This is a genomic window from Rhodospirillaceae bacterium (assembly GCA_002728255.1).
Taxonomy (GTDB): domain Bacteria; phylum Pseudomonadota; class Alphaproteobacteria; order UBA7887; family UBA7887.
Genome location: PBWV01000009.1, coordinates 1 through 57,671 on the forward strand (window position 1 = coordinate 1; position 57,671 = coordinate 57,671).

General features: G+C 46.9%; 54 protein-coding genes and 2 tRNA genes (1 of these 56 running past the window's edge). 17 read left to right on the forward strand and 39 right to left on the reverse strand.

All coding sequences use genetic code 11. The annotated features are described in order from the left end of the window. Both CMM32_02270 and CMM32_02275 read right to left on the reverse strand, forming a co-directional pair. The coding region (locus CMM32_02270; protein MBT05731.1) for an arginine--tRNA ligase at positions 1–304 on the reverse strand (304 nt) is incomplete at its 3' end. After that, entirely contained in the window at positions 301–1,461 is a 1,161-nt protein-coding gene (locus CMM32_02275; protein MBT05732.1) for a deoxyguanosinetriphosphate triphosphohydrolase, read from the reverse strand. The genes CMM32_02270 and CMM32_02275, both read right to left, overlap by 4 nt. 128 nt (positions 1,462–1,589) lie before the next feature. On the opposite strand from CMM32_02275, the gene CMM32_02280 reads away from it, so the two are divergent. Together CMM32_02280 and xth are read left to right on the forward strand one after the other, a co-directional pair. Beyond that, positions 1,590–1,949 (forward strand): iron-sulfur cluster insertion protein ErpA, encoded by a 360-nt coding sequence (locus tag CMM32_02280; GenBank protein ID MBT05733.1) that lies wholly within the window; start codon positions 1,590–1,592, stop codon positions 1,947–1,949. Between the two features lie 78 nt (positions 1,950–2,027). After that, a complete protein-coding gene (xth, locus tag CMM32_02285) occupies positions 2,028–2,807 on the forward strand; it encodes an exodeoxyribonuclease III (protein MBT05734.1) in 780 nt (259 codons plus the stop codon). Positions 2,808–2,811: 4 nt separating this feature from the next. Here the strand turns inward: xth and CMM32_02290 are convergent, their stop codons facing one another. The 7 genes from CMM32_02290 to CMM32_02320 form a co-directional block, all read right to left on the reverse strand. Further along, the gene (locus CMM32_02290) at positions 2,812–3,984 is read right to left on the reverse strand and encodes a phytanoyl-CoA dioxygenase (GenBank protein ID MBT05735.1); all 1,173 of its coding nucleotides are present in this window, start codon (positions 3,982–3,984) and stop codon (positions 2,812–2,814) included. 128 nt (positions 3,985–4,112) lie between these two features. Further along, positions 4,113–5,615 (reverse strand): microcystin degradation protein MlrC, encoded by a 1,503-nt coding sequence (locus CMM32_02295; protein ID MBT05736.1) that lies wholly within the window; start codon positions 5,613–5,615, stop codon positions 4,113–4,115. A gap of 73 nt (positions 5,616–5,688) precedes the next feature. Beyond that, positions 5,689–7,158: a peptidase M48 gene (locus tag CMM32_02300; protein MBT05737.1), complete on the reverse strand. Its 1,470-nt coding sequence runs from the start codon at positions 7,156–7,158 to the stop codon at positions 5,689–5,691. A 37-nt stretch (positions 7,159–7,195) separates the two neighbouring features. Beyond that, positions 7,196–9,841, reverse strand: coding sequence for a valine--tRNA ligase (locus tag CMM32_02305; GenBank protein MBT05738.1), 2,646 nt, complete (start codon positions 9,839–9,841; stop codon positions 7,196–7,198). 144 nt (positions 9,842–9,985) lie between these two features. Next, positions 9,986–10,531, reverse strand: a complete 546-nt coding sequence (locus tag CMM32_02310) for a hypothetical protein (protein ID MBT05739.1) — start codon at positions 10,529–10,531, stop codon at positions 9,986–9,988. 98 nt (positions 10,532–10,629) lie between these two features. Then, the gene (locus tag CMM32_02315; protein ID MBT05740.1) at positions 10,630–12,081 is read right to left on the reverse strand and encodes a type I secretion protein TolC; all 1,452 of its coding nucleotides are present in this window, start codon (positions 12,079–12,081) and stop codon (positions 10,630–10,632) included. 33 nt (positions 12,082–12,114) lie between these two features. After that, positions 12,115–12,771, reverse strand: coding sequence for a protein-L-isoaspartate O-methyltransferase (locus CMM32_02320; protein ID MBT05741.1), 657 nt, complete (start codon positions 12,769–12,771; stop codon positions 12,115–12,117). 248 nt (positions 12,772–13,019) lie between these two features. On the opposite strand from CMM32_02320, the gene CMM32_02325 reads away from it, so the two are divergent. Further along, positions 13,020–13,093: transfer RNA gene (locus tag CMM32_02325), tRNA-Cys, on the forward strand. Positions 13,094–13,171: 78 nt separating this feature from the next. Here CMM32_02325 and CMM32_02330 read toward each other — a convergent pair. Then, positions 13,172–13,513: a hypothetical protein gene (locus CMM32_02330; GenBank protein MBT05742.1), complete on the reverse strand. Its 342-nt coding sequence runs from the start codon at positions 13,511–13,513 to the stop codon at positions 13,172–13,174. Positions 13,514–13,516: 3 nt separating this feature from the next. Then, positions 13,517–14,029: a hypothetical protein gene (locus CMM32_02335; protein ID MBT05743.1), complete on the reverse strand. Its 513-nt coding sequence runs from the start codon at positions 14,027–14,029 to the stop codon at positions 13,517–13,519. Positions 14,030–14,270: 241 nt separating this feature from the next. Between CMM32_02335 and CMM32_02340 the strand changes: the two genes are divergently transcribed. Next, positions 14,271–15,287: a hypothetical protein gene (locus CMM32_02340; GenBank protein MBT05744.1), complete on the forward strand. Its 1,017-nt coding sequence runs from the start codon at positions 14,271–14,273 to the stop codon at positions 15,285–15,287. Positions 15,288–15,378: 91 nt separating this feature from the next. Here CMM32_02340 and CMM32_02345 read toward each other — a convergent pair whose 3' ends face one another. Further along, positions 15,379–16,251, reverse strand: coding sequence for a hypothetical protein (locus tag CMM32_02345; GenBank protein MBT05745.1), 873 nt, complete (start codon positions 16,249–16,251; stop codon positions 15,379–15,381). Between the two features lie 210 nt (positions 16,252–16,461). On the opposite strand from CMM32_02345, the gene CMM32_02350 reads away from it, so the two are divergent. Both CMM32_02350 and CMM32_02355 read left to right on the forward strand, forming a co-directional pair. After that, positions 16,462–17,565 (forward strand): ABC transporter substrate-binding protein, encoded by a 1,104-nt coding sequence (locus tag CMM32_02350; GenBank protein MBT05746.1) that lies wholly within the window; start codon positions 16,462–16,464, stop codon positions 17,563–17,565. 90 nt (positions 17,566–17,655) lie between these two features. Next, positions 17,656–18,444, forward strand: coding sequence for a 3-oxoadipate enol-lactonase (locus CMM32_02355; protein ID MBT05747.1), 789 nt, complete (start codon positions 17,656–17,658; stop codon positions 18,442–18,444). A 28-nt stretch (positions 18,445–18,472) separates the two neighbouring features. On the opposite strand, the gene CMM32_02360 is transcribed toward CMM32_02355, so the two are convergent. After that, a complete protein-coding gene (locus CMM32_02360) occupies positions 18,473–19,264 on the reverse strand; it encodes a 3-oxoacyl-ACP reductase (protein MBT05748.1) in 792 nt (263 codons plus the stop codon). A 52-nt stretch (positions 19,265–19,316) separates the two neighbouring features. Between CMM32_02360 and CMM32_02365 the strand changes: the two genes are divergently transcribed. Beyond that, positions 19,317–19,970: a hypothetical protein gene (locus tag CMM32_02365; GenBank protein MBT05749.1), complete on the forward strand. Its 654-nt coding sequence runs from the start codon at positions 19,317–19,319 to the stop codon at positions 19,968–19,970. A 587-nt stretch (positions 19,971–20,557) separates the two neighbouring features. On the opposite strand, the gene CMM32_02370 is transcribed toward CMM32_02365, so the two are convergent. The 3 genes from CMM32_02370 to CMM32_02380 all read right to left on the reverse strand — a co-directional run bounded on the left by CMM32_02370 (position 20,558) and on the right by CMM32_02380 (position 22,353). After that, positions 20,558–20,633: transfer RNA gene (locus CMM32_02370), tRNA-Glu, on the reverse strand. A 101-nt stretch (positions 20,634–20,734) separates the two neighbouring features. Further along, a complete protein-coding gene (locus tag CMM32_02375) occupies positions 20,735–21,481 on the reverse strand; it encodes a hypothetical protein (GenBank protein MBT05750.1) in 747 nt (248 codons plus the stop codon). A gap of 17 nt (positions 21,482–21,498) precedes the next feature. Further along, positions 21,499–22,353, reverse strand: a complete 855-nt coding sequence (locus CMM32_02380; GenBank protein MBT05751.1) for a hypothetical protein — start codon at positions 22,351–22,353, stop codon at positions 21,499–21,501. A gap of 104 nt (positions 22,354–22,457) precedes the next feature. Between CMM32_02380 and CMM32_02385 the strand changes: the two genes are divergently transcribed. Further along, positions 22,458–23,591, forward strand: a complete 1,134-nt coding sequence (locus CMM32_02385) for an FAD-dependent oxidoreductase (GenBank protein ID MBT05752.1) — start codon at positions 22,458–22,460, stop codon at positions 23,589–23,591. Between the two features lie 68 nt (positions 23,592–23,659). Here the strand turns inward: CMM32_02385 and CMM32_02390 are convergent, their stop codons facing one another. Then, a complete protein-coding gene (locus CMM32_02390) occupies positions 23,660–24,718 on the reverse strand; it encodes a tartrate dehydrogenase (protein MBT05753.1) in 1,059 nt (352 codons plus the stop codon). A 70-nt stretch (positions 24,719–24,788) separates the two neighbouring features. Here CMM32_02390 and pdxA point away from each other — a divergent pair, with 70 nt between their 5' ends. Continuing rightward, the gene (gene pdxA / locus CMM32_02395; protein ID MBT05754.1) at positions 24,789–25,748 is read left to right on the forward strand and encodes a 4-hydroxythreonine-4-phosphate dehydrogenase PdxA; all 960 of its coding nucleotides are present in this window, start codon (positions 24,789–24,791) and stop codon (positions 25,746–25,748) included. Positions 25,749–25,855: 107 nt separating this feature from the next. Then, positions 25,856–26,608, forward strand: a complete 753-nt coding sequence (locus CMM32_02400) for a 3-oxoacyl-ACP reductase (protein ID MBT05755.1) — start codon at positions 25,856–25,858, stop codon at positions 26,606–26,608. On the opposite strand, the gene CMM32_02405 is transcribed toward CMM32_02400, so the two are convergent. The 8 genes from CMM32_02405 to CMM32_02440 form a co-directional block, all read right to left on the reverse strand. Next, positions 26,605–28,011 (reverse strand): hypothetical protein, encoded by a 1,407-nt coding sequence (locus CMM32_02405; GenBank protein ID MBT05756.1) that lies wholly within the window; start codon positions 28,009–28,011, stop codon positions 26,605–26,607. The two genes, CMM32_02400 and CMM32_02405, sit on opposite strands and share 4 nt — an antisense overlap. 49 nt (positions 28,012–28,060) lie before the next feature. Beyond that, positions 28,061–28,723, reverse strand: coding sequence for a circadian phase modifier CpmA (locus CMM32_02410; protein MBT05757.1), 663 nt, complete (start codon positions 28,721–28,723; stop codon positions 28,061–28,063). Further along, the gene (locus CMM32_02415; GenBank protein MBT05758.1) at positions 28,720–29,547 is read right to left on the reverse strand and encodes an adenine nucleotide alpha hydrolase; all 828 of its coding nucleotides are present in this window, start codon (positions 29,545–29,547) and stop codon (positions 28,720–28,722) included. The genes CMM32_02410 and CMM32_02415 overlap by 4 nt, the downstream gene beginning before the upstream one ends. A 1-nt stretch (position 29,548) precedes the next feature. Beyond that, positions 29,549–30,730 (reverse strand): TIGR00299 family protein, encoded by a 1,182-nt coding sequence (locus tag CMM32_02420; protein MBT05759.1) that lies wholly within the window; start codon positions 30,728–30,730, stop codon positions 29,549–29,551. 20 nt (positions 30,731–30,750) lie between these two features. After that, the gene (locus CMM32_02425; protein MBT05760.1) at positions 30,751–31,716 is read right to left on the reverse strand and encodes a tRNA dihydrouridine(20/20a) synthase DusA; all 966 of its coding nucleotides are present in this window, start codon (positions 31,714–31,716) and stop codon (positions 30,751–30,753) included. Positions 31,717–31,953: 237 nt separating this feature from the next. Next, positions 31,954–32,184 (reverse strand): hypothetical protein, encoded by a 231-nt coding sequence (locus CMM32_02430; protein MBT05761.1) that lies wholly within the window; start codon positions 32,182–32,184, stop codon positions 31,954–31,956. Between the two features lie 342 nt (positions 32,185–32,526). Beyond that, on the reverse strand, positions 32,527–34,845 hold the full coding sequence (gene clpA / locus CMM32_02435) for an ATP-dependent Clp protease ATP-binding subunit ClpA (protein MBT05762.1): 2,319 nt from the start codon (positions 34,843–34,845) through the stop codon (positions 32,527–32,529). A 32-nt stretch (positions 34,846–34,877) separates the two neighbouring features. After that, complete coding sequence (locus CMM32_02440) at positions 34,878–35,207, reverse strand: ATP-dependent Clp protease adapter ClpS (GenBank protein ID MBT05763.1); 330 nt, start codon at positions 35,205–35,207, stop codon at positions 34,878–34,880. A 206-nt stretch (positions 35,208–35,413) separates the two neighbouring features. Here CMM32_02440 and CMM32_02445 point away from each other — a divergent pair, with 206 nt between their 5' ends. Beyond that, positions 35,414–36,559 (forward strand): D-alanyl-D-alanine carboxypeptidase, encoded by a 1,146-nt coding sequence (locus CMM32_02445; GenBank protein MBT05764.1) that lies wholly within the window; start codon positions 35,414–35,416, stop codon positions 36,557–36,559. 283 nt (positions 36,560–36,842) lie between these two features. On the opposite strand, the gene CMM32_02450 is transcribed toward CMM32_02445, so the two are convergent. The 8 genes from CMM32_02450 to CMM32_02485 form a co-directional block, all read right to left on the reverse strand. Next, the gene (locus CMM32_02450; protein MBT05765.1) at positions 36,843–38,228 is read right to left on the reverse strand and encodes a phosphomannomutase; all 1,386 of its coding nucleotides are present in this window, start codon (positions 38,226–38,228) and stop codon (positions 36,843–36,845) included. 14 nt (positions 38,229–38,242) lie between these two features. Further along, a complete protein-coding gene (locus tag CMM32_02455) occupies positions 38,243–39,565 on the reverse strand; it encodes a UDP-glucose 6-dehydrogenase (protein ID MBT05766.1) in 1,323 nt (440 codons plus the stop codon). Beyond that, on the reverse strand, positions 39,566–40,462 hold the full coding sequence (locus CMM32_02460; protein MBT05767.1) for a UTP--glucose-1-phosphate uridylyltransferase: 897 nt from the start codon (positions 40,460–40,462) through the stop codon (positions 39,566–39,568). Between the two features lie 20 nt (positions 40,463–40,482). After that, entirely contained in the window at positions 40,483–41,544 is a 1,062-nt protein-coding gene (gene gmd / locus CMM32_02465; GenBank protein MBT05768.1) for a GDP-mannose 4,6-dehydratase, read from the reverse strand. An 86-nt stretch (positions 41,545–41,630) separates the two neighbouring features. Then, positions 41,631–43,406, reverse strand: a complete 1,776-nt coding sequence (recJ, locus tag CMM32_02470) for a single-stranded-DNA-specific exonuclease RecJ (protein ID MBT05769.1) — start codon at positions 43,404–43,406, stop codon at positions 41,631–41,633. 1 nt (position 43,407) lies between these two features. After that, positions 43,408–44,388 carry a fructose-bisphosphatase class II gene (glpX, locus tag CMM32_02475; protein ID MBT05770.1) on the reverse strand — a complete coding sequence of 327 codons (981 nt, stop codon included), beginning with the start codon at positions 44,386–44,388 and terminating at the stop codon, positions 43,408–43,410. Between the two features lie 211 nt (positions 44,389–44,599). After that, on the reverse strand, positions 44,600–45,778 hold the full coding sequence (locus CMM32_02480; GenBank protein MBT05771.1) for an aminotransferase: 1,179 nt from the start codon (positions 45,776–45,778) through the stop codon (positions 44,600–44,602). A gap of 80 nt (positions 45,779–45,858) precedes the next feature. Further along, the gene (locus tag CMM32_02485; protein MBT05772.1) at positions 45,859–46,944 is read right to left on the reverse strand and encodes a hypothetical protein; all 1,086 of its coding nucleotides are present in this window, start codon (positions 46,942–46,944) and stop codon (positions 45,859–45,861) included. 253 nt (positions 46,945–47,197) lie between these two features. Between CMM32_02485 and CMM32_02490 the strand changes: the two genes are divergently transcribed. Then, on the forward strand, positions 47,198–47,941 hold the full coding sequence (locus CMM32_02490; protein MBT05773.1) for an oxidoreductase: 744 nt from the start codon (positions 47,198–47,200) through the stop codon (positions 47,939–47,941). Between the two features lie 22 nt (positions 47,942–47,963). On the opposite strand, the gene CMM32_02495 is transcribed toward CMM32_02490, so the two are convergent. The 4 genes from CMM32_02495 to CMM32_02510 all read right to left on the reverse strand — a co-directional run bounded on the left by CMM32_02495 (position 47,964) and on the right by CMM32_02510 (position 51,469). Further along, a complete protein-coding gene (locus tag CMM32_02495; GenBank protein ID MBT05774.1) occupies positions 47,964–49,319 on the reverse strand; it encodes a flagellar biosynthesis protein FlgA in 1,356 nt (451 codons plus the stop codon). Between the two features lie 42 nt (positions 49,320–49,361). Further along, on the reverse strand, positions 49,362–50,411 hold the full coding sequence (locus CMM32_02500; protein MBT05775.1) for an N-acetyl-gamma-glutamyl-phosphate reductase: 1,050 nt from the start codon (positions 50,409–50,411) through the stop codon (positions 49,362–49,364). Positions 50,412–50,519: 108 nt separating this feature from the next. Continuing rightward, entirely contained in the window at positions 50,520–51,002 is a 483-nt protein-coding gene (locus CMM32_02505; GenBank protein ID MBT05776.1) for a 30S ribosomal protein S9, read from the reverse strand. Next, positions 51,002–51,469, reverse strand: coding sequence for a 50S ribosomal protein L13 (locus tag CMM32_02510; GenBank protein ID MBT05777.1), 468 nt, complete (start codon positions 51,467–51,469; stop codon positions 51,002–51,004). Before CMM32_02510 ends, CMM32_02505 begins: the two co-directional genes overlap by 1 nt. A 212-nt stretch (positions 51,470–51,681) precedes the next feature. Here CMM32_02510 and CMM32_02515 point away from each other — a divergent pair, with 212 nt between their 5' ends. The 3 genes from CMM32_02515 (at position 51,682) to CMM32_02525 (ending at position 54,456) form a co-directional block, all read left to right on the forward strand. Continuing rightward, a complete protein-coding gene (locus CMM32_02515; protein ID MBT05778.1) occupies positions 51,682–52,488 on the forward strand; it encodes an enoyl-CoA hydratase in 807 nt (268 codons plus the stop codon). A 199-nt stretch (positions 52,489–52,687) separates the two neighbouring features. Further along, positions 52,688–53,122, forward strand: a complete 435-nt coding sequence (locus CMM32_02520; protein ID MBT05779.1) for a CoA-binding protein — start codon at positions 52,688–52,690, stop codon at positions 53,120–53,122. Further along, on the forward strand, positions 53,119–54,456 hold the full coding sequence (locus CMM32_02525) for an O-acetylhomoserine aminocarboxypropyltransferase (GenBank protein ID MBT05780.1): 1,338 nt from the start codon (positions 53,119–53,121) through the stop codon (positions 54,454–54,456). The genes CMM32_02520 and CMM32_02525 overlap by 4 nt, the downstream gene beginning before the upstream one ends. 54 nt (positions 54,457–54,510) lie before the next feature. Here CMM32_02525 and CMM32_02530 read toward each other — a convergent pair whose 3' ends face one another. After that, positions 54,511–54,987, reverse strand: coding sequence for a hypothetical protein (locus CMM32_02530; protein MBT05781.1), 477 nt, complete (start codon positions 54,985–54,987; stop codon positions 54,511–54,513). A gap of 77 nt (positions 54,988–55,064) precedes the next feature. On the opposite strand from CMM32_02530, the gene CMM32_02535 reads away from it, so the two are divergent. Further along, positions 55,065–55,352 carry a hypothetical protein gene (locus tag CMM32_02535; GenBank protein MBT05782.1) on the forward strand — a complete coding sequence of 96 codons (288 nt, stop codon included), beginning with the start codon at positions 55,065–55,067 and terminating at the stop codon, positions 55,350–55,352. A gap of 4 nt (positions 55,353–55,356) precedes the next feature. Here the strand turns inward: CMM32_02535 and CMM32_02540 are convergent, their stop codons facing one another. Then, positions 55,357–57,375 (reverse strand): 4Fe-4S ferredoxin, encoded by a 2,019-nt coding sequence (locus CMM32_02540; GenBank protein ID MBT05783.1) that lies wholly within the window; start codon positions 57,373–57,375, stop codon positions 55,357–55,359. 120 nt (positions 57,376–57,495) lie between these two features. Here CMM32_02540 and CMM32_02545 point away from each other — a divergent pair, with 120 nt between their 5' ends. Next, positions 57,496–57,671: the 5' portion of a sulfurtransferase FdhD gene (locus CMM32_02545; protein MBT05784.1), read on the forward strand. Its footprint extends 688 nt past the window's final position; only the first 176 of its 864 coding nucleotides appear in the window; the start codon lies at positions 57,496–57,498; the stop codon falls past the right edge of the window.

The following is a 57,671-nucleotide window of genomic DNA, read 5'->3' on the forward strand; positions in this document are numbered from 1 at the left end:
CATCACGCCAAAATTCCTGAGAATACCGGACATTTAAAAACCCTGGGCCGGCGACTTCGATGGACTGGAGTTCTGGTGGCCCAGAAAGACCTGTGGCAAGCAGTTGTGCCACCTCCCGGGGCTTCCGTTTTAGATCTGGAGCCAGCACCAAGGCGGCGTTTGTCGAAACATCACCATGATCCCGATTTCGTGGGGGTTCCACTGAAATATTCGTTAAATCCAACTTATTTGGAATCTCACCATTATCTTGTAAATTATTGATACATTGAGATAAGAGATCTCTAAAATTATTGAAGATATTCACTGGCTTTCCATGGAAACATTAAATAATTTAGCATACTCGTTCATTGCATAGCGGTCAGTCATACCGGCCACATAATCTCCTACTACTTTAGCAGTTTTCGCCGTCTCAGGCCCTTCGGCCGCCTCCCTCCACTCGTACGGCAGACAATCCGGTTCTTCATTAAAAAACTGGAAGAGTCTCGCAACTATCCGGCGCGCTTTGCTTGACATCCTGTTCACCCGAGGATGTCGGTAAACGTTATTAAATAGAAACTTTTTTAAAACGAGATGACTGGCCTGCATACTTTCTGAAAAAGCTACCAAGGGCACGTTCAGATCTCTTACCTCCTGCGCACTCTTCGGCTTTAAGGCATGTGCTCTTTTTTTAGTCTCATTTATCAAATCCGTCACCATGCCGTCGATAACCCGGCGAACGACTTCGTTTGCAGCCCGTCCTGCCTCTATACCAGGATACCTTGCGGTTATTTTCCCTATTATTGGACCAACCAGCGGAATCTCTGATAAATCATTTAGGCGGATTAAGCCGCCTCTTATGGCGTCATCCATATCGTGGTTGTTGTATGCTATATCATCTGCCAAGGATGCCACTTGAGCCTCAGGGCCTGCATAGGTCTTCAATTCAAGATCATAAATTTTGTTAAAGGCCTCAATTTCCCAAAACGGCTCCTCGAGAGGACCGTTGTGCTTAACTATGCCCTCCAGGGTCTCCCAGGATAGATTGAGGCCGTCAAAATCTCCATATCGTGTTTCCAACTTGGTAACTATACGGAGTGTATGAGCATTGTGATCAAAGCCCCCGTACTGGCCCATTGCTCCATTCAGAGCCTCTTCACCGGCGTGCCCAAATGGTGTGTGGCCGAGATCATGAGCCAAACATAGCGCCTCCGCTAAATCCTCGTTTAAACCCAGCTGACGGCTTATAGAGCGAGCAATTTGTGCAACCTCAATGCTATGCGTCAGCCTAGATCTATAATGATCCCCTTCATGATGCACAAAAACCTGTGTTTTATGCTCCAACCGCCGAAACGCAGTGCTGTGAATCACGCGGTCCCGGTCGCGTTGAAAAACTGTCCTGGTTTGACTAGCCTGCTCAGGACGCAGCCTTCCGCGGGAATTTTCTGCCTGAGACCCATATCGGGCCAAATTAGCATCGCTCATATTAACTCAAAATGGTCGAGAATTAGATCACCTTTAATATACTAGGGCAAGGGTTACTGATTGACTTTATCCCTACAATCACTAGATATAGACATGAATGCCAACCTTTTACCATGAGCGTACACAATATGGCCAACGCTAAATCAGTTAATCCTGAAGATTGGGGCCTCTCCCTCACAGACAGTGCAGCGGGGAGGATACTTCACCTAATGGAACGCGAGGAAGGTGCCACAGCCCTCAGACTCTCAGTCTCCGGGGGAGGCTGCTCAGGGTTCCAATATGCCTTTTCGCTAGACAAAGAACAAAAAGCAAGTGACTGCCGAATTGAAAGGAATGGAGCCTCCCTGGTTATAGACCTAATGTCTGTTGCCCTGCTGAAGGATTCGGAAATTGACTGGCACGAGGATATTGCCGGGTCAAATTTTGTGGTTAAAAATCCAAACGCCACTGCTATGTGTGGGTGTGGCACCTCATTCTCTGTTGGTTAGATCTTAACTGATCCAGCAGCGGCTCCTGTTGAGCGCTCAACAGGGCATTTGTTGCGATTATTAGGCACATGAAAACCAATGATCATAGCTACTTGGAACGTTAACTCCATCCGAGCCCGTTTGCCGAGCGTATCAAAATGGCTCTCGAAAAATCAGCCAGACGTTCTACTTTTGCAGGAAATAAAAACAATTTCCGATGGTTTCCCCACATTAGAAATAGAAGATTTAGGCTATAATTGCGCCGTCTCAGGGCAAAAATCCTATAATGGGGTGGCTATATTGTCCAAATACCCATTGGAAGATGTTCGGTCTGGACTGCCTGGCGATGACTCTGATGATCAAGCTCGTTACATTGAAGCCTGGGTAGATGCGGGATCGTTAGGCGTACGGGTTAGCTCCATATATCTACCTAACGGTAACCCTGTCGACTCGCCTAAATTCCCCTACAAGCTATCCTGGATGTCTCGCCTTAAAGACCATGCAATGACCCTCCTTTCTTATGAAGAACCCATCGTTCTAGGTGGGGACTATAACATAATCCCAGCGGACGAAGACGTTTATGACCCCAAAGCCTGGGAGGGCGATGCATTATGCAAGCCCGAATCCCGTGAAAAATTTCGTGAAATAATTTACCTAGGCTACACCGAAGCCTTCAGAGCTCTTAATAGTGATCCAGAAAATTATACATTTTGGGATTACCAGGGTCGCGCTTTTGAGTCAGATCGCGGGCTCCGCATAGATCATTTCTTATTGTCACCACAGGCCACAGATAGACTAAAATCCTGCAAAATCGACCCTACCCCGCGTGGTTGGAAAAAGGCCTCTGACCACACCCCCGTAATTTGCGAGTTGGACTGATCGGCTAGATAAACATATCCGATAAATTATAATCTTTAAGAATTGTTTCCCGACTTTCCTGTGACCAGCGNAATTGATCTTCATGCCCTACTAATGGCTGNTACACATAGGNCGTNTCTNCAGGAAAATGCTGCCTTCGNGCATCTATAGCTAAAGCTATAATTCCAGTTCTTTTGANTATTCTCTCCTCGNCATACAACTCTTCNTTACCATNAAATATATTAGTAGTCTTAACNTTTAANACCCGNGCCCTTGGAAAAAAACCTTCGTTCAATGTGATACGNAGGTCTTTCGANGTATTAGCAAAAGACCCATGTAACATCTGTCGGTTGTTAACTATCACGTCCCCCGCCCCAGATAGAAGAGGAACTGCACCGCTTAAACGCTCCGAGCCACTNTCTGTNACCTGCCTANCTANATCAANTTTNCCCATCTTGTGGCTCCCTGGCAAAACCCAAACCGCATTACCTGCAGTGCTTGGATAAAGCTGCGCCATAAAATTAAAACCATGGGCACCCTGATCCCAATCAGGCGAATCCCAATNAGTAGTGCCGTCTTGATGCCAAGCCACTGACGGACCCAATCCAGGCTCCTTTATAAAGCTAACCTCGTTATAAGGAACAAAATCCGGACCATTAATAGCTGCAGCTATCGATAAAAGTCCGGGGTGCCCATATAGACGCAAACACGAGTCCATAAGTTGCAAATTGCCGTTTAAGTTCTGCAATACCCACTTTGGGGCCTTTCCGGATGCTTCCGGCGTTTCCATCTTTACCGGATGACGTCCTCCATTCTTAGATGTACCTCCCACGGGATCGCTTAGAGGCTTTGCAAAACGATACGACGGTTGCGTGAAACCATTGTTCAGAGTGGAGACCTCTCCATTCTTATCTGCATCAATATCAGATTCAGGCGCCTCGGCTTCCTTCCGAACCCGCTCTATATCCTCCCGTAACTCCTTAAGCTCCCTGTCTAAAATAACTTTTTCAAAGACATAAAAGCCATGTTCCCAATAGGAATCCAGTATATCCCGATGCAAGTTCCCTTCACTGTCAAATCGGATAGGACCCCTATTTCCCAACGAATTAGCCTGCCGAACACCCTTCTTCATATAATCATTCATGACTTCAGCATGCTGGGACGCTGTCACACGCTTCTCAGGATTCTCTATGTTCATAATATCCCCTAATTATCCGCCTCGGAGGAACTCCTTATATTATAATCTGCCAAGATTAATAATGGCAACTCAGGATCCATCCCGCCGCTTAGCTAAAAACGCTGAATATTGTTAGAAGGCATATACAATTAGGCGCCATTAACCACTGAAGCACCAGAGGGAACTAGACTGAGGGATGGCCGTATATTTTGATACGGCAAATCTCTATTATCCGCGGCATTGGGACCTGGAGCTGCTGCCACGATAGTTTCTCCTGCAATGTCATCAAAATCCGCCCGAAAGTGAACCGAGCTCTTCACAACAATGATCTTATGATCGGCCGGTTCAATCCCGAGGTGTCTGCTGATGGACTTATCTGCAAATTGCATCTTTTTTGAAGAAACAAGGATCTCAATGTCACCAATACGAAGGGCGGCCATGAGACCCAATTGCATTTTGGCGCCTCCCCACATAGGCCCGCTACCTGTGAAGTTGCCATCCCCTATAGCTTGGACCAAAAATCTAGCTTCCAACGGAAGTTCACTCTCCCATTGGGATAGCGCTCCTAATTTTAGCTCGACCTCCGCTCCTAAACCTGCTTCATGGGCCATCCGCGCTGCCACCGGATCATATATCAGGCCTATCAATGCGGACTGAGCTTCATTTTTTATTAGAGCCCTCAACATACCAAGAGTATCTGAGTTTCCACCTGCTCCCGGATTATCCTGGGTGTCCGCTATAACTACTGGGCTCGTTTGGCTATTTATTGCGTACCTCACTGCCTCATCGGGCGAAAACACTTTCCCGTTAAAACCGGATTGTAGGCCTTCTATATGGTTCACTAATTCGTGTACAGCGGTCTCTATCTTTGACTCAGATTGCTGCGTGCCGTAGCCTACTACGCAAGGCCCTACCTCATGTATGTCAGCAGGCGGAAAACCAGGCGTGAAGGACAGAGATAATACGTTGGGATTTTGTNNCTCTATATCCTNTAATTTTTGATATATGGATTTACAAGGTNCAACCAATGTACATTGCCACACAAGTGGTATAAGAAAATCAAACTTAAACATGGCTTTCGATGGACGAACCCCCGTTAGCATTTTGTCTAGAATTTTGGCTGCCTTACGGCCTGTCTCGGCCATATCGACATGTGGGTAGGTGCGATACCCTACTAACACATCCGCCGTGGCAAACATTCTTGATGTAATATTAGCGTGTAAATCAAGGCTCACAACTAATGGAATATCCGGACCGATGACAGAACGAACTCTAGCCAGAAGTTCTCCTTCTCCATCCTGTTGGTGATCTGTTACCATAGCTCCATGCAAATCTAAGTACACCGCGTCGAGGGGCATTGAATTTGCTAAGTGATCAAGCATAGCGCTAGTGATGCGCTCATAAGCATCAAAGGTCACAAACGAAGATGGGCTGGCTGAGCACCAAAGCATTGGCATTAACTCATACCCACAAATAGAGCTTTCATTAATAAATCCGGATATACCCAAGTTCATTCCCTCAACCACATCTAATAACGGCTTACCTTCAGTAAGCCCGGGCCAACTATCAGCCTGGATAAAACATTGGTAATTAGCCTTCTCTGGGGCAAAAGTATTGGTTTCATGATGAAACCCACCTATCGCAATTTTCATTCTTCTACCTATACATTAACAAGCTTACAAATAACCATCATCATGACATTCAAGGTGCCGGCCGCAAAAACAATTAATCCCCAATCACCTTTACTAAGGTATCAGCAGGTATGGCGCTCCCCTGGGTCAGGCCATTCATAATCAAAAACCTTTCCAAAGGGTAGTCCGCTATCCTCATTAGTCTCACTAAGTCATCAAGATCGTCTCCCCGAGTTGTTCTAAAAGTTCTTACCCTAAGCGGACGGATTCCACTCGCAGCATCGGCAGCTAATCTCCGAAAACTGAAAGGAATACTTTTCATTACTGCTTTCTCCGAATCCGAAAGACGATCTGGAATTGCTACAACAAAGCGATAAATAAGCCTATTATCGAATTCGATTGCAATCAGCCAAACCCTGGAGCCATCACTAGATCGGGATGACAAGCGCCCCCAGGACGATCTTAATCCTCCTATAGTACCATTTGATACCTCAGATAAAGCCGCACCATCCGCCCACTTATACCTAATGTATTGCTCTAACTTATGACCTTGATTTTGATCAGCATCAAACTGAAACATACCACCATAGCTTGAGCGTCCAATTACCATGTCGCTCTGATTCAATATTATGAAACTTTTAGGAACGTTAAATTGGAAACCCAGAACCGGATGAATAAAAAGTCCATCTTTGTGCATTCCTTGATCAGGGGCATCACCATAAAGCATTCCATCAATTTTTCTTAAGTATAGTTCGCGCGCTACCATGGGTTTGTCCACATGGCGAGTTCCAGCCAGTTGGATTGCTCTTCTTACACGCTCCGGAGTTCTTGGGTGTGAAGCAAAAAAATCTATCCCTTTCTGCTGTGCTACCCCCAAACGCGCGGACTCGAAGGACGAATGAGCACCTAATTTCTCTAAAAACGTTGACATAGCATTGGGATCAAAGCCTGCCCGAGAAAGGTATTTAACACCCAAACTGTCCGCTTCGAACTCATCATCACGGGAATAAGATTGGATTACAGCCAAGGCACCTACTTCACCAATTTGGCTAGCCATCGAACTCCCACTTAAGACGTCTAAAATAATCAGGCCTAACTGGGCAAGACCAGTATTAGTGGCTCGACTAGCGCTATGGCGCGCCGTTACATGCCCAATTTCATGTGCCAGAACGCCAGCTACCTCCGCTTCATTACTAGCTAATGCCAAGAGACCACGAGTTACATAAACATAGCCCCCAGGCAATGCAAATGCATTTACCAGTGGTGTATTAAGAATGGTAAATGTGAAGTCTGCACCCGGCGTCTCGGAAGTTCGAACGAGGAACTGTCCTATCGATTTGATATAAGGCGTGAGCTTTGGATCTTCGTACGCCCCACCAAATGCTTTTAAGATTTTTGGGTGTTCCTGTGCACCAATTCGTTGCTCGTCGGCAGGAGACATAAACAAATCTAGAATACTATTGCCTAGAACAGGATTGCTAATAACTAATAAGCAACAAAAAAGGACATATCGTGGAATCTTGGCCATCACTCTTAACTCACATAAAACCAAACCCATGGACATCTTTCAAATGGCGCTTACACCTTTCTACCCGCCCCTATTAATGGCGCACCAATTGTTTCAGAGAGGCCTGCAAATTACATAGATTGGTTGTGTATTCCGCAAGACGCTCGCGCTGCTCTTCGACAATCTCTTCCGGAGCACGACTTAAAAACTTTTCATTTCCCAATTTCTTTTCGACTTTTTGTTTTTCGGCAACTAATTTAGAAATTTCTCTCTGCAACCGCTCGGTTTCTTTACCTAAGTCAATAACTTCTCCTAGAAACAGGTAAAAGGTGATCTCTCCCATTATAATCTTTACTGAATCCTCAATACCCATTTCCAAACGTTCAATCTTTGAAATTTTGGCCAACCGTTTGATGGGAGCCTCATGACTATCTAGTTGCTCTACTCTGACATCGCTAGCATCGGTATAGTACAAGGAAAGCTCTGATCCAGCAGGGACACGCATTTCTGCCCGAACTGAACGAATCTTTCCAATCAAATCAATCACCCAATCCAGCTCGGCGGCGGCTTCCTCATTGACCTTGAGATTATTGACAGCAGGCCACTTTTGACACATTAATTCGCCACTCTTGCCATCCGTCATTTCCTTAAAAAGGGCCTCCGTGACAAACGGGGCTATTGGATGCAAAAGATGGAGAACTTGACTTAATGCCCAAGCAAATGTTCCTTTTGTCTCCTCTTTCATCACCCCCTCATCACCATATAGGATGGGCTTAGCCAACTCGACATACCAATCACAAAAAGTGCCCCAAGTGAAATGATAAAGTGTGTCGGCTGCCTCATTAAAACGATATGACTCGATAGCCGCCTCTACCGAAGAGGTGCAATCAGCCGCTTTCCCCACAAGCCATCGATTTATAGAACCCCCACATTCACTAGGATCAAAATTTGCATCAAGAAGGCAACCATTCATTTCACCAAAACGGGCTGCATTCCAAAGTTTTGTTATAAAATTCCGATATCCCACCACACGCCGCTCTGCCAACTTAATGTCTCTTCCCTGCGCTGCCATAGCCACTAAGGTAAACCGTAGGGCATCAGTACCATACAGGTCCATCAACTCGACAGGATCAATGATGTTACCCTTGGACTTAGACATTTTTTGCCCTTTTTCGTCCCTTACAAGAGCATGAATGTAGATATCCGAGAATGGAGCTTTCTCCATAAAGTGAAGTCCCATCATCATCATCCGGGCAACCCAGAAAAAAATTATGTCAAACCCTGTTACCAACACATTACCTGGATAGTGTTGGTCTAGAACCAACGAACGATCTGGCCAACCCAAGGTTGAAAATGGCCACAATGCAGATGAAAACCAAGTATCCAAAACATCTTCGTCCTGAGACAACGACACTTGATATCCATAATGCTTTTCAGCGGCGGCGGCGGCCTCTTCCGCAGTCATGGCTACAAAAATTTCGCCGTCGGGACCAAACCATGCCGGTATCCTGTGACCCCACCATAATTGCCGGGAAATACACCATGGTTGAATATTAGTCATCCATTCGAAATACGTATTTTCCCAATTTTTAGGAATGAACCTTACTTGACCAGTTTTAACAACCTCTATGGCAGGCTCAGCAAGTGTCTTTGCATCAACGTACCATTGGTCTGTCATCCAGGGTTCAATGACCGTACCAGAGCGATCACCAAATGGGACAGTATGAATGTGTTCCTCTATGGACTCCATGAGATCCAAGGACCTTAGATCATCAACCACTCGTTCTCGCGCTTCGTGCCTATCCATACCTTTGTATGGGTCTGGCACTAAATTGTTAAGGCAGCCCTTACTATCAAGTATATTAATCGCCTCGAGGTCATGCCGTTTTCCAACCTCAAAGTCGTTGAAGTCATGGGCTGGGGTTATCTTCACTGCTCCAGATCCCTTTTCAGGATCAGAATAATTGTCGCCAATAATGGGAATTCGTCTCCCCACCAAAGGAAGAATTACGTTGCGCCCTATAAGGTTTTTATATCTTGGATCTTCAGGATGCACAGCGACAGCAGTGTCTCCCAACATAGTTTCTGGGCGAGTAGTTGCCACGGTAATCCACTTAGAATTCTCACCTTCAATCGGGTACTTTATGTACCAGAGATGCCCCTTGGTCTCCCTCTGCTCGACCTCTAAGTCCGAAATGGCCGTGACAAGCTGACAATCCCAATTAACCAATCGCTTATCGCGATATATAAGACCGTCCTCATAGAGATTCACAAAAACCTTTCGAACAGCTTCGCTTAACCCCTCATCCAGAGTGAACCGCTCTCGTTCCCAATCGGTGGACGCGCCCAAACGTCTGAGTTGCGTCCCAATAGTGCCGCCAGACGCTTCCTTCCATTTCCAAACTCTCTCCACAAATTTATCTCTCCCAAGCGACCTTCGATCTATGCCCTCCTCCGCTAACTGCCGCTCAACAACCATCTGTGTCGCTATACCCGCATGGTCCATACCGGGTTGCCACAAAACCTTCCTACCCTTCATTCTATAATAGCGAGAAGCAACGTCTTGCAGTGTCATGTTAAGAGCGTGCCCCATATGAAGACTTCCGGTAACATTCGGAGGAGGCATCATAACTGTCCAGGGATCACCAGAAAGATGGGACGAGGAAAAGAGCTTCTTTCCCTCCCAACGGGTCTGCACGTCCTTTTCAACCAACTCTGGGCGGTATGTTTTATCTAACATTTCTCATTTACCACTTTATTCAACCCCCTGGTCGAATAAACCAATCGGATAAAATATGAATGCAAGAAAAGCAACCCACCAGACTGACAGCTGTTCTATCAAAACCTTACCTCATTACTTCATTACTACAGCTACTACTCTAATTCACAAAGTTTTAGCAAGGCGTTCTATCTCATTACGCACTAGCTTCTTAACTAGAGGTTGAAGATTTTCATCCAGCCAGCGATAGGCCATAATCTTAAACAGCAGAGCCAAAATTTCGTCCAGTTTCCCATCACCATTCGAGGTAGATATTCCCATATTAGCCGCCGTGACCTCTACAAAGTGTTTAATGGAGTCCGGCACCAAAGGCTCGGAGGCCACAGCCTTCCCATCCCCATCTGCACTGGTACTATCGGACAGCTCCTCAAGCTCAAGCAGCCCATCATCCGCCATTTCTTGGGTGCTGTTTTCAGTCTCCGACTCCAACTCGTTCACAGCCCTTACCAAATCTTCAGGAAGGTCACGATACTGATCTATCAGTCGGCGCAACTCCTCAACAACCGATTTGTCCGAGCGTGAAACGCCAGTTGGATTCCCGCCGCTATATCCATCTGAGAGGAGTTCTCCGGACCCCTCCAGCATAGTCTTCCGGATTGAGGCAAGAATATCTTTAGTGCTGTCAGCTTTCTTACGATTACTATCTACCATTATTTATTGGCCGCCTTAATCGCGCTCCCTCCAATCTTCAGCCAGATAGTCAAAATCTACATCTACTGTTTTAGAAAACGTTCATAGACCGCAAATTCCTACTTCATCCAGTCCAGGATGCTACTTCCATCAAATACATCTAGAGCATCAAAATCGAGTATAGAACCGCCCGAGCCCTTGCTATCAACTCCATACCACTTATCCCTAACCAAAGAGTAGTGATACTCAGCATCGTAATACTGAACGGGTAAACCCAATGCCCTCGCTGTTAGCCCGCCACTGATAGCCAACAAGTTATACAAAGCAACAGCCTCATCCCTCTTCACCCTAACCAGGTTTACCTTAGCCTCAAACAACTCTTGTTCAGCGTCTAGAACATCAAGAATGGTTCTTGCACCAACTTCAGCCTCTTGATTGACCCCGTCTAACGCTATCTCATTGGCATCAACGGATGTTTCAAAAGACAAGATCCTGGCCCTGGCCGCGACAACTTCCTCCCACGAACGAAAGAGATTTTCACGCACGATACGACGTAGATTATCGACCTCCCTCTTGCGCTGCACAGCAACCATACGCAGCTCCCGTACCTTGGCATACTCTGCACCGGACTGATATAAAGGAATGCGGCCCGTAATACCAATCTGGAAACTGTCTCTTTCATCAGTAAATGAATTGGGATCAATGGCCCTCGCTATACTTGAATCAAGATACACCTCCGGCAGAAGCGTGCCAGCTGCCGAACTAATGTCATATAAAGCCGCCTGTTCTAGGTAAAGGGCAGCTACTAGGGTTGGGTTTTTTACTTGCGCCAATTCTTGACTTGAAGTCGGGTCCAATACCTCGGGCATCTCATCTGCAGGAGGAAAATCAAGCGTCCCTGGAACCTCTCCCACAGCAGCGCTAAAAGCCGATCGTGATATAGCGAGACTTCCCTCGGCTTCTATACGCGATGCGACAGCATCAGCCAACCTAGCTTCAGCCTGAGAAACGTCTGTGCGAGTTAATTCACCAACATCAAACCGGTCACGTGTAGCCTGTAGCTGTCGCCTCAACACCCGTTCATTATTGCGATTCAACTCGGTCACCTGTTGATCACGCACAACATCAAAATAAGCAGCGGCCGTATTAAAAAGTACTTTCTGCTCCACATCTGCCAACCGGGCTCGCGCCGCCAGAACTCGGGCCTCCGCACTCTTAACGTTGTTGTCCGTCCGCCCCCCTTTGTACAAAGGTTGACTTAACTCCAACGACAAGGATTTGCTATTAATTGTGTTTTCGCCTGCCGAGAATGTAAATGCTGTGACAGAATCCGAATACTCACGATTGAAACGCGCCCTCACATTCACCGTAGGTCTCCAGCCAGACAACGCCTGCGGAACCTGCTCATTTGCGGCTCCCAATCCGGCCCGTTCAGCCAACAAGCCCGGGTTAGTATTATACGCTTTAGTCAAAGCTCCCGTGAGGTCGTTTGTTTGGGCAACACCATTTGCTGAGGCCCCCAAAAATAAGACCACCATCCCAAGCGCGACCAATCCCACCATCTTACTCATATAACCGTCCTTTTTCTCAACCCATGCCCTAACTTAAAATGCGAAAACGGAAGTTGCACTAAACCCAGGCAATGAAGGCACAGCGGAATTAAACAGAACACGGCTCCCAAAACTATCCCTAACTCGAGTTATTAGAATAGCTTCGTACAATCCCCTTCCTTTGTTTAGCACAACCGCCATACGCCCACCATTCGCCAATTGTTCAACTATTTTCTGGGGAACCTGAGGCAAGGCCCCCTCCACCAGAATTACGTTGTATGGAGCTTCCTTCTGGAAACCACCGCCAAGAGGACCTTGGACAGCCACAGCATTATCTACCTCTAGTTCCGTTAATAAAGCTGATGCTCTGCCCACGAGTCCAGAATCATCTTCAATCCCAACCACCATGCCACATAATTTTGACAGAATAACAGTCCCATATCCAGTTCCACATCCCACGTCCAATGCCACGTCCTCTGTAGATGGAGACAAACCCTCGACTAACCCAGCAAAAACACGCACACTAATCAAGAAACGTTCTGCTCCTAACTGAATATCCCTATCACTATAAACATAACCCTTCTGATCTCCTTCAACAAAGACCTCCCTAGGCGTATCTGCAAGTGCCCCAATCAAAGCTTTATGCTTTATTTGGTTTGGTAATACCTGCCCGTCAACCATGTTCTGCCGCATCGCTGTAAAATCTGGCATCCGTAAATTCCAGCCTTTTTTCCCAAGGTATTCATTCCGCGACGACACCGCATGCGGAGCACAATCATAGATTAGGGGCTTTGAGCCCCTTATCACAAACTTATACTGATGCTTCGGGCGGTATTCAATGTATTGTAACAGCTTGTTCACAAGTTGATCATAACATTTATGTCGGCACTGCCGCTTGACCCACGCACATGACCAGCCTATATCGTTGCGGAGCCTCCAAATATGCTGAGGTTTTCATGGGCCGCCTGGCAGAGTGGCTATGCAGCGGATTGCAAATCCGTGTACCTCGGTTCGACTCCGGGGGCGGCCTCCACTTTAGCAGTTTTCCTGGATATTTCCGTGATTTAAGATTTTTGATCAGACTAATCTGCTAAAATGAGGGTTGCACCCCTTAAACATTTTTGGGCTTCCAACCATAGACTTTTGCGCATGTTCCCCCCATCAACTCACCCACTTCACTTTTCGTTAATCTATCCGTTTTGCAAAATGGCTTCACAGCCTCCTGATAATTGACTAAAGCAAAAGTCCGTGTCCAATCGCTACCCCATAAGCACCTGTCTATACCCCAGGCATCAAATATCCGAGATAACGGCTCCCATATGTCAGAAAACGGGTACCCTTCGCTGGAGAGCGTGCACACCCCACTCACTTTAATGACAGCATTTGGACAGTTGGCCAGTTCCAGAACTCGGGGCAAGGCCGCCCACTGATCGCCGTGAAACGATCTCTTCATGGGCTATAAAACTCCTAGATGATCAATGATAAAACGGGTCTCTGGGTGCCGATCAATAAGCTCAAAGGCTGCCTCCAGATTGTCCCAGCACAACAAATTAACCGGCAGGTCATTACGACTTGCCGCTCGGCACACCAAATCAAAGTTTGGATTATCACTTCCCATCCACTGCCTTGGCGAAACAGGGGCCCGCGTCATCATGAGCCGAACTCCAACTGCACCAGGGGTTAACTTCCAGGCAGAAATTACCTCACCGACCTGAGGGTCCATCGGGTCCACCGGTTTAACCAATCCAAAACGCTTTGGGTATTTGGCTCTAACCTCGACCGCGTAAGAAGCATCGTAACCATATAATGAAAAGGGAGAAACTAATATGGCACCCTTTATGTCTAGAGAATCCATAGCCTTCACCATCCGGTCCCCTGTTACCTGCTCTGGCCATTCGGGAATGGTATCCCACGGCCGATTTTCTGTGTTTTCCTCATAGGCATGAACTTGAGAGTCTATAATCATCATAACATTATATTTTCTGTGAAAGACGTTACTACATTGAAACCAATTGCACGGATGATCAAATCAGGTTGCGAGCCAGCGGCCAATTACTACATTATCCTCCATTTGTTGACATCATTCATAAACTTTTTTGTTTTTACACCCATACTAATTCAGCTATGGTTCCCCTCTAATCTTTTGTTGGTGTTTTTCGTCTCGCGGTTGCGCCAAACCAGTCGACTATACATTGGGAGAATCGGTTAAAATGGCCGCACAAAAAATTCTTAGAGAAGCGGACTATAATGAAGGGCATCCAGCCAGCCTGGTAATCTCTTCAGAGATTTCTATAAAGGAACCTCTTACTTTCCGGGACCCTGACTATTTTGATCCAACGCCCGTCTTGAACCAACAGGAAATTAAGCATTTCAAGAAAGAAGGGTTCATAGTCAAGAGGCGATTGATCCAAGATGAAGAGACCTTTCGGAAAATAAAGGACCATATTTGGGCCAACGTACCCCGCTCTTTGATGGAACAAAATAATCCCCAAACATGGATAGAACCCCCTGAAGACGCATGGACTGAGTCCGACTCCTTGAAGATCGGACATCTAAAACACCAGAATTGGAAAATTCGTTCAAAGGGACCCGATGGTCTAGGGACCGAGGACTTTCTTGTCAAAGATATAGCAAACTCTCCGAATATGCTAAAAGTAGTTGAAGGCCTCATTGGTTCACCTGTTAAGCCTCCAAGACGCGTGCGGGGGATTTATTGTGTTTTCCCATCCAAACCAGGCTCACAAGACAAATACAATGTCCATGTCGACTATATTCCTTCTCACGTAACGGCCATGGCAATCGCTGATGAAATTAGGCCACGATGTGGTGGTTTTATGCTTTGGCCAGGCTCTCACATAGAACTCCACCGTTACTGGAATACGGCTCATGGGGGTGGGATGGACCCTGATCAATCCCAAGAATTTTTGCGGGCACGCGAAAAAATTATTAGACAAACAACTCCTGTAGAATTTACAGGTTCGGCCGGCGACGTAATTTTCTGGCACCCAAGAGCCCTTCATTCAGCGGGCATCAACCGTTCCGCGGAAAATGGTGAGCCATTAGTACGGGTAATTATTCCCTGCGACTTCCAGCTCGATGGCCTAACCTATGTCGATGATGAAAGGTTCGGTCCAAGCGAAAACTACCAATGGTGGATAGATACCCGCGACTCCATGGAAGATAACCCACCGAGTGCGAATAATTTTTGGAGCGATTGGGCAATTTAATAATGCAGACTAGTACTGTAACTCTAATTTCCAAAATTCCCTAAAAATATTCGCAACCCAAAACGAAGTAAATTTGCGTCTCGCGAGAAAATCAAGCTGCTTGGTCATGTATAAGTGGCGCACCCTTTACACTAATTCTGTACAACAGCCGCCTGTCCGCATTTCCGGTTGCATATTCAATACGTGTAGCAGAGTGCATCGTCGAAAGATTATCCCATATTGCTACATCTCCCACGCGGTATTTGTGGCGGTACACAAATCGCTCACTAATTGCATGCTCCTTTAAGGTTTCCAGTAAGAATCTTCCTTCTTGAGGCTCCAGTCCCTCAATTCCAAAAGAAGACCCGGAAACCCCGTAAAGAGCACGATACCCTGTTACAGGATGTCTTCGGACCAAAGGATGTCGAACCACCGGGAGACTATCCTTTTGTGCCTTCGTTTTAATTGGGTCAGCCGCCTGCTCATCACTCCTGGTTGGACCTGCTCCATACTGATGCAACACCACCATCGTATCGATCGTAGCCTTTGTTTTCTCATCTAGTGCTGCATAAGCTGCAACTTGGTCTGCAAGTTGAGTCTCCCCACCAACCTCTGGAGCTAGAATGCAATACAGCATTGTTGCACTAGCAGGTTCCTCCTCATAAGACTGATCTGTGTGCCACTGAACGGCACCATTTCGCACCGCATCTTCTTTGGCACGTTCCGTCACGTTTCCAACTTCTAATAACTCCGGGAAGCCCTTCATTCTTGCGTGATCCAGTACATGAGGATGAGGGGTTCCCCACTGCCGGCCGAAATTAAGGTATTGTTCTGGTTCCATTTCCTGCCCCCTGATCACCAACAATCGGTGCTCATAAAGAACTGAAGTCAGTTTCTTCATAAGGGTATCAAAATTTTCAAACTTTAAATCAAGACCGAGAACTTCCGCTCCAAAGGAAGCATCTAGCTTTTTTATTTCCATCATAACACCAAACTCCGCCAAGTTCTGATGCTTACAGTAACGGTCCGCTTTCTAGGGCCGACTTCCCTGTCTTAGCGAAAAATAAGTCAAACACACTTTAATCATAGCAGCATTACTCCTAAATATCTTCTCTAGGTCAGAATTTCTCTTAACAGAACCTTTTTATTCAGATGAGGGTCGTGCTACCTTTTTCTGACCATTGATCAAACTCAGATGATTGGATTGCACGCTATGAGCATTAAACGCCGATCTTTCCTAAAAGGTGCCGCCGTCGCAACTGCCGCTGTGGCCTCCAGCTTTCCTGCCCCAGCTATTTCACAGAACAGGAAACGTTGGAAAATGATCACCTGCTGGCCCAAAAATTTCCCCGGACTTGGGACTACAGCGAACGCCATAGGCGAGCAAATAACCAAAATGAGTGAAGGCAGGCTTGAAGTTAAAGTATATGGAGCTGGTGAAATTGTTCCAGCGTTTGAACTGTTTGATGCGGTTAGAGAAGGCATCGCAGAAATGGGCCACGGTTGGGACGGGTATTGGGCAGCCAAGCACCCTGGGGCCCCCTTCTTTGGCGGAGTTCCTAACGGGCTAGCCGGCCACGAGCAAGTAGCCTGGATCCACTGGGGAGGCGGCCAAGAATTGTGGGATGAAATGTGGTCTGATTTTGGTGTGCGGTCTTTTGTATCGGGGGCTAGCCCACCTTCGTATTTCGGTTGGTATAANAAAGAAGTAAACTCGCTCTCNGANCTGAAAGGCATGAAAATACGAATGGCTGGTTTGCCNGGNGAGGTNCTTAATAGAATGGGAGCAACCTCNGTAAATATGCCAGGAGGAGAAATTATGAGCTCANTGCAGTCNGGNGTTGTAGACGCAGTAGAGTGGGGAAACGCCTGGGCTGACCTAGCNTTTGGTTTCTACAAAATTGCNAAGTATTGTTATCTTCCAGGGNTCCACGAACCTGGTCCCAACCAGTCCCTCACAGTCAACAATGATGCTTATGACAGCCTAAGTGATGACCTAAAGGAAATAGTCAAAGTTGCTGCAAATAACGGAACAATGCGGCTGTACTCAGAAAACGTCTACCACAATGCCGATTCCCACCAGACGCTCCTAGAAAAGGGGGTAGAATTTAGGATGTTTCCTGACGACGTTGTTTCTACATTTCTAAGTACCAGCCTCGATGTATTGTATGATACCGCTGCGAAAGACCCTCACGCGATGAAAGTCTACGAAAGCTATATGGATTTTCGAAAGCGGGCTCTTCCAGCCAGTGAAAAAGATATGCTTGCATACTTATCCGCCCGATCCAGGCAAACGTAGCATGCCCGCATCGGTCATCAAAAACTTTCTTTCTGATAATTTTTGTACAAAAGCTGGGGCAGGCACCACTATTTGTGAAAGGCGCAAAAAATGATAATTGAGGCCAACGGGATTTTGATGGGATATGACCTGACTGGAAAGCCAGATGGCCCGGTTATTACCTTGAGCCATAGCTTGGCAACTACCCGGGAAATGTGGTGGCCCCAGTTGGGTGCGCTGGAGGAAAATTACCGAATCTTGCGCTACGACACTCGCGGGCACGGCGAAACAGAAGCGCCTAATGCTCCATATGATCTAACTCTCTTAGCAAACGACGTAGCCGCTCTATTACGAGCACTAGAGATCGAACAAACCCATTTTGTTGGCCTTTCCATGGGCGGAATGATAGGGCAACGGTTTGCAACCTCATACCCCGAACTCGCGGAAAGCGTTACTCTTTGCGCCACCGCGTGCCAAATGCCACCAGAAGTAGGACCAGCCTGGAACGAAAGAATTGAAATAGCCAACACTCAAGGAATGGATGGATTGGTGAACAGCACCGTGGAAAGATGGTTCACAAAAAAATTCCTCGAAAATGACGCAAAAAGCCTCACTCGAGTGCGCGAAATGATCAGACAAACCCCACCGCATGGATTTGCCAATTGTGGCGAAGCAATCAAGGTTTTGGCGCAACTAAACATCTTAAAGGAGATACGCTGCCCGACCCTTTTATTAGTCGGAGAGGATGACCCCAGCACCCCGCCAGCCGCTTCGGAGCTAATCAAGGAAAACGTGACAGGCGCCGAAATGAAAATCATAAAACAAGCCTCACACCTCCTTAACATAGAACAACCAGCCACTTTTAATAAAGAATTGCTAAAGTTTCTAGCTACACATTAAAGAAGGTCACAAAACCTATGGCCATCCACTAGCCACACCGTGCTGTAAGACCACCATCAACAACAAGTTCCGTTCCATTTACATATTTGGCCTCGTCAGAAGCCAGGAAAAGGGATGCGTACGCAACATCCCAAGCATCTCCCATCTTTCCTGTCGGGCACACGGAATCCCTAGAAGCGATCATCCTCTTGGCATCACCGTCGCCATACTGAGATGCTATTCTTTCCGTAACTAAAGGAGTATTCATCAAACCAGGAACGACATTATTGGCCCTTAAACCTTGGTCCGCATATTTTAAGGCAACAGCCCGGGTGAGTTCCATGAGACCTCCCTTTGCCGCACTATAGGAAACCATATCACGTCCAAGATGATACCTCATACCGGAAATGGAGGAGACATTGACTATAGACCCTGTGCCCGAGTTCAACATAACTGGAACCGCATATTTACACGAAAGAAAAGCACTTTTTAGATTGTGCTCTATATTGGCATCCCACACTTCTTCTGGCATCTCGACAACCCCTCCGGGAACCGATCCACCAACGTTGTTTTGAAGTATGTGTATAGCCCCATATTCTTGTGCACAGGCGTCTACCATATGGCTCACCGATTCTGCCTCGGTGGCATCGGCCTCAAATGACACACAAGCACCCCCTTCCTCCTCAATTAGGCGCTTCGTCTCATCGGCAGCAGACTTACGTTTATCCACAGCAAAGACACTAGCACCTTCACGAGCAAATAAGACGGCACATGCCTTACCATTCCCCCAACCAGTCCCTACTGAGCCAGCACCAAGCACCAATGCCACCTTGCCTCGCAGTCTATTCACGTCATAATCTCCTGTGTTAATGCTNGCTCANAACTAAATAGNGATGAAATCNATNGTGGAAAACTTGAACTNTAACATAGNAAGGTTAATAGCCACCACCTACNNGGCNTTATTCATGTTGGCTCTATTATCCTTCTCCCAACCCATCNTNTCTGTTGCCAGGGCAGATTATGACAAGGGCATANCTGCGGCGAAACAAGGNGACTANTCAGCNGCTTTTGAGGAATGGAGTATATCTGCAAAGAATGGCCATCCNAAAGCCCAGTACAATTTAGGGGTCCTCTTCGAAAACGGATTAGGAACCGAGTTAGACCTGCTCCAAGCAGCTAAATGGTACATAGTTGCTGCAGAACGAGACTATGCACCGGCTCAGTACAACTTGGCCGTCCTCTACCATAAAGGCGCCGGGGTACCACATAGCAAAACCTCTGCTATGAAATGGTACAGGAAGGCAGCACTTCAACTCGATGAACTAGCAATGTACGCTATTGGCCAAATGCATATTAACGGAGAGGGAACCCCGCGGAACCTAGTGGAAGGTTACAAGTGGTTCTATCTTTCAGCCAACCTAGGGCAGCCTGACGCTACTGGTGCTTTGGAAGCCATTTCTCCCCTGATGAAAACAACAGAAACTGAAATGGCGACCCGTATGGCGAAGGAATGGTTAGCAATAGTAGGCCAAGGGGCAGATCAATAATTTTTTATTTTCCTCCGTCTCCTAACCTTGTAACACCTGTTCCTAAGTCGACAGACATTTGAGGGGAAAACGTCGTGTCAAGCATTCAAGGGGGTCTCTGCGGGTCAGTCGGCTATCAGATTGACGACGAGGTGGCAATAACAGGCATTTGCCACTGTAAATATTATAAAAAACAAACGAGAACAGCTTGCTCAATAATAATGGGTGTTCCACAAAAGAATTTTCAGAGTACTTTAAGCACAAAACCCACCCAGGTATTTAGAAGCAAAGATGTTAGATATTTATAATATAATTGCGGCAACAATAATATCTTCCAAGTATAGACTTTAATTATTAAGCCACTACCGCTTCATTATTGAAACCTGATATTCAAATCTGGACAGCACACCAAATACCTTACGGCGACTTACACTCGGATACGCCCAAAGTCGAAGGCAATCCTCCGGCCCAATAATCGTTTGCCACTCGTGACCGCCATTTGCACGCTTCTAAATTGTAGGTGACATTTGACACAGGAAGTTCTGCTAAACTTGGTAATTTATGGGCGCCAGAAAACCCCGACTGAACCATCTGAATTCAGCATCAAATGGCGTCCCCTACGGGGCTCGAACCCGTGTTTCCGCCGTGAAAGGGCGGTGTCCTAGACCACTAGACGAAGGGGACCTGAGGTAGGTGTATAAGGAGAGCACTCGCACCCGTCAATTGCGACTTTCCCCAAGCATACAAAAAATTATGTCTGCAAATCGTCGCATAGGGTAAACAGGTCAGGATTTGAGCAATGTATCTCTGGCCTGGTTTATTTTGGTTGCAAGATAAGATGAGCCACCGTGATCCGGGTGATTACTAGCCATGAGGTTCCGATGAGCGCTCCGTATGGCCTCTTCATCCGCACCAAGGGGTAAGCCAAGGATCTCGTAAGCCTCTTCCCGGCTCAAATTACCGGCCTCAGTCTGGCTGTTACTTTCACTAGTCCTCTGCGCCCATTCCTCACCAAACCTGCGCAACATGTAGTTTTCGACAAGTCGCAGAGATGCCTCATCTTCCCTCACCTCGAACAATAATCGCTCAAGCTCTGGAATGCCCAATCCATCTAGTTCTTTTCCTAAAAATTCGCCCTTAATCACCGTCCCATTCAATACCCCAGATACATGATCCAAACGCATTTGGACCCAATCAGATTTAACTGTCGACGTTCCTTCAGAGCCAGTCCTAGTGCCATGGCGGGAATATTTTCTACTTCTGGAAAATGCGCGCCCCATTTGAAAAAGCCGAAACCACAAACCCAATGGAACCAATCTGAAGACCCGCCATCCGATAGCTGCAACAGCCGCGGGAGCCGCCGCGAGCAAGGCCTGCCCTCGAAATATCAAAAACAACGCTAAGCAAGAAGCCGCAATGACCACAAACCAGCGCAAAAACCGTGCCAATTTTGCCGGGTCTACCGTTATAAAGGCCCACCCTAGTACAAACAACATGAGTACCAGAGCGCAGCCAATGCTCAAATAAAGCATTCTAAAATTCCGAAAAATTAATTCCTTTGGTCAAAACGTATCAATCGCTGCCCACTTTGTTTTTGAAAGCGACGCAATTCATCCCTGCCACCAACAGCGAAAATTGCGNCCTCAGACAGTAATCGACGAAGCGTTTCTGGGCTAGAGGAATCAAAGGCGTTAAAGACACCACCAGAAAGCCGAGAAATTTGCTCAAATGCCCGGCGCCCTTCAACATCCGGACCCTCATGGAACGTAAATACTGGAAGACTATTAACTCCCATTTGCCCTGCCAAATCTGCAATCAAGTCTATATTTTCCTCGCACGCATCCCCCACTAAAATAAGTGCATCCACCTTGGGATTTTTATGCTCCTTTAAGGCATGTTGGAGAACTTGGGTGATTTGAGTGCGGCCTCCAACACAATATACCCCTGCCATATCTCTCAATATGTGGGCTGGGTCACTGGAGAATTGGCCTGCAAAAAATTCTTGGAATCCTCTGTAGTANACAAGTTGTACGGACAAACGGCCTATTAAACTGCTTTCNGNGAACATTTGAGCCTGAATATCCATAGCTACATCCCAGGTGGCTTGACGACTAGCAGTAGCGTCCAAAGCAAAGATTAATCGGCCTGATCGACCTGCACTCCTTACGGCAGGNGTACGCTCAACCTTTTCCAAGAAGGCCTCAACCTCTGACATCCTCAGAGAGGAAACCGCAGTGCTTTTGTATTTCTTTTCTGACATTCCCACTATCCATCTACTATCTTCTACTCTTGTGCCCCGTTTTAGAAAGAACCGGTCAGCATCAGAATTAGGTCGAGGCACTACTCTTTGTCCAATTACAGAATACCCACCAAAAGCCGGAACAGCAAACTCACTAGTTCCCAATTTAAGCGTTTATTTTGGACAGAGATGTCCAATAGGCATGTATTTTGTTGAATGATATTGGTTTTCTGGGTAACCGTATCCAATGAAAAATTTTGGATTAAANGATGACCGAATCTGTTGATTGCATAGTTATAGGAGCAGGAGTGGTGGGCCTTGCTGTGGCCCGAAGACTAGCTATGGCTGGCAAAGAAGTTATCGTATTGGAATCTGAGGACACTATTGGAACCCAGACCAGCTCAAGGAATAGCGAAGTCATCCATGCTGGTATTTACTATCCTACAGGAAGCCTAAAAGCTCGAACCTGTGTAGNAGGGAANCATCGCTTATATCGGTATTGCGCCTCGCATGGTGTTCCCCACTCCCAACTCGGAAAATTGATCGTTGCGACAAGTGAACTTCAGATCGAGACCCTCCATCAGTTAAAAACCAAAGCTGCCGCCAATGGAGTGCCTGATCTACTTTTTAAGGACCCGCGGGAAGTTGAAAAAATGGAGCCAGCCATAAATAGCGTGGGGGCCCTTCTTTCTCCTTCAACAGGAATTATAGATAGCCATAGCCTAATGCTAGCCTATCAAGGGGACGCCGAAGATAACGGTGCCATGATTGCGTTCAATAGTTCCGTTACAAAAGGCACGATTCGGGAAAATAATATAGAGCTCACCGTAGGAGAGAGCGACCAAGAATATGCCGTGGCTGCAAACCTAGTTGTAAATGCAGCTGGCCTTGGCGCCCAACGATTAGCTGAATCTATCAAGGGACTAAATCCTAAAACAATTCCAGACCAGTATCTGGCTCGGGGTTGTTACTTCACTATCTCAGGCAAANCTCCATTCCAAAGACTAATTTATCCCGTGCCGGAACCAGGTGGACTAGGGGTCCACGTGACACTGGATATGGGCGGTGGAATCCGGTTTGGACCCGACGTCGAATGGATAGANCGCGTAGACTATGAAATTAAACCCGAACGGGCTAACTCCTTCTACTCCGCCATTCGAAAGTACTATCCTGAGTTGAGAGATGGGACCCTGCAACCTGGGTATGCAGGAGTAAGGCCAAAAATTACAGAGAAAGGCTCAGCTGCTGGAGATTTCCTAATTCAGGGGCCGGAGGAGCATAAAATTAAGGGTTTGGTCAATATGTANGGAATTGAGTCGCCTGGGCTCACCGCGTCACTGGCGCTAGCCGATATTGTCGCCCACAAACTTGGTCTCCCCGAGATAAAAGATGGAACCACTTAGATGGGTGAAACGAAAGAGTAGGCCGCTTAAGGTGGCTCAATAGGCGTCCCTCCCTCACCTTTCCTCGCTCATAGATAACCCATTATCGCCTCTGTCACCAACGAAGTGCTAGCTTGGCCCCCAAGATCCCGGGGCAGCGCTGCCTTCTCCTTCGTCACCCTGCAAATAGCGTCTTTAAGTCTTTTGGCGGCAGCTACTTCTCCCAAATGCTCACACAACATGGCNCCAGACCAAATCGTTGCTATAGGATTGGCTATCTCGGAGCGATCGATGTCAGGGGCTGAACCGTGAACCGGTTCAAACATGGACGGGCTATTATACGTTGGGTCTATATTGCCGCTCGCTGACAAGCCCAGACTTCCTGACAATGCTCCGGCCAGATCTGAGAGAATATCGCCATGAAGATTACTAGCCACAATGACGTCAAATGAACCTGGATCAAGAACCATACGGGCTGCCGCGGCATCTACCAACACCTTATCTGTCTCGACGTTGGAATACTCCTCCGCTAATTCGGAAAAAACCTCGTCCCATAACACCATCCCAAAACGCTGGGCATTAGACTTTGTGATACAGCTTACTTTCTTGTTAGGTTTTTGCGCTGCAATTTCAAAGGCATATCTTTGAATTCTCTCTACACCCTTTCGTGAAAATACCGAAGTATCAATAGCGACTTCCTCACCATGACCTTGATGGGACCTGCCCCCAGCACCAGCATACTCACCCTCAGAGTTCTCCCTAATCACTACCCAATCGAGCTGCTTAGCCAATTCCTGCCTGAGGGGGCTCTCAACTCCTGGAAGCAATACCGCTGGTCGCACATTGGCATATAAATCAAAACCCTGGCATATAGCTATACGCAATCCCCAGAGGGTGACATCATCAGGAATATTAGGGTCTCCAACCGCCCCAAAGTAAATTGCATCAAAGTTTTTCAACTGAGCGAGACCATCGATCGGCATCATCAAGCCAGTCTCTCGATAATAGTTAGAACCCCAAGGGAATTCCTGAAAGGAAAACTCAAACCCCTCCAGAAGGCCGACTTCCCGAATACAAGTCATACCGGCTTTCAGAACTTCTGGCCCGATACCATCTCCCCCAATTGCAGCTACTTTATATTTACGCATAATTCCTCCGCTTGAGCTATTCTGCTAAGGAACATATCATCCTTCCTCCATTTTAAGGAGAAATAAGCCCATGCCGAAAATCGGCATAACACTAGGCGACCCGAGTGGCATAGGACCAGAGATTGTGTGTAAAGCCCTCGCCTCTATGTCGCCCGAAGAACAAAGTAACGTCTTGCTCATAGGGAACCAAGATGTGATTTCACGCGCCAATGTCCTAATCCAAGGTGGGCTCAATTTTTCAAGGGAAGGAATAAAAATAGCTAATGTTAAATCAAAAAAAATATCTTCTATCCAAGATGGTACCATTTCGGTAGGCGGCGGTCATGCAGCTTATAACTACGTGGCACATGCCGTAGATCTTGCCATACGGGGAGATATAGATGCAATCGTTACAGCTCCATTAAACAAGGCGGCATTGCATCTAGCTGGCTACCCCTTTAATGGCCATACCGATTTGCTAAGATTTTTAACTAATTCGCAAACTTCCTTCATGCTCTTTGAGTCGAGCAAGCTAAGGGTCATACTAGCCACGATCCATGTTTCCCTGTCTCAGGCCATCAAAGAATGCCGAACAGAAAATATCCTGCGCACGATCAAGGCTGGATATAAACATCTGTCAAGATTGGGCATCAAAACACCACGAATTGCAGTAGCCGCTCTAAACCCACACGCTGGAGAAGAGGGTCGATTCGGGCGCGAAGAGATAGATGAAATCGCACCGGCTATAGGACAGGCCCAGAAACAAGGGATAGATGCTGATGGCCCCTTCCCTAGTGATTCCGTATTTTACCGAGCATTACGTGGAGAGTTTGACCTTGTAGTAGCCCACTACCATGATCAAGGCCTTATACCCATCAAACTTGCCGATTTTGATAACGCAGTGAATGTTACCTTAGGGTTACCAGTGATCAGAACCTCTGTAGATCATGGAACAGCATTTGATATTGCTTGGAAGGGTATAGCCCGATCCAAAAACATGATTTCTGCGATTGCCCATGCTCGTGATCTAGTATCTCGAAAAAAAAATTGACTTTCCTCTAGCTTATTTGATCGAGAAGACAAAAAGAATGCCGAAACTATTATTGACTGNGCACTATCACTTTATTAGATCCATANTCGACAAAAGGAATACCAGCGATGAANAACATTGACCTTAAGGGTAAACGGGCAATTGTGACAGGAGCNGCGCGCGGCATCGGGTTTGCAATAGCAGAGAGGCTTTTACAATCTGGGGCAACTGTTACTTTATGGGACATAGAATTTCCTAACCTAGAAAAGGCACAGGCGGACCTCAAACCAGCCGGCAATGTGTTCAGTGTTGAGGTCGATATCACACAAGAAAATTCAATCAAACGAGGCGTAGAACTCACATATGAACATATGGGAGATGTCGAAATACTAATAAATAACGCCGGGATAACTGGAGGCAACGCAACAGTTTGGGATATGGGTGTCACTGAGTGGCAAAAGGTTTTGGACATAGACCTAACTGGAGTGTTTCTATGTTGCCGTGCCCTAGCGCCGCGAATGATGAGCAAGGGCTATGGTCGTATTGTCAATATCGCCTCAATAGCAGGCAAAGAAGGAAACCCCAACGCAGCCCATTACAGCGCTGCCAAAGCGGGNGTCATTTCACTGACAAAATCCTTGGGAAAAGAGATGGTGGAAACCGGCGTATTATGTAATTGTGTTACGCCGGCTGTCATTGAAACACCAATGCTAGACCAAATGACCGCCCAACATAAAAACTATATGGTCTCGAAAATACCTCTAAATAGAATGGGAAAACCAGAGGAAGTCGCAGCACTAGTAGCATGGCTAGCCTCAGAGGATTGCTCTTTTTCTACTGGAGCCGTCTTTGACATATCTGGTGGGCGAGCAACATATTAAATATTAATCCNGGCTATTAAACATTCATGNNATGNAGGTTCTANCAGTTTTCTGACCAGATAATTTNGCTTAGCCAGTGGGATCAAAAAAAACAAACNNCGNTAAACACTCCCAATCTGGNCCGCTGCGCCGTGAACTGGTATCACGTATGGTCCTTCTGGTATTATGGCGACCTTCGGATCAGAGCTTCTTATGACACTTCTCTCGATAGCCTTTTCAACGGAATCTATCATGTGTACACCTGTTAAGTTCCTTTGTTCCTCAACCAACCCTGTTGCATAGAGCAAAACCTCCCCATGTCTTGTGGATTTTAGTTGCATCTGGGTCTGCCATTCATCCACTGCAGCATTATTTTTTCTTCTAATTGATGCCAAAAAAGACTCCGCACCACATTCCTTAAGGCTCTTTTGAGAGGCAACAAACTCAGATGAACCCAAACCCTCCGAACACTCAGATGCTACGATTAATGAACCACCTTCTTTTAAAATCTCTAGGGGGCCAACCATGCTCTTTATTGTTTGATAATAAGTCTTATCCAGGGGATAACCAGCAGAGCTAGTGACAATCGTAGAATATTTTTCTGGCAACGTTATTTTGGCAAATTTCTGCATAAAAGAAACTGCCTCCAAATGACTCTCTACTATTTCTCCAGCGTTGACAAAGGACAAGTTTCGATCTTCGTCTATAATCGTATTGATTGCATACGCACCACCAATCATTTCTACTATCTCCAACTGCTCGGCATGCAGTAGGTTTCCCTCGAGCACACAATTGGATGTCTTACTGTGGGACATGAACTTGGAATTATGGAGAGTGGTGATGGTATCAGCATGGGCTATGCCCGGAGCAATCACCTTCCTTCCCCCTGAATACCCGGCCATAAAGTGAGGCTCTACCAAGCCCGTTGCTATACGAAGACTTGCATTAACAAACCTCTTATCAAGCTTAACTTCCGTTCCAGACTTTGTTTTCCCTACATAGGTATGGTCAAGGTCTTTATGGGCAAAATGATTAACTACCTTAACAGTATTTAATACCCACTCGTCTCCTATTACCTCCGCAAGTTCTTCACCTTCGTTTGGGCGGTGTAATCCCGTCGCTACAAGGATAGTTATATCTTTTGCGTCAACACCGACTTCAATAAGGCGCCTAACCAGTACTGGAAGAATAACCCCATTTGGCACAGGCCTAGTTATATCGCAAACCAAAATACATACCTTGGCGTCAGACCCATTTGGTTTGACAAATTGGTCACATCCTACTGGAGTCCTAAGTGCCCGTTCCACAGCTTCTGCTGGGTCGTTATGTATATTCATTTTAGGCTTGCGCACCACAGTCACCTCCCAATCATCAGAGAGATTGATGGGAAGATGCCCTTTACCATAACTTAAGTTAACCCGCATTAAATCTCCCTAGAGAAGCAAACTTCCTGCATGACGTTACCCGTTTTTCCTACCGGGACCTAATCTGTCGCAGCGCCCGCAAAGCAGCGCAGGCAGCACCATAGCCATTATCAATGTTCACCACGGATAGACCTGGAGCGCAATTGGCCAATGCGACAGAGAGTGCCGTATGCCCTTCATTGGCCGCCCCATAGCCGACAGAAGTTGGAACGGCAATTACCATACTCCCAACCAGCCCTCCTACTACTCCAAATAAAGCACCGTCCATCCCTGCAACCACAATAACAACTGGGTAACTCTGCAATTCCTTTTCTTTCTCCAATATCCTCCAAAGACCCGCCACACCAAGATCATCAAATTCCGCAGATCCTTCACCGGCATGACGGAGGGTCCGTGAAGCCTCTCGTGCGACTGCAATATCAGATGTTCCCGCCGTTACTATAGCGACTAACGTATCACTATTTTCTTCCCGCACTGCCCCGAAGAAGCCGGTCTTTGAGACAGAATCATAATTAATAGAGTCCTTAATGGGCTTAGGCATGGAATTCCATTTTGCCACAGAAAGACGAGTCAACAAGCACGACGTATCATTTTCATGGTAATCAGATAAAATTCTCAGAAGATCCTCGGGTGACTTTCCCTCACAAAAAATTGCTTCTTCTAGTCCAATCCTGCTGGATCTATCTAAGTCTGGAGTATAGATATTAGTCATACAACCCTATCCTGAATAAATGCACTACCCTTCCGATAAGAAGCAAACTCTACGGGAAAATTTGAACCTAGTGGGCTGGATATCGTTCTGATATGTTCGCTCAACAAACGCCTTTGGGAGGCATCAAGTAACGATAGACATTCCTCACTTAACTCTACAACGAGGCCCGATTCCCGCACTCGACACCGCACAGTCGAAGCAGACAACTCCGAATTTAAAAATTGCTCGACCTGGTCCACAATTAACAACGTTTCAGCATCTACTGGTATCCCCGTCTCAATGCGACTAGATAGACACGGGGATGCAGGCAACTCAGCAAGATCTTCGTAGCCCAGAAATTTAGCTAAACTTCTCACTGCGTTTTTATTTATTCCCAATTCAACATAAGGGTGCCGTACCTCAAACTCGCTGGCCGCCTTTAGTCCGGGTCGAAAATCTTCCATGTCATCGAGATTAGTTCCCGACAACAATAATTGTTCATCAATCCCTATGCCGGCAATAGTTTCGTACAAATTATGTTTGCAGAAATAACACCGGTTGACCGGGTTCCTAAGATAATCGGCATCCTCAAACTCACCAGCATCAACTACCTCGAATTTCCAATCTTCTTTTTCAGCAATCATTGATAACCTGTTACTAGCCGCCTTTGGCACGGCTGGGGAAACTGCGTGATAGACACTACACTGATCAGAAGACTGCCGATTTAGAGCAATTGCCAGGGTAGTACTATCGACCCCACCACTTACCGATATACCAACATTCCCTGCACTATTTAGCCATTGCCCTAATTCATCAAACAACAGTCGAGTATTTTTTTGGTTCATGCTATTTGCGCGCCTTCTTTTCTGCACTGGTCTTGGCCGCTTTTCTGGCTTCATAACGGCCTTTTACCAACCTAATATCCTCGTGTTCAGCTTTAGTTGATAAGTTTCCATCCGGACGATCAATAATTTTCACCCTAACGTCAGCGCCCCCCTCCTCAACTGTCACCATTCGGCGGCCGAGGACACTCCGCTCTTCTCTCCTCCAGCGCAAACCTATGGTGGATGTCTCAAGTAAACACAGGTTCTGGACATCGTTCAAGCGTTCCGGCAGGCACAAAACCTGTATATGCGCCCCAACCCGGTTCTTTTTTCCAAAACTCGGCCATTGAACCACATCTAAAACAGCAGAATTCCCCCTAAGCAAATCTAGAGAATAAGCTAGATCTTCAGGACTCTGATCATCAACTTCAAATTCCAACACTCCAACCGTATCCGTTTCGCTATCCAGACGTTCCACAGAAAAAACCGACGCACGCAAAATATTGCTCCTACCTTCAAGTTTACTCGTGCCAAACCCTACTCCAATGGACCTAAGTTTCCCGCCCACCTTGCCACCTTGGTCGCTCAAGTGGCGCAGTATAGCGGCTCCTGTCGGTGTAACTCTCTCCCCGTGAAGACCATCGTCAGAAAATTCAAACCCTTTTAATAAGATGGCCGTCGCGGGAGCTGGAATTGGAAGAGATCCATGGGCCGTGTTTATAAATCCGCCACCCAGTGGAACCGGGCCCCACGACCAAGTGCACTCTAACTGTTCAATAAGGAAAGCCGCCCCAACAATATCCAGAACCGAATCCCATGCCCCAACCTCATGAAAGTTAACACTTTCGAGAGGGACCCCGTGCACCTCAGACTCTGCCTCAGCCAATATGGTGAAAATTGCAATGGCTCGAAAGATTACCGAATCAGCAATGTTAGACCCTTGAATACGCTTACATAGTTCAGGGAAGTGGGTATGTTTTCCAGGGGATTTATTCTCATGAGTTAGAAATCCTCTTCCTATAAAAATACCATCGCTCCGCTCTTCAAAGGAATATGAGACCTCACTAGGCAGTTCCAAACCACGGAATGTACTCATCAAACCTTCGACAAGTTCGGGTCGGGCATCCGTAATTGCAGAAAGAAACATATCCCCCGCAATTCCTCCTACCAAATCAAGGTGTATATGAAACGATGCTTTATTCATAGTTTAAGGTGATCACCAACTTACCCGGACATTTGCTCCAAGGCACCATCAATAACTGATACATCCGAACCTGGCATCCGAGTAAAGTCAGATAAATATTTCCGCCAAACCTTACCTCGAGGTTGCCCCCGATAAAGCCCCATCATATGACGAGATAAGGATGAGAGCCGCACCCCCTTATCTAGGCATGCCTCTATGTAAGGCTTATATGCCTCAACAAGGTCTTTCCTTGATGGTACATCAGCAGCCTCACTGAAAAATAGACGATCTACCTCCGACAATAAGTATGGGTCTTGATACGCTGCCCGACCAATCATTACCCCGTCCACAAAGTCAAGATGTCGTTTAGCTGAACAAAGGTCTAAAATTCCGCCATTGATAATAATCTCTAACTCAGGAAAATCACTCTTTAAGCGATACACCCGTCCATATTTTAAAGGAGGAATCTCTCTGTTTTGCTTAGGACTCAAACCGGATAAGAGGGCTTTACGGGCATGAACGAAGAATGTCCTACATCCGGCCTCAGCCACAATCGAAACAAAGCGATACAAATCTTCGTATGAATCCCTTTCATCCACACCGATACGAGTCTTTACGGTAACAGGTACAGACACCATATCCGACATCTTCATAACACACCGCGCTACCACAGCGGGCTCCATCATTAAACGTGCACCGAATTTAGCCTTTTGTACCCGAGAACTTGGGCAACCAACATTCAAATTAATTTCATTGTAACCCTCAGCCTCACCCTTAGACGATGCCTCTGCAAGCTCAACAGGATCACAACCGCCAAATTGAAGCGCTACAGGTTGTTCAAAGTTATCAAAAGCAACAACACGAGCCGGATCACCATGAAGCACCGCTCCCGCTGTAACCATCTCGCTGTACAAAAAGGTGTGTTTAGAAATCAGCCGTAAAAAATAACGTTCATGCCGATCTGTCCGAGCCATCATTGGGGCCACACATACACGATGCTTAGACATATGATCCAACGTTACCTCCCATGGTCACTCTATCTCTCACTAGGTCAACTTTCCTTACTGCGCCTCCCTGAGACCCATAAGGAATAACCACAAACATCTAAGGTATAGCCCTTTTCCCGATTGGATGCTAACCAATGTTATGCTTAACCTCCAAGAATGCTCTTCCCCATCACCCCAAAAATTTAGGGGCGAACGCACCGCGCCCGCCCCTAAATTCCACTTGCTCGTTCCGTGGAACTACATTGCGGTTCGCCTCTGGAACAACCAAAGGATGATGCCAATCGCAATCAAGCCAACGAGACCGCCATCACCCAGCTGTTGGATAATCGCTATCAAATTTCCAACGATGTCTCCTGTGATAAAGCCGACCATTCGACCAAAAAGAATTTGAAGCAGAATTCCAATAGCTACTAGGAGCAACCCTACCTCTATAATCTGGCCAAGCCATTGTTTGACTGTATTTAGCATTTACGTCTTCCTTTCTGCCGGGCAAACAGACCAGGCCGAATTCTACCCCTTCTGTCCTGAACCCCGCTGTACTGTACGTGCTTGCTTGTCTATAGCGTTATAATACCACAATTTGTGGCCTACAAGGCGGCATCCCACAACATATCGGAAACGATGTCAAGGTACGTTTAATCAAGCCAAACTGGGACAACAAGAAATGTCTATATGTCCTTCAGGAAGCCATGCTGCAGAGTTGAAAGTGACGAAACCTAGTATGGCCTATTTTCAAATATATTAAATGCCATTTTTTCCGTGTCTTAGCGTATATTTCTTATACATAATACAAGGATAGATTTAGATTTATTAGCTAATTATAGGTTGGCCATCCTCTGTGTCTGCACTCGCCGGACCTTCCGCCACCCCTTCAAGCTCTCCCATGTCAAAATATAAGCTATTTTGCCGCACCAATATCTTAATATGCCCACCTGTGGCCAAACGGCCAAATAATAACTCCTCCGCCAATGGCTTCTTAATCTGCTCCTGGATAACCCTCGCTAAGGGCCTCGCTCCATAAGATCGATCGTAGCCTGAACGAGCCAACCATTCTCTTGCTTCATCGGTCAGTTCTATCGAGACCGACCTATCAGCCAACTGTATCTCCAATTGAGCGATAAATTTGTCCACCACCTTAGAGACAACTTTGGGAGCAAGACTCTGAAAGCCCACCACCGCATCCAAACGATTCCGAAATTCCGGCGAAAATAGCCGTTTAATTGCTTCATCATCGTCACCGACGCGCTCCTCCCGCCCAAAACCGATAGGTTGCTTCGCCAGTTCAGCTGCTCCCGCATTAGTTGTCATGATCAGTACCACATTCCTAAAATCCACTACCTTTCCATTGTGGTCAGTAAGTTTTCCATGATCCATAACCTGCAAAAGGATATTGAAAAGGTCCGGGTGAGCCTTCTCTATTTCGTCTAAGAGCAAAACCGAATGAGGATTCTGATCGACGGAATCTGTTAGCAAGCCCCCCTGATCAAAACCTACATAGCCCGGGGGCGCTCCTATCAAACGCGACACAGTGTGCCGCTCCATATATTCGGACATATCAAAGCGTGTCAGTTCAATGCCCATAATATTAGCTAGCTGCCTAGCCACCTCTGTCTTACCCACACCAGTCGGACCAGAAAACAAATAACTTCCAATGGGTTTTTCAGCCTCCCTTAGACCTGCCCTTGAAAGCTTTATTGCGCTAGCGAGTGTTTGGATAGCCGACTCTTGTCCAAACACAACTAAACCTAAATCCCGTTCAAGGTTCTGAAGGACTGATTTATCATCTTTTGAAACCCGTTTCGGAGGGATTCGAGCCATACTTGAAACTACGTCCTCGACGTCTCGAGCGCCTACAACCTTCTTTCTTTTACCTGCCGGCCTAACTGCCTGAGCAGCTCCAACCTCATCAATAACGTCGATAGCCTTATCTGGTAATTTCCTATCGCCAATATGACGGACAGATAACTCTACAGCAGCTTTGAGTGCATCCTTGGTATAGCGAAGTTGATGGTAATCCTCGAAATAGCTTTTCAAGCCCTGCAGTATCATTACCGCCTCGGCAACAGTCGGCTCACTAACATCAATTTTTTGGAACCGGCGCGCGAGAGCCCTATCTTTTTCAAAGTATCCGCGATACTCCTTATAGGTAGTTGATCCAATACATCTCAAACCGCCGTTTTGAAGGGCAGGTTTGAGCATATTAGACGCGTCCATAGACCCCCCAGAAGTCGCACCCGCACCAATAATGGTATGAATTTCGTCGATAAACAGGATACCATCGTCATGAGCATCCAGTTCACCGAGAACCGCCTTTAGGCGTTCCTCAAAATCCCCTCGATATCTAGTGCCCGCAAGTAGCGCCCCCATATCCAAAGCAAAAATGATTGCCGTCTCCAGTACTTTAGGAACCTCAGAGTTGACTATCTTACGAGCAAGGCCCTCCGCGATCGCAGTTTTACCAACGCCTGGATCTCCAACATACAGAGGATTGTTTTTGGATCGGCGGCAGAGAATCTGAATAGTCCTGTTAACCTCTACTTCTCTGCCAATTAAAGGATCAATCTTGCCCTGCCTAGCCTTCTCATTAAGATCTACACAGTACGCTTCCAAAGCTGTTTTAGCTTCATTATCCGGCCCAGCCCCGTTTGCCTCTCCTGAGCTTGCGGGACCTTGCCCTTCAGGAGTTTTACTGAGACCATGACTTATAAATCTGACCGCGTCTAGACGCCGAATGCCTTGTTCATGTAGCAAATAAACAGCATGGGAATCGCGCTCAGAAAAAATTGCAACTAAAACGTTTGCTCCGGTCACATCATCACGCCCTGACATTTGGGCATGATGTTGGACGTGAGTTACAGCACGTTGCACAACCCGCTGAAAGGCCACCGTAGCCTGGGCCTCAAAGTCATCAGAATCAACAACCAGCTGATCATGGTGAGATGAGATGAACTGCTCTATGGCAACCTTCAATTTATTGACATCTGCACCGCAAGCTTGCATCAGTTCAACCGCATCCTGGTCTTCCGTTAATGCCATGAGCAGATGTTCTAGAGTAGCAAACTCATGCTTGTACTCCTGAGCTAAAGCTAAGGATCTATGTAAACTTTCCTCCAATGACTTTGCTAACATCGGCCTTCCTCTTGACTTCCTTCGTACTTCACTTAATCCTTTTCCAGAGTGCACTGAAGAGGATGCTCGTTCTTTTTAGCAAAGTTCATGACCTGTGTTACCTTGGTTTCTGCAACCTCGTAAGAATAAATACCACAAATCCCTACACCTTTCTGGTGGACATGTAACATGATTTGCGTTGCCTCATCGCTGCCCTTACCAAAGAATTTCTGAAGCACATAAACAACAAATTCCATGGGGGTGTAATCGTCATTTAGCATTAACACCTTGTACATGGAAGGCTTTTTCGTCTTCACCTTTGTTTCGGTAACCACACCACCTTGAGCGATGTCACTCCGATCGTCATCCCGCCTACTACTCATTCACCAAACGCCACACTCTAGTTTCTACGATGCGCCTATAAACTCAATACCACCAGGATTCTCAGCACTTGCAACCCCAATTCCTCTGGTGGCTCCCTAGATTACGCGAGTGCAAACGCTACCAGCAAGTACTATCTAAATCTTTACACCAGCAACTGCCTTTTCTATAGATAACAAGGCCCCAAAAAACGTTTGACTAATATTCTATGATAGTGACTTTAATTATGAATTCTTGTTTCCCTCCTATTTTCGATGCAAAGATGGGCCATTCGGCCCACTTTTCTGGGCCGAGATCCCGGAAACGCCCCATCCCAATGTTACTGATTTGCCTTATAGCGGGGCTCCTTATAGGAACCCCAAAAACTTCAATAGCTGGCTACTCTGCCCATGTTATAGAAGCTAGTACCGGTTCTATTCTGTATTCATACCGAGCAAAAAAACAAAACTTTCCTGCGTCTTTAGGCAAAGTCATGACGCTTTATTTAGTATTCCGTGGCCTTGATAGGGGTGATTTCACCCTAGAAACTAATATCAAGATATCCCCATATGCCGCGCGCCAACCGCCATCTAAATTAGGAATCCCAGCTGGCGGGACTATCACCATTCGACACGCAATACTAGCTTTAGCAACAAAATCTGCCAATGATATAGCTAGCGCCCTTGCTGAGTTTCTCATGGGAACTGAACGCGAATTCGCAAAAACAATGACCCAACAGGCAAAACTTCTAGGCATGGCCAACACCACGTTTCGCAATGCGTCTGGACTTCCCCATAGCCAACAGAAAACAACGGCCCTAGACATGACCATACTAGGCCGGGCACTCTATGAGGATTTCCCACATTATTCTTACTTCTTTGCGCAAAGAAAATTTACGTTCAATGGTAACACATACCGCAACCACAACAGCCTTTTAGGAGTATATAAAGGGGTAAATGGCATTAAGACTGGATATATTAGAGCATCGGGGTACCACTTGATGATCTCCAGCATCCATAATCAGCACCACTTAATAGCCGTCGTGCTCGGGGGCAAAACCTCTCGCAGTAGAGACAACCAAATGAAACGCCTCTTGGATCGTGCCTACCACTCGCTAGACCTAAAGGACAAACTCTTAGACAGCATCATTCTACCTCCGGCAAAACCGAAAAAGGCCTATACCGCGGCTAATTCCAACCAAAATATTCATAGGGAAGATCCCACATTACGGGAGACTGCAGCGGTTACTGCAGTGGCAAGCCCGGAAAAACTTCCAGGTGCAGTGGAGCCGAACCCGGGCAGGTGGGCTGTGCAATTAGGCGCATTTTCTTTGGCGCACTCAGCTAAACTGCTTTTGGAAAAAACAATTGCATAATTCCCAAATGAATTAACAAACTCTGCTCCCGAAGTTTCTCCAATAACAACAGAATTGGGTGTCCTGTTTCGGGCTCAACACACCGGACTATCAGAAGAAGCTGCCAAAAACCTATGCTCCAAACTTAATGCAAAAGCCCAACCCTGTATAGTCGTGGACCCATAATGCTTCTTTAATTAGACCTATCGTAGTAAAGAATGCCCAAATACTTTCCAACGTTGCAATTCAAATAAAAAACCGAATCTAATCAACAACTGGACCTAAGAAATGTCCTAGGTGAGCGCTAGCGCACCAGAGAATCATCTAACCCCATCTTTGCAATTAAGTTACCAAGAGTATCTTTTAAGCGAATCATTCCATCATCGCTCCATGCCTCAAATCGGGCCACTAGTACAGGCTGAGTGTTAGACGCCCGCAACAGCCACCATCCATCCGTTGTAGTTACCCTGACGCCGTCTAGCTCATTAACATCTGCGTCTCGAATGTCATGGGCACGATTTCGTACTTCGTTCACAACTCTAAACTTTTGAGATTCAGCGCAGGGGAAACGGATCTCGGGGGTGGAAACAGTTTTTGGCAAGGTCTCACGTAAATTAAACAAGGACTTGCCAGATTTTGCCAGTATACCCAAGAGCCGAACCGCTGCATATACGGCATCATCATACCCGTAATAGCGATCTGCAAAAAATATATGCCCACTCATCTCGCCAGCAAGTGGAGCTGACAACTCAGCCATCTTCTTTTTTATGGGGGAGTGCCCTGTTCTCCACATGATGGGTTCACCACCACATCTTTTTACTTCATCAAAAAACACATTGCTGGACTTAACATCAGCTATAATTGATTCCCCAGGTGAAGCCTGCAAAAGATCCCGCGCATACAGGGTTAATAGCTGGTCACCCCAAAGAATCGTGCCTTGATGATCCACAACCCCAATGCGATCACCATCTCCATCAAAAGCCACCCCTAGATCTGCACCACTAGATTTAACTTCCCCTATTAATTGTTCCAAATTCTCCGGCACCGTGGGGTCAGGATGATGAGATGGAAATGTGCCGTTAATGCTTTCGTTCAATACCACGTGCCGACCCGGGAGCCGGTCTGTCAATAATCGAACAATCCTTCCGGTCGCTCCATTTCCGCTATCCCATACTACCGAGTACGGGACATCGGACTTGTATTCTAGACACAATCTATCCACATATTCACTCTCTATAGAAACCTCCCGCCACGCACCTTGGGCCGAGGAAAAAGAGCCCAATTGCGCCAATTTTCCAAGCTTCTGAATATCATCATCCCAGAATGGGAGTTGCCCAAACACTAACTTAAAGCCATTATATTCGGGAGGATTGTGTGAGCCTGTTACCATGACTCCCCCATCCCTTTCTTGGACATTTACCCCGAAATAAAGCATCGGGGTTGGACCTAGGCCCAAACGCAGAACGTCTGCGCCCGACGCAACCATCCCGTCCACCAACGCCTGCTCTAGCTGAGGCGAAGAAACCCGCCCATCATACGCTGTACAAAACTTAGGCTGGGCGCCCAGGTGCTCCCCTGCAATAGTCGTGAATGCACGACCCACAGCAAATGCAACATCGACACTCAAACTTTTGCCAACTACGCCTCGGATATCGTAGGCACGTAGTATTTCTGAATCTAACTTCAACAAATGAACAACCGCTTCTAGTTATCAGGTCGGCCAACACTGACATACTTTATACCGGCGTCTTCCATTTCAACAGGCCTATAAATATTTCTTAAATCTACAATTATGGGATCTTTCATAAGGCATTTGAGCCGCTCTAAATCTAAGGCCCTGAACTCATTCCATTCTGTAGCAATGACTAGAGCAGATGCACCCTTTATCACAGAGTAAGCAGAGTCTCCCCAACTAATGTTTTGTAGAATCTTTTTTGCTCCAGCCATCCCTGCGGGATCATAAGCGTAAATTTGGGCGCCAGCATTCTGCAAGAAAGAAATAATACCGATACTTGGAGCATCTCTCATATCATCCGTGTTAGGCTTAAAAGTCAACCCCAATACTGCTATCTTACGCCCCGATACGTTACCTTCACAGGCTTCAATTACTTTTTTAGCCATTTGCTCTGGCCGTTCGCTATTGACCAAAGCAACAGTATCAACAATCTTTGGCATAGCATTAAAATCGCGCCCCATTTGCACCAGGGCCTCGGTGTCCTTTGGAAAGCAACTACCCCCATACCCCGGACCCGCATGTAAAAATTTGGACCCTATTCTGCCATCCAACCCCATACCTTTTGCAACATCTTGGACATTTGCTCCTGTAGCCTCACATAAGTTAGCCATCTCGTTTATGAATGTTATTTTAGTCGCTAGGAATGCATTCGCAGCATACTTGGTAAGTTCGGCCGTCCTCCGATCAGTAAACAAAAAGGGCGTATCACGCAAAAATAGGGGCCTATAGAGCTGCCGCAATACGGAGCGCGCCCTTTCCGACGCTGCGCCTACAACAATTCTATCAGGTCGCATAAAATCCTCTATTGCCGAACCCTCTCTCAGAAACTCCGGATTTGATACGACGTCAAATCCAATTCCAGGTTTTAGATCGGGTCGAGCCGTAGCAATTGTCTCCTCTATTTGGTCTCCCGTGCCGACCGGGACAGTTGATTTTGTAACCACGACTACGCCGTTCGGCAAATAAGGTGCCATCTCTTTGGCCGCTGTATATACGTAGGATAGATCTGCATGTCCGTCACCCCTTCGGCTTGGAGTACCAACCGCTATAAAAGTAGCAACTGAATTGGCAAAGGCCATCTCGAGATCTTGGGTGAACTTAAGGCGGCCCGACCCTATATTAGAACGCACAAGATCATCCAACCCCGGTTCATAAATAGGCACCTGTCCCTGTTTTAACTGTTCTACTCGACTGTGATTTTTATCTACGCATATCACTTCAAGCCCGAACTCCGAGAAACAAACTCCTGACACTAAGCCAACATAACCAGTTCCAACCATTGTGATTTGCATTTATTTATCTTCCCCACTCTCCACGCTGCCCAATACAAATCGCTCCAGGGCTTTTTGAGTTCGTATGCTTAGATCTGGGCGAGCCAAAAAACAGGCAATATTGGCCTCCAACAAACCTACCTTTTCGCCACAATCATGTCGGACTCCGGAAAACCTCAATCCGTAAAAATCTTGCTGCAAAAGCATTTTGTCCATGGCTTCAGTGAGCTGAATTTCTCCGCCACGCCCGGGCCGTTGCCGTCCCAGCGTCTCGAAAATCTCAGCATCAAGTATATACCGACCCACGATGGCAAAATTAGAAGGCGCCTTTTCAATTGGAGGCTTTTCCACCATAGCGGTTACCTTTAATAAATCATTTCTACATTTAACAACCCTCAGTATCCCATACATATGGGTCTGGTGGGGTTCCACCTCGACAACCGCAATAAAGTTTCCGCCAACCTCCCGATATTTATCCACCATTTGGGTCAGGCAAGGCACCTTAGATAATATCAAATCATCTGGCAGCAAAACCGCAAATGGATCCGCTCCCACAGCTTTCTGCGCACATAGGATTGCATGACCCAAACCAAGAGGTTCATCTTGGAAAACAAATTCAATATTTAACCAAGATGGCCTATTCCTTTTTGTTTTTCCAGGACCTCCAGAACGAGCCATTCCTTCGAAGATAGAATCAATATTATCTTGCTCCGACAAATACTTCACGATGATATCTTTGTTTCCGGAAACTACAAAGATTAAATCTGTAATTCCTGCATCAATTGCCTCTTCTATAGCATAATCAATCAGCGGCTTATCCACTACAGGGAGCATCTCTTTTGGAATAGCCGATGTCACTGGGCGAAATCTAGTCCCAAGACCCGCTACTGGAAAAACTGCCTTTCTCACTGGCATCATATACTCTGCTCTGCTCTACTCTACTCTATGTTTATCCGTTGCTCACGTTGAACCAAGTCTAGGTCAGAAGCAACCATCTCCCTAACCATATCGGCAAATGATGTTTTATGCTCCCACCCCAGGCACCTTTTAGCCTTACTAGGATCCCCCAATAAATACTCAACCTCTGTTGGCCGAAAGTACTTCGTATCCACCCTCACTAAAACCTCTCCTGAATCTCTATCGACACCTATCTCATCAGTTCCAGAACCCTTCCATTCGAGTTCCCGCCCTACCTCCTTGAAGGAAAACTCAACAAAATCACGAACACTGTGTTCTATTCCCGTAGCTAACACGTAATCACCTGCTGTTTCTTGCTGTAACATTAACCACATACCTTGAACATAATCTCTTGCGTGTCCCCAATCCCTAACGGCATCTAAATTGCCGAGGAAAACACAATTTTGTAAGCCCAATTGGATGGCGGCTACGGCCCTTGTTATTTTGCGACTAACGAAAGTTTCGCCACGCACTGGACTTTCATGATTAAACAAAATTCCATTGGATGCATGTATCCCATAGGCTGTTCGGTAGTTCGCACATATCCAGTAAGCGTATAGTTTTGCCGCAGCATATGGACTCTGAGGAGCAAAACGAGTGTTCTCTGTTTGCGGCGTCTCCGACACCGCGCCGTATAATTCTGACGTCGAGGCCTGATAAAAACGACATCTTTTTTCTAGATTGAGCAATCGAATTGCCTCCAGAAGCCTCAACGTACCTAAAGCATCCGCATTTGCTGTATATTCCGGCGTATCAAAACTTACCTTCACATGGCTTTGAGCTCCAAGATTATAAATCTCAGTGGGATTAATTTCCTGAATTAACCGAATTAGGTTTGTCGCATCCGTCAAATCCCCATAATGGAGATGAAATCTTGACTCGTTCTCATGAGGATCCTTATACAAATGGTCTATGCGACCTGTATTAAATGACGAAGATCGGCGCTTCACGCCGTGAACCTCATAACCTTTAGATAAAAGTAATTCTGCAAGATAGGAGCCATCCTGTCCTGTAATGCCTGTAATTAAAGCGACATTGTCCATATTTTTATTCCCTCAATAAACGTGGCCCAGACTGTCGTGTATTAAGTGCAGAAAGATGAAGACCTTAACAAGATTTTGTTAAGATATTAAGCGTTTGCAGGATAGGCAACGTCTTCGACAAACAGCTGAGCTTCCTGCTTCCCCCTCCACGTATTGACGCGAAGCGAACCGGCTACGTGAAGAAATTTAGCGTTCAGCAATGCCTGACCGATTGGACGATCTGATGCCCTAAAAGCGATGCCTTGAAGTCTACCTCCAATCCCAGACCCAAAGATACACCTAACATGACTACCGTCCCCAACTTTATCAGCCCGCAACACTCGTAGGTTTTCAAAAGCGACCCTTGGTCGAGGATTCCCCGCCCCAAATGGGCCGACCTTATCAAAACTTTCTATCAAGTCAGCACTTACAGCTGAAAGCCCCAAAACAGCATCCAACTCCAAAAATATGGGCTCTGAGCCGGTATTTGCCGAGACCCGGTGTTCTATGAAATTCCTCAATTCAAGCAACTTATCTGCTCTCAAAGTGAATCCGGCTGCCATTGGATGGCCACCACCACTTTCCAGAATACCTGCCTGACAAGCGCCTGTAATCAAATTACCTATATCAACACCCCGCACTGATCTTGCAGAACCCTTCCCCAGGCCCTGGTGTATGGAAATTGCCAAACTCGGCCGCCTGAATTGCTCTGCTAGGCGGCTTGCAACTAAACCTATTACGCCTGGATGCCAATTGGCGCCTTCCACTAAAATCACTCCCGTGGTACCCAACCGGCCCTCGACCTGAGCAAATGCTTCTTCCAAATGGAGAGCCTCAATAGTCCTTCTCTCCTTATTAAGTGCATCTAACCGAGTGGCAAGGTCACAGGCGACATCCGAATTCTCCGTGGTAAGCAACTGATGCCCAAGGTCTGGATCGCCAACCCGTCCACCCGCATTTATTCTTGGGCCCAATACAAATCCCAGATGGTAACTATCGGGGTAGCCTTCTAGTCCCCCTATATCGCTAAGTACGGCTAAACCCAGATTACTTCTTTTTGCCAGCACCCGAATACCCTGGCTGACTAAAGCCCTATTGAGGCCTCGCAGCGGCACCACATCACATACGGTACCCAAAGCCACCAAGTCCAACCAAGCAAGCAGATTTGGCTCATCAATGTCTCCAAAAAATCCGTGGAGACGAAGAGAACGATTAAGAGCTACCAGAAACAAAAAAACCACCCCGACAGCAGCCAAGACACCCTGCCCACTTCGATCACCCATACGGTTGGGGTTTACTAGGGCTGCACATTTTGGGACTGAAGGCCCACTAGAATGGTGATCCAGAACTATAACGTCCAGCCCCTCGGTTTCAGCGAACGCCAACGCATCGTATGCAGTAGTGCCGCAATCAACGGTTAGGACCAACTCTGCTTTCCTTTTGAGCAGAGTTTGGAACGCTCCTTTGGTTGGCCCATACCCTTCTTTCACACGATCCGGAATGTAGACATCTAAATCTACCTCCAGTGCCGCAAAGTATTTCTTGAGCAGAGCCGAGGATGTTGCTCCGTCCACATCATAATCCCCAAACACAGCAATCCGCTGGCTCCGAACTAAGGCTTCGACCACACGATCCACCGCCTTATCCATATCCAACACGATCGAAGGATCAGGCAATTCATCTCTAAGTTTAGGGCTCAAAAAATTTTCAGCACTCTGCAAATCAACAGATCGAGCGGCCAATACCTGACCCACTATGCTCGACACATTCAGTCTCTGCGAAAGAGCTAGGCCCTTTCTATAATCACCGCTTCGTGTCTTCCAAAGTAATCCACTGACAGATTCCAGAACCCCAAAAACCGGTTCATCCGGAGCCTCAGCCATTTCACTCCTGACTGACACTAAATAGCGTTTTCTTGGTTAAATCATGTTGCCCACTGATTACACGAACAGTCCCTGTTTTCGAACGCATCACCAGAGATTCTGTGCTAGCCGATGTTGAACTGCGCCGTACACCCCGCAACATAGAACCATCCGTGACACCCGTCGCAGCAAACATTACTTGACCATGGGCCAACTCACTAAGCTCATACTTCTTAGAAAAATCGTGAATACCCAGCTTTGCAGCACGACCGCGTTCTTCATCATTGCGAAATACAAGCCGACCCTGCATTTGTCCCCCTATACACTGCAAAGCTGCCGCAGCCAAAACCCCCTCAGGGGCCCCACCAATACCCATGTATATATCAATTCCTGTGTCATCCCTAGCTGTCGCAATTACCCCAGCCACATCCCCATCTTGGATTAATTGGATGCGAGCTCCAGCCTGTCGGGTATCCGAAATCATCTCTTCGTGACGAGGGCGATTAAGAATACATGCAACAAGATCCGATACATCCTTCCCTTTGGCCCGTGCCAAGTTTTGAAGGTTTTTTGATGTTCCCTCGTCCAAATCAACAATATTAGGCGGACTACCCGGACCAACAGCTATTTTCTCCATATACACATCTGGCGCCTGCAATAAACCGCCCTCCTCAGCCATCGCTATCACTGCTAGGGCATTTGCCCCCCCGGTTGCACATATGGTTGTGCCTTCTAAGGGATCTAAGGCAATATCAACCTTTGGTCCCCCAGCACCAACTTTCTCACCAATAAAAAGCATTGGTGCCTCATCCCTTTCTCCTTCCCCTATAACGACCGTTCCATCAATGTCTAGACTATTAAGGGCTTGCCGCATCGCATCAACTGCAGCCTGGTCCGCCGCTTTTTCATCCCCCCGTCCCATTAGACGGGAACATGCCAGGGCTGCTGCTTCAGTAACCCTTACTACCTCAAGAGCTAAATTTCTGTCTAAAGTCTTGTCCATCGTATTTTAACCATTCCCCGTTCTTGGTTGCATTAGGCCATCATAGACCACGGCTATACAAAGTGTACAATGACGTATCGAATAACGAAGATCAAAAGCGGCCTGTATATGTCCAACTCATCACACTGATTAGAAGCCCCCATAACATTCTGGATCACCTGATTCGTTTACTAAGCGCCTCACATATACCTTCTAGCCTCCTATCATCTCCTTAGTATCTTGATAAAAACTGTTTTATATTTCTTGCAGCCTGTCTAATTCTCTGTCCATTCTCAACTAAAGCAATCCTTACGTAGCCCTCTCCATATTTTCCAAAACCTACTCCAGGAGAAACAGCAACCTGTGCTTCCTCCAGCAAAATTTTTGAAAATTCTAGAGATCCAATATCAGAAAATAACTTGGGTACTGGCGCCCAAACGAACATTGTTGCCCTGGGTGCAGGCATCTCCCATCCAGAGGCCGCAAAACTCTCTATGAGAGTATCGCGCCGCTCCCTATATGTCTGTCTAATGGTCGCAATGCACTCTTGTGGACCATTCAGAGCTGTCGAAGCTGCGACCTGCACGGGTGTGAATGCACCATAATCAAGATAGGACTTTATGCGGGCCAAAGCGCCCACAAGTTGTCGATTACCTGCAGCAAATCCGACCCGCCAACCCGGCATCGAATAAGTTTTACTTACAGAGCTAAATTCCACCGCAATATCCATCGCACCAGGCACCTGAAGAATGGAAGGAGGGGGAGATTCCCCAAAATAAATCTCTGCGTAGGCTATATCCGATAAAATATACATCCCTATGGATTTCGCAAAATCTACAACTTCCGAGTAAAAATCTAGGTCAACCACGGCACCAGTTGGATTATTGGGAAAATTTAAGACCAAAGCCCGTGGAGACGGTAAGACACTTAACGCAGCACGTTTAATCTCACCAATTAAATCTATTTCATCTCCCATAGGAACGGGGCAAACCTTTGCTCCGGCTATTATAAAGCCGTATGGATGGATAGGATAACTTGGGTTAGGCACCAAAATCACATCCCCGGGAGCAGAGATGGCCGAGGCTAAGTTTGCCAGCCCCTCTTTTGAACCCAGTGTGACAATAACCTCCCTATCCACGTCCAAATTTACCCCGAACCGCCGCCCATAGTAATTGGCCACCGCTTTTCTCAAACCTTTTATTCCCCGGGAGGTAGAATAGCGATGAGTGCGGGGATCTGAAACAGTTTCTATTAGTTTCTGGACCACATGTTTGGGGCTAGGGGTATCAGGATTACCCATTCCAAAGTCAATCACATCAATTTCAGCGGCTCTAGCGCTCGCCTTCATTTCGTTAACTTCCGAAAAAACGTACGGAGGCAGACGATCTATCCTGTCGAATCTGTGCTGCATACCACTACCATTGATGCGTGGGTGTAAGCGGGAGGATAGGAAAAAGCTACACTATGAACTATAGTAGCACCCCGCCTTAATTAGTATTCTATATATATATTGGCCCGCCTATTACCGGCCTCCCCAAGCCTTGTCGCTTCTGAATAATCAGGTTGGCCATCAGCCATTGCATGAACAGACACTTTATTCCTAGGAACTCCTTGAAGGATCAACTCAGCAGCAACAGACTCTGCTCTCGCTAAAGAAGTCTCATAATTGGCGACATTATGCTTAAGAACATCATTAGTTTTAGTCCTACTACTGGCGTGGCCCACGACATACACATGGGCCCTGCTCAGGGCAACTGCTCGTGCTACCTCCATGAGCACATTTTTGTCCTCACTAGACAGGTTGGAGGATCCGTGTCCAAAGTAAATTACAGCGGCATGCCTCCTTGTCAAAGCAACTTCAGCAAAGTTTTCTCCAGCATTTCCTCCTGACACTACGGTAGACGAATAAGAACTAAAATGACTGCCCGAGCCACCCGATGACTTAAACAGTTGATCGAAATATTCTTCAACCGAACTCCACTCGGGAAACTCCGGCACCGCAGGAGGAAGGATGGCAAATTCATGGTGAGTCTGGTTTTTTGAATCTCTTGTTACGACTTCTGTCGACGTTCTCTTTAAGGGTTGAACACTCACCCCAACATTTGGGAGGGCCAGTTCACTTTTCACGGAATTCGAATTATCAATATTGGGAAGACTCGATTCCGTCGGGCTGCCAACACTACCCCCATCAGTCTCACCTCCAACAGGCCGCGTGTCTCTAACCCGAGGTTCGTCCGCAGATTTAATAGAAGCCTCATCCTCATATCGGGCGGCAACTCTATCTGCCAAAAGTTCATTAGCTAAATTTTCGCGTTGCCGGAGCGTACGGACTGACGGGCGTTGATCTGGAACACTTTCCAGATCCGGGAATGGGTCTTCTTCACCTGGGGCGCCGGAGATATCTATAGAATCACCATCATTCCCAGATTCGTCCCCCAATATGCTACCTGTTACCCATTCATTAGCTGAGTCAGCCCACTCAATCGGATCAACATATTCGGGCAAATACGTACAACCACCTAACAAAGCAACCAAGGATATAGCTACGACAATCCTGCACCTGGCTATAGGGCCCATTTCCGCTACTCCATATTTCCAACGATTACGATATCCACTAAGTTCATCCCAAGTGGTTCCCTGCTATTTACCCACACAGCTTTCTATTAACACGAATATAACATTAAAATAGGATAAATCTTGCTAGATTATCAATAAGCGTAAGTTTGTTCTTGTGTTAGACTCAAATCTCACACACTACCTTATGGCCTGGAGCTTGTTACTTATTGTACTCTGTCCGACGCGAAATAGAAGGTAAAGTAAGGACCACCACATGGAAACGAAAGATCAAAAAACCCTTATACTCACCGGGGCCAGCAGGGGAATCGGTCACGCCACTGTAAAACGATTTTCCAGCGCTGGATGGAGGGTGATCACCTGTTCCCGGCACGCTTTCCCAGAAGACTGCCCCTGGGAAGCTGGGCCTGAAGACCATATGCAAATTGACCTCTCTGACTTCCAAGCATTGCCAGATAGTATTAGTGTTTTGAGGGGCAAACTAGCACAGGGCGGCTTAAATGCCCTTGTCAACAACGCGGCTATCTCACCTAAGGAGCCCTCCGGAAATCGGCTTGATTCTATCTCTACAGAAATGGACGATTGGAGACATGTGTTCAGAGTTAATTTTTTTGCTCCGATAATGTTAGCAAGGGGTCTTTTCAAAGAATTAAAACGTTCCAATGGGGCCGTAGTCAACGTGACTTCAATAGCAGGAGTTCGCGTCCACCCCTTTGCGGGCACTGCCTACGCGACATCAAAAGCGGCTCTGGCAAGTTTAACTCGTGAAATGGCAACTGATTTCGGTCCACATGGTATTCGTGTCAATGCAATAGCTCCAGGTGAAATAAAAACGTCCATCCTTTCCCCCAGCACCGAGGAACAACTGGTACCAGAAATCCCAATGCGCCGACTAGGGACCCCTGAAGAAGTAGCAAAAACTATCTATTTTCTCTGTTCTGACCAATCTAGCTACGTTAATGGCGCAGAAATCCATATTAACGGTGGGCAACACGCCTGACATATTCGGTTAAGGAATTCACCTAACTTCCCTGGTTAGGCCTAATAAAGGCTGCCTCCATCTCCCGTCGTAGGGCGACCGCGTCGTCACCCTGTTCCAGCTTTATATCTCCCCACCGCAATGTCTCCCCTTGTTTTATGTCACGCTGCAAAACCTTGTCGCCAGATAGACCAAGAGGCAAACCTTGGAACTTGACCGAGTCAGAAGAAGGAACTTGCTTACCCCACACGGTATAACCCCCTTCACCATCCAAGACTTCTCCGCTCTTCAAGTCTTTTTTGGCAACAGCCAAAACATCAGATCTAAAACCATCAGGACAGCCGGTGGGTTCTCCCCTAAGAGCCACAGAAGCAACAGAAATGCCCAGTTCTAACCCAATCATGTGGATTGGCCTATACATCGCCGCATATTGGCGAGTTGAGTCAGGAAGCATGTGATATTCTTCGAAACAATTCTGCACATATTCAGACTGTGCCTCTACAACAACATAGGTTCCCATTTGCAAATGATTTACGACAGTATCCCCATTGCGTTTAATAGAGGAGATAACCTCAGTTGTTCCCTTATGACTTACTAGTCCACCCGCCGCGACTGGCTTACACATTTCGGCCAGGTCATCAACCGAAACCGGCGGGAAAGACAATCCCTGGGGTTGGGGGGTAAGCCCAGTTGCATTACAAACAGCCGTCATTTCGATGCCAGACTTAGTCCCATCGATAAAACTGTTAAACATTTTTGGATTCATCCCTCCTCGCTCAGCTTGCGCCTTGGTCACTCCAAAATTTGGCCACACAGTCTCCGGGGTAGAGTAATGAAAATGAGGCTGGTAACGGGTCCCCTTACCAGCAGAAACAACTTCAAAACCACACGCTCGGGCCCAATCAACCTGCTCGCAAATGAGGGAAGGCTGATCCCCATAGGCGAGGCTATAGACAACTCCCGCAGATCTTGCCAATCGGGCCAACATTGGTCCCGCCACAACGTCGGCTTCCACGTTCGGCATAATAATGTGGCGTCCCTCTTCTATAGCAAGCAAGCAATGTTTAATTCCAACAACCGGATCCCCAGTGGCATCAATCACCACGTCCAGCCCATCTGCTCGAATTAAAGTTTCAGCATCGAGAGTTACATACGTGCTGCCCAACTTCAAAGCTTCAGAAAAAGATGTTGCATCTATCTGCTCAGCCGACCATCCCGTCCTGATACAAATCTCACGAGCCCTAGAACGATTTAGATCCGCAATACCCAAAACGTGAATTCCCGCCGTCAGTCTAGCTTGGGATAGGAACATAGCCCCAAACTTTCCAGCCCCTATCAACCCAACGCGGACAGGCCGGCCAATCTCCTCACGTTCAGCCAAAAGTCTATACAAATTCATGATACTCTCAAATTATTGGTCAAGGATGCAGATTGCTCACTATCAAGGAAAAATTGGTGCCTGTTCAAGACCCAATTGTTCGGGAAACCCAAAGGCAATATTAAAGTTTTGAATTGCCTGACCCGACGAGCCTTTTACTAGATTATCAATGGCGCAAACCAAAATAGCACGATTTGGGAGCTGAGATTCGAAAACACCAATGGCACACTTGTTAGATCCTCGCACATGCCTAGTAGCCGGGGATTTACCGGGGGCAACAACGTAAACAAAAGGTTCGTCATGGTACCTCTGCACCAATGTTTCTCGAATATCTGTCACCCCCACTCCATCTGTCAACTGGACGTAAATAGTAGATAATATACCTCGGTTCATGGGCACCAAATGGGGTGTAAAGCTTGTGGACACATCTGCCTCCACGACGGCAGACAATTCCTGGTTAATTTCAGGCCCATGCCTGTGTGTACCCAACCCATAGGCATGGATCCCCTCGCCAACCTCAGAGAACAACATTGCTTCCTTTGCCGCCCTGCCTGCCCCACTAACACCAGATTTAGAATCAATAATTATGTCCTCATGGCTTATTTGGCCAACTTTGATGACAGGCAATAAAGGAAGCAAGGCCGAAGTCGGGTAGCAACCCGGACACGCAATTATCCGCTTTTTTGGCAGTATCAGCCTGTAATGTTCTGTCAGTCCGTAGACCGCTTCCGCCTGCAACGCGGGAGCGTAGTGTTCATGCCCATACCACTTTGAATATACTGTAGGATCTGTCAGTCTAAAATCTGCAGAAAGGTCGAATACCTTAAGTGTATCAGGCAGAGCTTTAACAACCTCTTGGGTTGTCCCATGTGGCAAACAGCAAAAAACAGCGTCGAGCTTTTCAAAGTTCACATCTGGGATCTTAGACAACACAGGCAATTTGAACCCGGCTAGGTTGGGAAACACACTTTCGATATCTTCCCCCGCGTGACGTTCAGCAGTCAAAGCCACCAGTTCCATGCGCTCATGCCTGACGGCCAAGCGGAGGGTCTCTCCGCCTGTATAGCCGCTAGCACCTAAAACCCCTGTCCGAATTTTCTGTTTCTCGGTCATTTAAGACCTCCGCATTAGCTCAGTTTGCACAAAACCACCCTCGGATACCACAACAACAAAAAAGGCGCCCACACCGGACGCCCGAAAGAGACAATTTACCCAGAGTGGCTAACGTTTCGAAAACTGGAAACTTCTTCGAGCTTTCGGCTTGCCGTATTTTTTTCTTTCCACTACACGAGAATCCCGCGTCAAGAATCCTTCTTTTTTTAACACACCACGCAAACCTGGCTCAAACTTCACCAAAGCTCGGGATATTCCATGCCTAACTGCCCCCGCCTGACCAGACAAACCTCCACCCTTTACTGTGGCGTTTACATCAAATTGGCCCTTCCTGTCCACAGTCTCAAACGGCTGGTTAAGCAACATTCGCAATACAGGCCGAGCAAAATAAGTCTGCTGATCCCGGCCATTCACCAAAATCCGCCCACTACCCGGCTTGACCCAAACACGAGCAATCGCATTCTTTCTCTTACCTGTCGCGTAGGACCTACCCTGCCCATCAATTTCAGGTTTCACCTCGGAGGATGCCGTTTCTGAACTTGAGGGAGCCAACTCTTTCAAATCTTCAAGGGATCGTTTCTCGTCCACCATTATTCGCTATCTCGCGTATTTTTCCTATTCAATTCACCCAGAGCCAACACTTCTGGCTGTTGCCCTGTATGCGGGTGATCAGGGCCCGCATAAACATGTAGCTTTCGCAGTTGCGCCCTAGCTAACGGGCCTCGAGCCAACATCCTCGAGACAGCCTTTTGAACAACCTTCTCAGGTTTAGCTGAAGTCAGCAACTCTCCGTAACTCTTACTTTTGATCCCGCCCAGATACCCCGTATGCCAATAATGCCTTTTACCTTCCAGCTTATTCCCTGTCAGGGCCACTTTTTCCGCATTTACAACCACAATATGATCACCACAATCAATATGCGGCGTAAACATTGGTTTGTGCTTCCCTCTCAACCGAGTAGCCACTAAAGCTGCGAGGCGGCCCAACACTGCGCCGTTCGCATCGATAACATACCACTTATGTTCGACCTCAGATGGGGCCGCCGAATATGTAGACATTCTATAGGATCCAAGTTAGGAAGCGCCGCAGTATGCCAATGGAATAGCTGCTGTCAACTAGGCAAGACACGAAAACAGATTCTATACCTTATTTTAGGCACCTTTTAGGCATCAAACGCTTCAAATTTTCTTAATACAGGGGGTGTGCAAAGTCGTTTAGTTCTATATAAGCGAGTAACCGACGACTTCTGATCAGCAAGAGAAGTAACAAAATGGACAGTAAAGTACAGAGACTTGATAGTGAATCAGACCTAATTATAAGAAGTGTGCAAGAAGGAGTGGCTACCCTAACGCTAAACCGTCCAAAGGCTCGCAATGCTCTTTCGCGACCTCTTATGACAGAGTTCCAGGCTAATCTGAATGAGATTGCGGAGAACCAAGAGATAAAAGTGGTCGTGATTGCTGGAATGGGTCAGGCTTTTTGTGCGGGACACGACCTAAAGGAAATCCGATCTAATAATAGGCGGGAAATATTCGACGGTTTGTTAGCACAGTGTAGCAAGCTTATGACCAGCATTATCAGGTTACCTAAACCAGTCATAGCCAGAGTTCATGGCATTGCCACAGCTGCAGGCTGCCAATTAGTGGCTAGCTGCGATATGGCCATCGCATCAGAAACCGCTACCTTTGCAACACCTGGCGTCAACATAGGCCTGTTCTGTTCTACCCCCATGGTCGCCGTTAGCAGAACTGTTCCTCGAAAAAAAACAATGGAAATGCTTTTGACGGGCGAAGAAATTTCAGCTGACACTGCAAAAGACTTTGGACTTGTAAATAAGGTTGTGCCCGAACAAGAACTTGACTACGTAACCAACGAGCTAGCCTTGAAGATTGCAAGTAAGTCACCCCTGACTCTGAGAATTGGGAAAGAAGCTTTTTATCAACAACTAGAAATGGACCTGGACTCTGCCTACAAATACACAAGCAAGGTCATGGCAGAAAATATGATGGCGACGGACGCTCAGGAAGGAATAGACGCCTTTATGCAAAAGCGAGATCCCGTTTGGAAAGGGACATAACCGAAGTCGGCACAATACCAGGTGATTTACTATCGCCTGCTGGCAACCCTTAAAATGCACCCAAAAATGGAGACCTTTAGGTATGGCTAATCACTCCGCCGAAGTTTCTACAACGACATCGGCTAATTTTCTCAACCACCACAACCACTACAGTGACATCAAGCTTCGGAGAATCCTTAGAGATGTTAAAACATTCGCGATGGTGGGAGCCAGTACGGCGTGGAGGCGGCCCAGTTTTTACGCCATGAAATATCTTCAACACAAGGGCTTCAGAATAATTCCTGTCAATCCCTCTCGAGTCGGCGAAAAAATTCTTGGTGAAACTGTGTATGGGTCGATCCAGGAAGTCCCTCACCAATTAGATATGGTTGATATATTTCGCACTTCTGAAGAGGCCTTCGGAATCACCCAAGACGTCATAGCGGCTAAGGAAGAAAAAGGTATTAAGTACCTATGGATGCAGTTGACCGTGCGCGATGATAAGGCGGCAGAACTAGCTGAATCCGCTGGACTAGAAGTGATCATGGATCGTTGTCCAAAAATAGAGTTTGGACGCCTATCAGGTGAACTATCGTGGCTAGGCGTCAACACCGGCATAATATCGGCAAAAACATTAAGGTCTCCCAAATCATGAAAGTACGTAATAACATTAACGAAGTAGAATCCAACATTCCTGGTGGTGATTCTGGCAAGAAGCAATACGGCATGTCCACCATTGCCATCCATGCTGGCTCCCGTCCGGATCCAACGACAGGCGCACACGAAACACCTATTTACAACACCACAGCCTACACCTTTGAGGACTCAGAACACGCCTCCGAGCTTTTTAATTTGCAAACCTTTGGCTACGTTTACTCGCGAATGACTAATCCCACTGTCTCGGTTTTTGAAGAACGGGTGGCTCAATTGGAGGGAGGTAGAGGGGCTGTGGCATCTGCATCTGGGCACGCAGCACAATTTTTAGCAGCCGTTACACTACTTGAGGCAGGAGATGAATTCATATCGTCTAGGAACCTATACGGAGGCTCAGTGACCCAATTTGGGCAGAGCTTTCCCAAATTGGGTTGGAAGTGCCATTTTGTCGACCCTACAGACCCAAACAATTTTGAAGATGCAATGACAGACAAAGTTAAATTTATCTTCTGTGAGGGAGTGGCCAACCCGGGCGGCATTATACTGGACATCGAACGGATTGCAGACGTCGCAAATAAGCATGGTGTATTATTTATAGTCGACAACACCCTAGCTTCCCCCTACTTGATGCGCCCGTTTGAATGGGGAGCCGACCTGGTTGTCCATTCAACTACCAAATTTATAGCTGGCCATGGAAATACCATGGGAGGAATACTGGTAGAGTCCGGCAATATCGACTGGTCCCGGAACGACAAATACCCAGGCATGACAGAACCTGACGATGCCTACCATGGGCTGACTTTTTCCGAAACCTTTGGTGATTTTGGATTTACGATGAAAGCCCGTATGGTAGCGCTTCGGGACTACGGACCGACGCTAAACCCGCAGGCCGCCTGGAACATGCTTCAGGGAGTGGAAACACTACCACTGAGGATGCAACGTCACTGTGACAATGCGCAAATGGTAGCCGAATGGCTTGAAAAACATCCAAAAGTTACCTGGGTCTCGTATCCTGGACTTAAATCCAGCCCATTCTATGAGCTTGGCCAAAAATATTTACCCAAGGGCAAAGGCGCTGTATTCACATTCGGCATAAAAGGTGGGTTTGATGCGGGAACAAAACTAATTGATTGTTTAGATCTCCACTCTCATCTTGCAAACGTCGGAGACACCAAAAGTCTTGTTCTGCATCCGGCCTCTACAACACATCGACAATTATCCGATGAACAACGCATTGGTGCTGGAGCTGCACCCGATGTAGTCCGCCTCTCTGTAGGGATTGAAGACGTCGAAGATATTATTGCAGATCTTGACCAGGCCCTTGCTCAAACTTGATAAAGTTAAGCGCAACAAATATTGCTACCTAAGCAGAGCGGGTCAACCTGGCTTCTAATCCAGGCCATCCCGCCTCCAACTTGCAGAAAGATCAATGGCTCGACTTAGCTGCTCCCCAGACATTTGACGTGCAATCACGTCACGGGCCTTAGTCGCATTTTGATGGCCTTTATCAGCCGCAAGATCATATAGAGCATATGCTCGAACCAGATCTAAATCCACACCATTACCGCTCAGATATTGGTTCGCAAGTAAAGCTTGAGCAATCGAACTTCCCTTAATTGCCGCGAGACGATACCACCTAGCAGCTTCAGAGTGCATGTTTCTCATGGTCTCGACATGGCCCATAAAAATCTGAGCCTCAATCTCTCCACGTTCTGCCCGGGGCAACCAGACTTTCTCGACGCTAGCATAATTCCCGCCTTGCAAAGCCTCCCACGGATTTATGTCTGTCGCAACCGCGGTCGAAAAGGCGACCCAAGAAAAACCCCAGGACACCATTACGATCTTAAAGAGTCTAAATATAATCATATTACAATTTTATATCTATCTTAGTTGGCTACCAGTACTTACCCTACAAACACCTATAGAAAATTTAAAGAAGTACCATGCCAACAATCCAATATCACTGGCTAGATCACAAACTAGCACGAATAATAGCACTCCTTACCTCTATACTCGCACTGCTTTTAGCGACCATGACTCACAAAACCTATAACCCAGGCCATATTAACTCTGTCCAGCCGACCCTCCACCCAGAATACGTCCGCTGCATGGAGATGCGGGTTGAGGCAATAGAGCGAATGGTAGCAGAAAAGATCATTACGAACCAGAAAGCAACTTTGTTTACCAAACGAGCCGCAGCACTATGTGGTACCGAGTTTCCTGGCCCCTAAATTCTCAACCATCTTCGTTATAATCCTCGCTCGTACGAGTTATTGGACGAGATCCGACAGCGAAGGGCTGTTTCTCAGAGAATTGGTCGACAACGCGGCAGTCCTCACACATACGAATTCGGTCTATTGCGCCCGGGTTGCCCTTGAACATCGAGTGCTCTCTTAGCTTATCCACCATCTTTTCGACCGAAGACCGAACCCCAAACGGTTTGCCGCACCGAACACAATCAAAAGGTTCCTCCTCCGCCAAGACTCGAGGTTGCTGCACAGCCGACCTCAGGTCTAACTGTGGTTCTAGCGAAATTGCAGATTCAGGACAGGTCACTCTGCACAGACCACACTGGACACATGCCTTCTCTAGAAAAGACACTTGCGGCTTATGCTCGTTGTCTAACAGGGCTCCCTCTGGACAAACGCTGACACAAGCAAGGCATAAGGTACACTTAGATTCATCGAGCCGGACGGCACCAAATGGCGCTCCCCCGGGCAAAGGAATTGGGTTTTCTGGCACCTCCGCAATTTTAGTTAAATGATTAAAACTCAACCAAATGCGATCTCTCTTGCTGCCAATTCTAAGCCCCTTATCCCTAGCTTTCTGTTCACTATTTCTTGCAGACTCAGCCAACTGATAAAGCTTTTTCTCTAATTGAGAGGGGTCTCGTCCTTCTAAAAATACGACCGCTTCACCCTCAAGTTGCAATCCCGCATTAATAGCCTCTAAAATTTCTAAATGACCGCGCAATGCGTGCAACTCCTCAAACTTTATTTGCCCAGTCGCAAGAACCACCTTACTACTGCCGTAAGTAATGGCCGCCAATATAGCATCTAGGCCAAGAGCCGTAATTCTACCAACATCCCAGGGAATCACGTTAGAGGGGAACCCTCTTCCAAACCGGCCAATAGCGAGAAGTTCTTCGGCCATATTGTCATCGTATAAAAGGAGAATTGGATCCCTGCCCCCAGCCTCGTAATACTTTCCCAATAACGATCGAAAAACGTCACATTGATTTGAGGGAAATGGCACCGTATATGAAAGTGATCCAGTAGGGCAAACAGATGCACACTGACCGCAGCCTGCACAGGTATATTCATTTACAGAAACGACGTTATCTATCGGCATTATGGAAGCCGTCGGACAATGATCCAAGCACCTTGTACAGCCCACCTGCCGATTTCTGCCATGTACACATAAGTCTTGCTCTTGGGAGATGTAACGTGGCTTATCAAAGGTTCCAACCATATCCACCAGCTCAAACAAAGCTTGCTGGATTTTAACTGGGGCCCCAGGTTCAACCCTAAAATAGCCATCCCGCCTATCATCGCCCTCAAATAGTGGCGGAGCCCCAGCCAAATCTAGAATTAGATCAAATTGCAGGTTTGTTAATTCAGTGGCCGATGGACCAAAGGAAATAGTAGAACGGGCGGATGGATCCTTAGCACTAAGATCTTGCACCCCGATATGAAAATCCCCTAAGTGCCCCGAAGATTCCACTATTCGACCTCCAAAAATTTTGAAGTTTGGGGCGGATGGTGGAAACATATTATCCGCCTGGTCAATCAACAAGGTAACATCAAGCCTGTTAGCAAGTTGCCGGGCAGCGTCTAGAACAACATCTCCCCGACCATAGACCAAAGTCCTTCCCCCCGAGTTCATGGTAACCCGATCAGGAAGAGCCACCTCTAGTGCGGCCCCCTCCAGAAGTGCCGTTATTTTTGGCCCTGCATTCTCCCCTTGCTCACCCCAAGCTGCATGTTCCCGAATGTTAATGTGAACAAATTTAGAGTTAGAATTAATATCTTCAGCCAGAGAACGAAATACAGACTCCTCCTGTGTGCAGGCTATTATTGCATCAGACCCAGAAATTCCATTTTCGAACTCGCCCAATTCTTTGGAACACAGTTGATGGTAGATATTAAAATCTTCCGTCGCATGTAACATTTTGCCCAATTTTTCTTTGTCTAGACGCATGCTCTTAGAACAGTCACACAGGAACAGCCTTTTGTCCGCAATTTCACATGTCATAGAGTTCTCCAGCCAAAATGCTAACTTTCAGTGTTTGGGTTGAATTTGCCCAGCTTATTTCTCAGCAGCCTATGGAAATTTGTTTACCTTTATTCTTTAGACAAAGGTACAGTAGCACAGATGAGCAACGACGTTGTCAACCCCGTACCGGAAGATCCGAACCTCACTGAGAAAGTGGAGGGCATAGACCACAATGGGCACAGCCTAAATACTTTAGTGCCTGTGGAGCAGCCGCTTACTTTGTATTTAAATAGTCAAGAAATCGTGACNGTGATGACTATTGGCGATTATCCTGA

Coding starts and splice junctions, on each gene's coding strand:
- CMM32_02275 (MBT05732.1), bottom strand. CDS start 1,461: ATGAGCGATGCTAATTTGGCCCGATATGGGTCTCAGGCAGAAAATTCC.
- CMM32_02280 (MBT05733.1), top strand. CDS start 1,590: ATGGCCAACGCTAAATCAGTTAATCCTGAAGATTGGGGCCTCTCCCTC.
- xth (MBT05734.1), top strand. CDS start 2,028: ATGATCATAGCTACTTGGAACGTTAACTCCATCCGAGCCCGTTTGCCG.
- CMM32_02300 (MBT05737.1), bottom strand. CDS start 7,158: ATGTCCATGGGTTTGGTTTTATGTGAGTTAAGAGTGATGGCCAAGATT.
- CMM32_02305 (MBT05738.1), bottom strand. CDS start 9,841: ATGTTAGATAAAACATACCGCCCAGAGTTGGTTGAAAAGGACGTGCAG.
- CMM32_02310 (MBT05739.1), bottom strand. CDS start 10,531: ATGGTAGATAGTAATCGTAAGAAAGCTGACAGCACTAAAGATATTCTT.
- CMM32_02315 (MBT05740.1), bottom strand. CDS start 12,081: ATGAGTAAGATGGTGGGATTGGTCGCGCTTGGGATGGTGGTCTTATTT.
- CMM32_02320 (MBT05741.1), bottom strand. CDS start 12,771: ATGCCAGATTTTACAGCGATGCGGCAGAACATGGTTGACGGGCAGGTA.
- CMM32_02330 (MBT05742.1), bottom strand. CDS start 13,513: ATGAAGAGATCGTTTCACGGCGATCAGTGGGCGGCCTTGCCCCGAGTT.
- CMM32_02335 (MBT05743.1), bottom strand. CDS start 14,029: ATGATGATTATAGACTCTCAAGTTCATGCCTATGAGGAAAACACAGAA.
- CMM32_02340 (MBT05744.1), top strand. CDS start 14,271: ATGGCCGCACAAAAAATTCTTAGAGAAGCGGACTATAATGAAGGGCAT.
- CMM32_02345 (MBT05745.1), bottom strand. CDS start 16,251: ATGATGGAAATAAAAAAGCTAGATGCTTCCTTTGGAGCGGAAGTTCTC.
- CMM32_02355 (MBT05747.1), top strand. CDS start 17,656: ATGATAATTGAGGCCAACGGGATTTTGATGGGATATGACCTGACTGGA.
- CMM32_02375 (MBT05750.1), bottom strand. CDS start 21,481: ATGCTTTATTTGAGCATTGGCTGCGCTCTGGTACTCATGTTGTTTGTA.
- pdxA (MBT05754.1), top strand. CDS start 24,789: ATGCCGAAAATCGGCATAACACTAGGCGACCCGAGTGGCATAGGACCA.
- CMM32_02410 (MBT05757.1), bottom strand. CDS start 28,723: ATGACTAATATCTATACTCCAGACTTAGATAGATCCAGCAGGATTGGA.
- CMM32_02415 (MBT05758.1), bottom strand. CDS start 29,547: ATGAACCAAAAAAATACTCGACTGTTGTTTGATGAATTAGGGCAATGG.
- CMM32_02420 (MBT05759.1), bottom strand. CDS start 30,730: ATGAATAAAGCATCGTTTCATATACACCTTGATTTGGTAGGAGGAATT.
- CMM32_02425 (MBT05760.1), bottom strand. CDS start 31,716: ATGTCTAAGCATCGTGTATGTGTGGCCCCAATGATGGCTCGGACAGAT.
- CMM32_02430 (MBT05761.1), bottom strand. CDS start 32,184: ATGCTAAATACAGTCAAACAATGGCTTGGCCAGATTATAGAGGTAGGG.
- clpA (MBT05762.1), bottom strand. CDS start 34,845: ATGTTAGCAAAGTCATTGGAGGAAAGTTTACATAGATCCTTAGCTTTA.
- CMM32_02440 (MBT05763.1), bottom strand. CDS start 35,207: ATGAGTAGTAGGCGGGATGACGATCGGAGTGACATCGCTCAAGGTGGT.
- CMM32_02445 (MBT05764.1), top strand. CDS start 35,414: ATGATAGTGACTTTAATTATGAATTCTTGTTTCCCTCCTATTTTCGAT.
- CMM32_02455 (MBT05766.1), bottom strand. CDS start 39,565: ATGCAAATCACAATGGTTGGAACTGGTTATGTTGGCTTAGTGTCAGGA.
- CMM32_02460 (MBT05767.1), bottom strand. CDS start 40,462: ATGATGCCAGTGAGAAAGGCAGTTTTTCCAGTAGCGGGTCTTGGGACT.
- gmd (MBT05768.1), bottom strand. CDS start 41,544: ATGGACAATGTCGCTTTAATTACAGGCATTACAGGACAGGATGGCTCC.
- recJ (MBT05769.1), bottom strand. CDS start 43,406: ATGGCTGAGGCTCCGGATGAACCGGTTTTTGGGGTTCTGGAATCTGTC.
- glpX (MBT05770.1), bottom strand. CDS start 44,388: ATGGACAAGACTTTAGACAGAAATTTAGCTCTTGAGGTAGTAAGGGTT.
- CMM32_02480 (MBT05771.1), bottom strand. CDS start 45,778: ATGCAGCACAGATTCGACAGGATAGATCGTCTGCCTCCGTACGTTTTT.
- CMM32_02485 (MBT05772.1), bottom strand. CDS start 46,944: ATGGGCCCTATAGCCAGGTGCAGGATTGTCGTAGCTATATCCTTGGTT.
- CMM32_02490 (MBT05773.1), top strand. CDS start 47,198: ATGGAAACGAAAGATCAAAAAACCCTTATACTCACCGGGGCCAGCAGG.
- CMM32_02495 (MBT05774.1), bottom strand. CDS start 49,319: ATGAATTTGTATAGACTTTTGGCTGAACGTGAGGAGATTGGCCGGCCT.
- CMM32_02500 (MBT05775.1), bottom strand. CDS start 50,411: ATGACCGAGAAACAGAAAATTCGGACAGGGGTTTTAGGTGCTAGCGGC.
- CMM32_02505 (MBT05776.1), bottom strand. CDS start 51,002: ATGGTGGACGAGAAACGATCCCTTGAAGATTTGAAAGAGTTGGCTCCC.
- CMM32_02510 (MBT05777.1), bottom strand. CDS start 51,469: ATGTCTACATATTCGGCGGCCCCATCTGAGGTCGAACATAAGTGGTAT.
- CMM32_02515 (MBT05778.1), top strand. CDS start 51,682: ATGGACAGTAAAGTACAGAGACTTGATAGTGAATCAGACCTAATTATA.
- CMM32_02520 (MBT05779.1), top strand. CDS start 52,688: ATGGTGGGAGCCAGTACGGCGTGGAGGCGGCCCAGTTTTTACGCCATG.
- CMM32_02525 (MBT05780.1), top strand. CDS start 53,119: ATGAAAGTACGTAATAACATTAACGAAGTAGAATCCAACATTCCTGGT.
- CMM32_02530 (MBT05781.1), bottom strand. CDS start 54,987: ATGATTATATTTAGACTCTTTAAGATCGTAATGGTGTCCTGGGGTTTT.
- CMM32_02535 (MBT05782.1), top strand. CDS start 55,065: ATGCCAACAATCCAATATCACTGGCTAGATCACAAACTAGCACGAATA.
- CMM32_02540 (MBT05783.1), bottom strand. CDS start 57,375: ATGACATGTGAAATTGCGGACAAAAGGCTGTTCCTGTGTGACTGTTCT.